Raw genomic sequence first — 55,827 nt, 5'->3', positions numbered from 1 at the left:
GGCGATGCGCTGCGCCCATGCGACGTCCCATGCGGTGTCGACGACCAGCGACGCCGTTCCCGGTGCGACGACCAACCCGGTGTTGGCCTCACCCCAACCGCCGGGGGTGCGCACGAACGCCCAGACCCCGTCACCGACCTGCTGCAATCCACTCATGTCGACCTCCCGGCCCGCCACCCTACCGAGGTGTCCGTTTCGTGCGCCTTCGGCTCGGGGAGCCGACGATCAACCGTCATCCACAGGAGCCGACAGACATGAGACTCAGTACCGTTCTCGCGACCGCCGCTGCCACCACGACCACCGCGATCGTCGGATCGATCGCCTCCCAGGACACGAACTCCCGGTGGTACCGCAAGTTGCGTAAGCCCGGTTTCCAGCCTCCGGTCGCGGCGTTCCCGATCGTCTGGACGGCGCTGTATGCCGATATCGCTGTCACCTCGGCCGTCGCGATCGACGAGTACACCGACGCCGACGACTATGCGGGTCGTCGCAACTACATCGCGGCTCTGGCTACGAATCTCGTTCTCAACGCGTCGTGGTCGTGGGTGTTCTTCAAGTGGCATCGGTTGATGCCTGCCACTGTGGTCGCCGCCCTACTCGCCGCCAGTACCGCGGATCTGACGCGCCGGACGGCCGAGGCGAATCCGGCTGCGGGTGCCGCGCTGGCTCCGTACTCGGCGTGGACGGCGTTCGCCACGCTGCTGACCGGACGGATCACGCAGCTCAACCGCTGATCCGCGTGAGTCAGGACGGTAGATCGCGTTCGTGACATACGCGGCGACGTCGGCGTGGGTCATGTGCCGGGCGGGGGAGAGCAACTGGCTGAAGACCACGCCCACCATGAATTCCACTGCTGTCTCCGGGGTCGGCCCGAGGTGCGCAGCCAGGGGTGGGCCGGTGATGTGCTTCAGTGCCCGCTCGGTGACGATGTCGACCAGTGTGCTGCCCTTTCGGAGCGGATGAGCCACGGTTCGTCGGCGAATCGCAGGCGACCGAGGACAAGTTGTTCGAGAGTGTCGAGCTCGTGGTTCACGATGACGCCCAGCGGATGGCCCTTCGATGCGTACCGGCGATAGATGGTTGGACCGTGGTGGTCGGCTGCACGGGCCCGCGACGATCCCGATTCCCGAGCTCGGATTCGTCCACGACTTCGCGCTGACCGATCGGCACATGGTGTTCGTGCTGGAACCCTGCTGGTTCGGAATCCCGTCCCGGTTGCACGGGGGTTGCGCCCTTCGACGATGCGTTGTCGTACCGACCGGAACTCGGCACCACCATCGTCCTGGTGTCGCGGGACGGTGGTGACCCGGCGACCTTCGAACACGACGCGCTGTTCCACTTTCACGTCACCAACGCCCACGAGGCCGGCGATCGCACCGTCGTCGAACTCGTCGCGCACGATCCGGCCGGCGGCTGGGAAGGGTAGAACGGTCACCTGCGCAACTATCGGGGCGATGCCGGACCGGCCTTCGGCGGCACGCTCACTCGGCTGACCGTCGACCGCAGGGCCCGCCGCATCACCGCCACCGTGCTCGACGATCACGGATGCGAATTCCCTCGACTCGACCCGCGGTTCGCCACCACCGAGCATCGCTACAGCTACACCGCGTCGGCATCGGTCCCGGGAGGGGATCCCGACTCGGTCACCATGATCGATCACCGTACGGGCACGACGAACCGGTACACGGCCGAGGCCGGCACCACCGTCTGTGAACCTCTGTTCGCACCGGCAGCGACGCCGAGGGCGGCGGCTGATCGCTGACGCTCGAACACCAGCCTGCGCGCAGGGGCAGCAGGCTTCTCGTCCTGCGCGCCGACCGACCGGGCGACGGACCGGCCGCGGCGGTGATCCTGCAGCACTACGTGCCGATGACCTCCCACGGCGCGTTTCGGCCCGACAGTGGCGCTACCTCCGACCGGCGGTAGGCCGATGGGCATCTCATTTCTGACGGATCTACCGTTGCGGTTCAACCGGTTCCGGCTGGGACCTGAAGCGCCGACGTGTGGCGTAGATCAGCGCGCCCACTGCGATCACGGCCGTACCGGTGAGCACCGATGAGCCGGGCAGCGTGAACGCCAGGGTCAGGCATCCGGCCAGCCCGAGTGAAGCGATGATGCGCCCGCGTCGCCCGCCCGGAAGCGTCCAGGCGGAGGCGTTGGCGACGGCGTAGTAGACCAGCACCCCGAACGACGAGAATCCGATCGCGGCACGGACATCTGCGGTTGCGGCGACGACCGCGACGATCACTCCGACAGCGAGTTCGGCTCGATGTGGCACCGCGAACCGGGGGTGCACCGCGGTCAGCGCGTGCGGCAGATGCCGGTCCCGTGCCATCGCGAAGGTGGTGCGCGACACTCCCAGCACCAGGGCGAGCAGTGAACCCAGAGCGGCAACGACGGCCCCGGCGCGCACCACCGGCTCCAACCACTCGACCCCGGCCGCGGTCACCACACTCGACAACGGTGCAGTCGCTTCGGCCAGCGTGCGAGGGCCCAGTACCAGCAGCGCGACCGAAGCGACCGCCAGATAGACGAGCAGGGTGACGCCCAGTGCCATCGAGATCGCGCGCGGTATCGTGCGCGCCGGTTCGCGTACCTCCTCGCCGAGGGTGGCGATCCGCGCGTACCCGGCGAAGGCGAAGAACAACACCCCGCCCGCCTGCAGCACCCCGCCCACGGTGATGTCGGTGCCGAACCCGAGTCGGGCCACCTCGGTGGAGCCGGAGGTAGACCCTGCGACAACCACCGCGGCGAGTACGGCCAGCACGATCGCCACGATGATCCGGGTCGCCAGTGCCGACTTCTGGACACCGCGATAGGTCACCGCCGTGAGCAACACGACCGCGGCGACCGCAACCGCGTGCGCCTGCTCGGGCCAAATGTAGAGGCCGACGGTCAACGCCATGGCCGCGCACGAGGCGGTCTTGCCGACCACGAAACACCAGCCTGCCAGATATCCCCAGACCTCGCCGAGCCGTTCGCGTCCGTACACATATGTGCCACCGGAGACCGGGTACCGTGCCGCCAGCCGTCCCGACGAGGACGCATTGCAGTACGCCACGATTGCCGCCACCGCGAGCCCGATCAGCAGGCCCGACCCCGCAGCTCCGGCTGCGGGCGCCAGTGCCACGAAGATCCCCGCCCCGAGCATCGATCCGAGGCCGATCACGACTGCGTCGGCCGCCCCGAGGCGCCGTTGTAACCCCTCGGGCGTGCCCGTCCCTGTCGTCTCCGACATCACGGCTCCTTCGCGCGCATCCAAATTGAATCAAAATGATTTGATGTATCTGGTGCTATCATCGGGTGATGAAGTCGGTGCGTCAACCTGTCCCGGCCTTCGTGCAGTTGGCCGCCCACCCGGTGCGGTGGCAGCTGCTCGCGGCGCTGTCCGGCGGCGACTATCGGGTCCGGGAGATGGTGTCACTGGTCGGGGAGCCGCAGAACCTCGTCTCCTATCACCTCCGCCTGCTCCGCGACGGCGGGCTGGTGCGGGGTTCCCGCAGCAGCTTCGACGGCCGCGACAGCTACTACCACCTCGACCTCGACCGGTGCACCGAGATGCTGGCCGGCGTAGGTGCCGCACTGCATCCGGGGTTGGGGTGCACCCGCCCGCCTGTGACGTTCACATCCGAGACGCCCTCACCGGTGCTGTTCGTGTGCACAGGCAACAGTGCGCGCTCCGCAATCGCGGAAGCTCTGCTCCGGCAGCGCACCGGCGGGACCGTCGACACGACCAGCGCAGGCACCTGCCCGAAACGGAACATGCACCCGAACACGGTGCGGGTGCTGCGAGAAGAATTCGGGATCGACATCGCCGACCGACATCCCCGCCACCTCGACAGCCTCGCCGGCCGCCGGTTCGGCACGGTGATCACCTTGTGCGACAAGGCCCGCGAGGTATGCCCCGAATTCGACGGCGAGACTCGCCGGATCCACTGGAGTATCCCCGACCCGGCGGCGGCCGGCGGTGCCGACGAAGAGACCTATCCGGCCTTCCGTGTCATCGCGGCCGAGATCGACACCCGCATCCGATATCTGTGCGAGACCCATGCCGTCACAACATGACCAGGAGCAACCGATGACCACTACCGACGGATACGTCAGCGTCCGATACCTCGTCGACAACGTGCCCGCGGCCGTCGCCTTCTACACCCGTTATCTCGGCTTCACCGTGCTCACCCACCCCGCGCCCGCTTTCGCCGATGTGATCAGGGGTTCGCTGCGGCTGCTGCTGTCCGGGCCGGCGAGTTCCGGGGCCCGCGCCACCCCCGAGGAGTTCGTCGGTCCGGGCCGTAACCGGATCCACCTCGTCGTCGACGACCTCGACGCCGAGATCGCTCGCCTGCGTGGTGCCGGCATAGAACTCCGAAGCGATGTGGTGACCGGTCCGGGCGGTCGTCAGATCCTGCTCGCCGCCCCCGCCGGCAATCCGATCGAACTGTTCCAGCCGGCGGCCGACAGATGACCGACCCCGAAGCGCCGACCCGCGATGGGTAATGATGGAGGCATGCTGGAAACACCCGTCGTCATCGGTATCGGATCCATCTGCGTGGGGTTCGTCTTCTTCATGCTCGCCGCGACGGGGACGCGATCACGCTGGGACAAGAAGATCACGATCACGCTGTTCGCGCTCGCCATCGTCTTCATGACGATCATCCCGGTGATCGGCGCGGTGGGGTTCGCGGCCTGACCCTCCACGGCCGAAGTACTCGCACACCGCGGATCACCGTGGGAGTATCCACCGCAGGAAACCGAACAGGGAGGTCGCGGTGGGTGGCGTCAGCGGTGAATTGAAAGACGAACTGACGAAGCGTCTTTCGTCGGTACTCGACGGCAGTTGGACGCTGCGGCGCATCGAACGGCTCACCGGTGGTGCGAGCCGCGAGACCTGGGCGATCACCGCGGTGTCGGCCACCGGCGACCCCCGGGAGTTGATCCTGCGCCGCGACCCGCCAGGACGCGAGGACGCACGCAGGATCGCAATGGAAGCGGCGTCCTTCGACGAGGCCGCCCGCATCGGCGTGCCCGTGCCCGACGTGATCGACCGCAGCGGCGACGAACCGCACCCCGGGATCGGCGCCTACCTCGTGATGTCGAAGGTGCCCGGCGAGGCACTGCCGCAGAAGTTGTTGCGCGACGAGAATCTGGCCGAGGTCCGCGCCGCACTGCCCTACGAACTCGGACGCATCCTCGCCCGGATCCACCGCATGGACATCGAGGCCGTACCGAACCTGCCCGAACACGACCCGCTGACCTCCCTGTTCGACGAGTACCTCACCAACGGCAACCCCGTGCCGACGCTCGAGGCCGCGTTCGCGTGGCTCCTCCGCAACCGTCCACCGGCGACCGGGAAAGCGTTCGTGCACGGCGACTTCCGCAACGGGAACCTCCTCGTCGACGCGGAGGGCGTGCGCGGGGTGCTCGATTGGGAACTGGCGCACGTCGGTGACCCGATGGAGGACCTCGGGTGGCTGTGCACCCGGACCTGGCGTTTCGGTTCGCCGCATCCGGTGGGCGGATTCGGTTCCCGCGACGACCTGTTCCGCGGGTACGCCGACGAATCGGGCGAGAGTCCCGACCCCGAGGTCCTCCACTGGTGGGAGGTCTACGGCTCGCTGCGGTGGGCGGGGATCTGCCGGATGCAGGCCGCCGCAGCGGCGACGGGAGGCGACAACACCCTCGAACTGCTCGCCATCGGCCGGCGCGTCGCCGAGTGCGAACACGACCTGCTGGACCTGCTCGACGTCCCTCCCCACGACGAGACGGAGACTCCGCCCGCCACCCCACAGTTCCTGGGAGCACCGCCCGTCGAGGAGCTGCTCGGGGCAGTGCGCGAGTTCGTCCTGGAGGTAGGGGCGGGCGCCGATGCGAAGACCCGCTACCGCAGCCGGGTGGCGGCGCACGTTCTCGGCATCGCCGCACGGGAGGCCCTCTTCGCCCCGGCGGTGCGGGAGACCTATCGGGTGCGGCTCGCCCGGCTCGGCTACCGCTCCGAAGCCGAACTCGCCCTCGGTGTGCGTGCAGGACGAGATCACCTCGACGACCCGCAGGTCGCCGAGGTGATCAGAGGGTTGGCCGCGAACCGGCTGAAGGTCGCGAACCCGAAATATCGCTGACGGATCAGTGCGTGGCGGCGACCTCCGCGCCGATGCCGGTCTCCGCGCGCACCAGCATCTCCGCGAACTTCTCGTCCTCGAGGCGGCCTCGTCCCCGACGCTTCTCGCCGACGATCGATCCGATCACGCACGCGGCAATGCCGAGCGGCATGGTGACGATCACCGGGAGCTGGATGGTCAGGGGAGCGGGGCCGCTGCCCATCCACAGGGCCTCGGTGAACATCAGGCTCACGACCGTCGAGACGAGACCGGTGAGCACACCCCAGACCGCGCCGGTGGCGTTGAAGCGCCGCCAGTTCAGGCTCAGCACGAGAGCGGGCAGATGCGCACTGCCGGCCACCATGAACGCCATACCCATGAAGAAGGTGATGTTGGTGTCGTCGCCGATGAGCATGGCCAGGCCGATGGCGAGGACGCTGAAGGACACGGCCCCGTACCGGGCGATGCGGGCCTGGGCCTGGTCCTCCCGGGCCTGCTCGTCCGCGTCGAGATTCTCGATCGGTTCCTTCCGCGTGACCGCCGGCCACACGTCGCGGGCGAAGGTGCCGGCCGCGGAGATCACGACACCGGCGACCACTGCGACGATGGACGCGAAGGCGACCGCGGCGACGAGTGCGAGCGCGATGGACCCACCGACCGTGCCGGCTCCGCCACCGAGTTCGGTGACGAGGACGGGTGCCGCAAGGTTGCCGCCGGGCCCGACGAGATCGGTGCCGTTCGGTCCGAGCACGGCCGCGGCGCCGAAGCCCATCACGATGACGATCAGATAGAACAGGCTGCACAGCGCGACGGTCCAGCCGAGCGAGCGACGTGCCGTCGTGGCCTCGGGGACGGTGAAGAACCGGATGAGGATGTGCGCCATTCCGGCGGTGCCCAGGGCGAACGCGAGCGCGTAGGAGACGAGGTTGATCGCGCTGGTCTGGCCGAAGATCAGGCCGGGGGACAGGATCGCGTCGCCCGCGACGGCGTTGTCGGTTGCGGCGTCGAGGACCTTCGGGAATGCGAACCCGAACTGCGCCAGGATGCCGAAGCACACGATGATCGCGAGCACCGACAGGATCGTCGACTTGATGACCTGCACCCAGGTGGTGGCGAGCATGCCCCCCACGAAGACGTAGATGCCCATGAGCGATCCGGCGACCACCACCGACAGCCAGAACGGGATGCCCGAGACGGATTCGAGGAGCACACCCGCGGCGACGAGCTGGGCGAGCAGCACGAAGGTGCCGGTGGCGATCGTGCTCAGCGCGACCGCGACCCGCACGTTCCGCGAGTCGGTGCGGAAGGCGAGGACGTCGGCGAGGGTGTACTTGCCGAGATTGCGCATCTTCTCCGCGAGGAGGAACAGCACCGGCAGGAACGAGATGACGGACGTGAACAGGATGACGGTGCCGTCGACGCCCTTGGAGAAGATCAGACCGGTGGTGCCGAGGAAGCTACCGGCGGAGATGAATTCGCCCGCGATGGCGAATCCGTTCTGCCAACTCGAGATCGAGCGACCTGCGGCGAAGAATCCGTCGGCGCTCTTCGCGCGCCGGGATGCAGCGAAGGTCACCCATAGGGTCAGGGAGATGACGGCGCTGCAGATCGCGATGGCGAGATAATCGGCGTCACCGGTCATGATGCGACCTCCTCGGATGCGGGACGGTTCCGTTCGACGGCCACCACGGCGTCGTCGACGGCGGGGCCGATGTAGGTGCGGGAGAGACGGAAGTACGCCCAGACCAGCACCCAGGTTCCGGCGAACTGGGAGAACACCACCCACAGCGACAGCGGGATGCCGAGGACGACGGTGGCGCCGAGTTGGTCGGGGAACCCGATGAAGGCGACGAGGAAGGACGTGAACAGCACGACGGTAATGCCACCGAGCGTGTTGGTCACGCGGGCGCGTCGGCGACGCAACTCGGCGATCTCGGGAAGACGGAGCATCCGCGTCCAGACGAGCTCGTCCTCCGGGGACGAGGTGGGGACGCCGTTCACGGTGTCGGTCATGCCCGCACCGCCGCGCCGCGGGCGCTGTCGAGCGCGAAGAGGTTCTCGTCCCACCCGGCCTCGAGCGGTCCGAAGAAGTGGAAACGCACCTGCTTGACCTTGTAGAGCCAGCGGCCGTCGACCTTGACGACCTCGTCGTTGTAGCGACCGGCCGCGATCGCGGGGGTGCCGTCGGTGACGCACGGCTGCCACAGGAACGAGCGCACGGTGGCGCGGTCACCGTCGAGGTCGATCTCGAGGTTCGTGATGAAGTGCCAGAAGGAGGTCAGGCCGCCGTCGGCGAGTCCCGCGAAGAAGGTGCGCATTTCCTCCTTTCCTTGCGGGTGGGACAGGCCGTCGAACTCGCCGTCATCGGTGAACAGCTCCATGAGCGCGTCCCAGTTGCCGTCGTCGAGGTGGCGGCAGTACTGCGCATCGAGCTTCCGGATCGCCTCGAGGTCTTCGAGGTGGGTGATGCGGTCGAGCAGGGACGGTCCGGGATGGGGGCTGGACACAGCAGATCCTCCGTTGTGCGTTTTATTAACGTCCGTTCATGTGAGCGGGACCATAACAAGCGTGCGCCTGCCCGTCAACGGGAAGGTTCTTGCTGGTCGGCGCGATGTGTGCCTACTGTGCAGGGATGAACAGCCGGTCGAACGGAGCGTCCTCGTCCATTCGGGAACGGATTCTCGAGACCGCGCTCGACGAGTTCTACGAGTGCGGATTCCACGGGGCGACGATGCGCAATATCGCCAACGCCGCAGGTTGCAGCGCTGCCAACGTCTACAACCACTTCGAGAACAAGTCGGAACTGCTCGTGGAAATTCTCCGCCGCGCGAGTGACGAGCAGTTCACGGCGACCCGCAACGCGCTGCGCAAGGTCGGTGACGATCCGGCCGAGCGGTGGCGCGCGGCGGTCGCGGCCCACGCGCTGTACACCGCGCGGAATCCGCGGGCCTGCCTGGTGGCGAATTCGGAACTGCGGTATCTCGGCCCGCTCGACCGCAAGCGCGTGGTGGGCTCACGCGACGCGCAGGAGCAACTCTTCGTCGATATCGCGGAAGACGGTGTGGAGCAGGGACTTTTCACGATCGAACGAGTGCATCAAGGGGTCACCGCGGTGCTGACGATGTGCGCCGGCATCCCCCTCTGGTTCCGGGAGAGCGGACCCCTCTCGGCACAGGAGGTTGCCGACGATTTCGCCGGATACGCGCTCAATCTGGTCGGATATTCGCGCTGAACCGTTGACGGGTCATGGGTGCCGTGCTGTACTGGGTGAACAAGCGTTAATGACCTACTCCGGTCCATCGAAGGAGTGCACCTCCCATGACCCACCGCCCCTCGCAGCCGCGCACCGATTCCCCGCGCTATCTCACCGAGGAACGCCTCGCGATCCGCGACCTCGCCCGCGACTTCGCGATGACGAAGGTGCTGCCCGTCGCCAACGAACTCGACCCGGTCCAGGGCGCCATCCCCGACTCCCTCAAGAAGGAGATGGCCGAGATCGGCTTCTTCGGGATCATGATCCCCGAGGAACACGGCGGTCTCGGGCTCGGCGTCTTCGAGTACTGCCTCGTGGCCGAGGAACTGTCGCGAGCATGGATGAGCGTGTCGGGTCTGCTCGCCCGCGGCAACGGCATGGGTGGTGGATTCACCCCCGAGCAGGAGGCGGCACTGCTGCCCAAGGTCGCGCGCGGTGAGTACCTCGGCGCGTACGCCCTGTCGGAGGCCGAGGCCGGCTCCGACGTCGCGAACATCTCGTGCCGCGCCGTGCGCGACGGCGACGACTGGGTCGTCAACGGCACCAAGATGTGGTGCACCTACGCCGACGAGGCCGACTACCTCGTGCTCTTCGCCCGCACCGACCCGAACAAGGCCCCGGCCAAGCCGCATCGCGGCATCAGCGCCTTCCTCGTCGAGAAGGAACGCGGCGTGTTTCCCGAGGGCATCTCGGGTACCAAGGTCCGCAAGATCGGCTACTTCGGGTGGAGCACCTGGGAACTGTCGTTCGACAACTTCCGCATCCCGGCCGACAAGATGCTCGGCGAGGAGGGCAAGGGCTTCTACCTCGCCGTCTCCGGCCTCGAGGTGGGCCGTGCCCACACCGCCGCCCGCGCCATCGGCCTCGCCCGCGCCGCGCTCGAGGACTCGATCGAGTACGTGCACCCCCGCCGCCAGTTCGGCCGCCCCATCGGCGATTTCCAGCATCTGAGGTTCAAGATCGCGAAGATGGCCGCCGACATCGAGGCCGCACGCCAGCTGATGTACTCGGTCGCCACCGACATCGACACCGGCCGGCGGTGCTCGCTCGAGGCGTCGATGTGCAAGCTCGTCGCCACCGAGATGGCCGAGCAGGTCACCAGCGAGGCCGTGCAGATCCACGGCGGCGCCGGATACACCACCGACTTCCAGGTCGAACGCCATTGGCGCGACGCACGTCTGACGAAGATCTTCGAGGGCACCAGCGAGATCCAGATGCGCATCATCTCCGACGAACTCCTGGGAAGGCCCGAGCAGGCATGAGCGCACACACCGTCACCCGCCCGCTCACCGTCGGGGACCGCACCGCCTCGGAACCCTGCACCGTGGCCGATGTCCTGACCGCCTCCGGTACGGTGGCACCGGCGAACTCACCCGTCCTCGGTGCCCTGGCCGTCGCCTCGCTCGTCCCGTCCGTTCCCGGTGGCGTACCGTCCGGATTCGACTGGAACGCAAACGATCCGGTCTCCGCATCGGACGTCGTATCGGCGGACACCGTGATCACCCGCGTGTCCGGACGGACCGCGCGCCGCTACGTCCGGCTCGTGGACCAGGCCGGCACGGTACGCGAATCCGGCACCGAGACATGGACCTTCGACGACGAACAGCCGACGGTTCCCGAACTGGAATTCTGCACACCCGCCTGGGGCGCACTGCTCGCCGAGAGCCTCTCGGAAGACCGGGACTTTGCTTCCTCGCTGTCCACCTGGGACGGCACCATCGGACTGCGCAGCGGCGAGATCGAACTGCACCTGCGCATCTACAAGGGGCGGATCGTCGACGTCACCCGGCGCACCCCGCACGGCGCGACGTTCACCTTCGTCGCGTCCGACCACGCCTGGACCGATCTCGTCCTGTCCGAGGAGAACGACTTCATGCGCCGCGCCATCCGCGGCGAATTCTCCTCCACCGGAGACGGATACGAATACCTACGCCTGACCAAGCCGCTCAACACGATCATCGGGCACGCCCGTGCCCTCGCCCGAAAGGCCCGCTCATGATCGAGGCCCGCTACCTGGAGATCGGCGGAGCGCTCGGCTTCGTCGAGATCGTCACTCCCGACGCACGATCCGGCAACGTGCTCGACGCGACCGACCTGCCCACCGTCCTGTGTATCCACACTGCGGGCCAGAGCGGCGTGCAGTGGCGCCACGCGGCCCGGGATCTCGCCGACCGCGGCTACCGGGTGGTCGTCCCCGACCTGCCCGGCCACGGACGTTCCGAACCGGCACCCGGCGGCCCCGTCACGAGCCTGATCACCTACGGCGACTGGTTGTGCGAGGTGCTCGACGCGCTCGGGATCGACCGGCCGTTCGTCATGGGCTGCTCGATCGGGGGCAAGCTCACACTCGAACTCGCGACCCGCCCGGACCGTCCGCTGTCCGGGGCCGTGGCGATGGAAGCCGAGCCCGGCCCGGGCCGCGTCAACGTCACCGGTCTGCGCCGCGAACTCGAGGACGTCGCCGGACCGTCGCGCTCCGAGCGCACCTATCTGGGAACTCTTGCATCCGTGGGACGTTCGGTTCCGGAGGTGAAGGCGCACACGATCGCGCTCATGCACAAGCGGGAGGACCCGGAGATCTCGTCGTCCGACCTCATCGGCTGGGGAACCCACGACGTGCGCGACCGCCTCGACCGGGTGACCGCACCGATCCACCTCGTCGCCGGCGTCGACGACCCGTGGATCGACCCCGACGCCGTGGCCCGGGCAGCGGACACCATCAACGACGCACTTCCCGGACGCGCCCGCTTCACGGCACTGGCCGGTATCGGGCACTATCCGATGGAGGAGATCGACGACTTCGCCGCGCTCGCCGACACCTGGATCGGTGAACTGCGCCGGGTCGCTGTTCCCGAGGAGGCAGCGCTGTGACCACCACCCGCACCGACACCCTGCCCGCACTGCTCGACGGGCTCGTCGCCGCGAATCCGGATGCCCCGATCGCCTACGACATCGTCGACGACGTGGCGGTGGCCCGCAGCCGCGGAGAGTTCCGCGACCGGGTCGAGGCCGTGCGCAGCGAACTCGACGGCATCGGCCTGCGCGCCGGCCAGTGCATCGCGGTGATGTTGCCGAACTGGTCCGACGCACTCGTGTGGCAGTTCGCGGCCTCCGCGCTCGGTGCCCACGTCATCGGTGTCAACACCCGCTACAACACCCGTGAGGTCGCGCACATACTCACCGCCGCACGACCTGCCGTCGTGTCCGTGCCGGCCGCCTTCCACGGACTCGACCTGTTCGGTCGGCTCACCGAGGCCGCGGCGTCCGTGCCCGATGTGGCCACCCCGGTGGTTGCGGTGGTGCCCGGACCGGCGAACCCCTCGGCGTCCCCGGCCGACTTCGATCTCGGCGGAGGCGCGTGGACGGCCGGCAGCGGCGACACGCGTGGCGCAAGCGCTCCCGAGACCCCCGACACCGCGACACTCACCCCGGCCGGGATCGACGACGATCCCGAGGATCGGATCGCGGTGGCGTTCACGACATCCGGTTCCACGGGCGTGCCCAAGCTGGCCGCACATCGCGGCAACGCGGTCGTCCGTCACGGACGCGCCGACGCCGCGATCATGAAGGTCGCCGAGGGCGACGTGGCGCTGTGCGTGCTCCCGGTCTCGGGGGTCTTCGGTTTCAGTACCGCGATGGCGGCGCTCGCCGGTGGGGGAGCGCTGCTCATGGAGACGGTCTTCGATCCGGATGCGGTCCTGCGCCGGATGCGGGAGGTCGGGGTCACACACGCGGTGGGCGCCGACGACCTGTTCGGCCGTCTCTACGACGCCTGGCACGACGGCGAACGCGTCGATCTGTCGTCATTGCGCTGGGTCGGCATCGCCGACTTCCTCGGCCGCTCCCACGAGATCGCCCGATGGCTGCGCGACGAATTCGGCACCCACACCTCCGGTGTGTTCGGTTCGTCCGAGGTCTTCGCCCTCGCGATGCTGTGGAACGCCGACGATCCGGAATCGGTGCGTTGGAACGGTGGCGGACGCGCGGTCGACACGGCGATCGAACTGCGGGTCGCCGATCCCTACGACGATCGGGTCCTCCCGGCCGGCGAACAGGGCGAACTGCAGTTCCGCGGCCCGAACGTCGTCGACGCCTATCTCGGCAACCCCGACGCCGCCGCGCGCGCGTTCACGGCCGACGGTTGGTTCCGCAGCGGCGACCTCGCCGTCGACCTCGGCGACGGGGGTTTCCGTTACGTCTGCCGGATGGGCGACGTCCTGCGCCTGCGCGGCTTCCTCGTCGCCCCCGCCGAGATCGAGACGCGTCTGGCGGAGCATCCCGGCGTGGCCACGGCCAAGGTCGTCGGCATCACCGGCGACGGCGGCTACACGGAGGCGATCGGTTTCGTCGTCCCCACCGACGACGCACCCGCGGACACGACGTCGGTGACCCTTCGGGCCTGGTGCCGCGAGACCCTCGCCGCCTTCAAGGTGCCCACGGCGATCCATGTCATCGAACGGATGCCCACCACGGTCGGGGGCAACGGCTCGAAGATCCGCGCCGTGGAACTGCGCGAGTGGGCCCGCGAGTGGGCCGGTAGCGAACGCGACTTCCGAGCCGGATAGCGTCCTGCGTCGTCACGATCCGCACGCGGTCGCGTCGCTCAGTTGCGGCCCATCGGTGCGGTCGTGGCGACGCGGCCCCTGGTGAGAATCGACAGCGACGCGGCGACCGCGCACAGGGACGCTCCGGCCCACCACGCGTAGGTGTAGGTGCCGAGGTTGTCGCGGATGACCCCGGCTCCGAAAGCGGCCGCCGCGGCACCGATCTGGTGGGAGGCGAACACCCAGCCGAACACGATGGTTCCGCGGTCGCCGAAGATCCGGCGGCACAGCATCGCAGTCGGCGGCACGGTGGCGACCCAGTCCAGGCCGTAGACCACGACGAACAGGATCATGCTGGGGTGCACGGACTCCTGCAGCAACCAGGGCAGCAGGAGCAGACCCACGCCGCGGAAGGTGTAGTAGAAGGCCAGCAGCTTGCGGGGGTCGAACTTGTCGGTCAGCCATCCGGAGGCGATGGTGCCGACGATGTCGAAGATCCCCACGGCGGCCATGAGGCTCGCCGCGGTGGTCGTGGGCATGCCGTGGTCGTGGGCCGACGGGATGAAGTGGATGCCGACGAGTCCGTTGGTGGTGGCTCCGCAGATGGCGAAGGCGATCGCGAGGGCCCAGAACGCCCGGTGACGCACCGCGAAGACCAGCCCTTCGAGAGCGCGGCCGACGGCACCACCGGTCGCCCGTGCCGGCGCGATGTAGGTCTCGGGGTCGGCCCCGTAGGGCAGGACGCCGCGCTCGTCGGGATGATCGCGGATCACCGCCCACACCAGCGGGACGACGACGAGCGCCGCCGCGGCGATCACGAGGGAGGCCTGCCGCCACCCGACGTTCTCCGCGAGCGCGGCCACGGGAGGGAGGATCACCAGCTGGCCGGTCGCGGAACCGGCCGTGAGGATGCCCATCACCAGGCCGCGCCGCTCGACGAACCACCGGTCGGCGATGGTCGCCGCCAGGACCAGGGCCATCGACCCCGTGCCGGTACCGATGAGCAGTCCCCAGAACACGAGCAACTGCCACGAGGCGGTCATGGCGACGCTGCCACCGGCGCCGAGGGCCACCAGGAACAGCGCCGACGAGATCACCCGGCGCATGCCGAACCGGTCCATCAGGGCGGCGGCGAACGGTGCGACGAGTCCGAACAGGACGAGGTTGATGCTGACCGCGAGCGACATGACGCTCGTCGACCAGCCGAACTCGTCGTGCAGCGGCACCATGAGCGCGCCGGGTGCCGCCCGGAAGCCGGCGGCGCCGAACAACGCGAGGAAGGCCACCGCGGCGACCCACCATGCCGGGTGGATGCGGGCCGGTCGGTGGTCACTGCGCTGGGCCGGGCGCACACTCATCACGAATTCACTTTCTTCGAGAAAGCAACAGGATGAGCAGACGATACCCAGCAGTGCGTCGCGGGAGGCGAGCGGTCAGCCGTCCTGGCTCCCCGGCGTCCGGTAACTCGCGTCGCGGCGCGCGGCCTCGTCGACCTGTTCGGGGGTGAGCAGGGCGATCGGCGTGGAGCGCGCGGCGCCGGAGGCGATGGTGCGGAGTTCGAGTGTCGCGGCCGCGATCTCGTCGGGCACCTCGCCGAGCACGTACAGATCGTGACCACCGAGCGCGAAGTGCACCGAATCGACCGTCCCGCCCACACTTTCGACCATCCGGACGATGGCGTCGCGCCGGGACGTACCGCCGTCCGTGAGCAACCCGCGTGCGCCGTCCGCGGTGTAGTTCACCTGCCAGAGATATCGCGGCATGATCGTCTCCTTTCGAGGATCCCGACCTCCATGGTCGGTCCTCCCCTCGTCACCCGGGACGGTTTCGCCGGGAATCGCGGCCTAGTCTCGATATCGAGATCCATCCACCGCATCGAAAGGGAGTGCCGTGCCGAAACGACCCGTGCCCGGGGCCGTCGCAGAATTCCTCACCCAGCCCAACTACGCCACGATCAGCTCTCTGCGCCCGGACGGTCATCCGGTGTCCGTTCCGACCTGGTACGTCTACGAGGACGGCCGCATCCTCGTCAACATGGACTCCACCCGTAAGCGCCTCGACTACCTGCGGAACGATCCGCGGGTGAGCCTGTCGGCGATGGATCCGCAGGACTGGATCACGCACGTGAGCCTCCAGGGGCGGGTCGTCGAATTCACCGACGATCCGTCCCTGGAGGACATCGACCGGATCGCTCGCCACTACACGGGCAAGCCGTACCACGCGCGCGACGGCAAGCGCGTCAACGCGTGGATCGAGATCGACCGCTGGCACGCGTGGGGTCGCCTGCGCAACGCCTGAGATCGATCGGGGAAAAGGCCGGTGGTCAGATGACGCCGGCCTTCTTCGCCGTACTGCGTGCCTGGAACGCCAGGATGATGAGCAGCACGCCGAACAGGATCGCGTAGATGCCGAGCAGGACGATCAGGCTCAGGATGCCCTCGCCGGGGAAGATCAGCAGCACGATGCCGAACAGGACGGCGACGACGCCGGCGAGCACCGACCACACCCATCCGGACTCGGGGACCTTCCGGAAACGGATGCCGCCGACGATGCCGGTGATGCCGAACAGGATGGCGTAGAACGCGATCACGTACAGCAGTGCGAGTGCGGTGATGCCGGGCCAGAACAGTGCGACGAGGCCGGCGAGGACGGAGACGACGCCCATGGCGAGCCACCAGCCCCAGCCCTCGGGCTTGTCACGGACCGACTGGACGACCAGTACGATGCCGTCGATGATCGCGTAGGCCGCGAAGACGACCACCAGCGCCCACACGGTGATGCCGGGCCAGACGAGTGCGACGACACCGAAGAGGACCGCGAGGATGCCGCGCAGCAGCACCACCCACCAGATCTGCTTCAGTAATGATCGGAACGGATCGTTGGAAGAAACCGAGCTCGTGGACATGACGGCTCCTGGCGTGTGATGTGATCTTGTAGCCCAGAGGATAAGCGCGGTCGTGCTGTTTCGCGTGCCGAATCGAAGCCGAGGTTACGCTCGGAAACGTGGCCGGGGCGAGGATCGGGATATCGGGATGGCGCTATCCGGGCTGGCGCGGAGACTTCTATCCGGAAGGACTCGTCCAACGCCGGGAACTCGAATACGCCGCCCAGCGGTTCGGATCGATCGAGATCAACGGCTCGTTCTATTCGCTGCAGCGCCCGAGCAGCTATCTCGCGTGGCGGGACGCCGCACCCGACGACTTCGTCTACGCCGTCAAGGGCGGGCGGTTCGTCACCCACATGAAACGGCTCGCGGGGGTCGACGACGCCCTCGCCAACTTTTTCGCCTCCGGTGTGCTCGCGCTCGGCCCGAAACTCGGTCCGGTGCTGTGGCAGCTCCCGCCGACCCTCGGTTTCGAGGAGGACAGGTTCGCGGACTTCTTCACCCGGTTGCCCCGCACGACGATGGCCGCCGGCGAACTCGCCCGCCGGCACACCGACAAACTCGCCGACGATCGGGTGTGGGTGGAGGTGGACGCCGAGCGTCCGCTGCGGCACGCCGTCGAGGTGCGGCATCCCGACCTCGCGAGCCCGCAGGCCGTGGAGTTGCTGCGCGCGCACGACATCGGGCTCGTCGTCGCCGACACGGCCGGAAAGTTCCCGTTCCTCACCGACGTCACGAGCGATTTCGTCTACGTGCGGATGCACGGCGACAAGGAGCTGTATGCGAGCGGGTACACCCCCGACGTTCTCGACGTGTGGGCCGAGCGGATCCGCGGATGGCTGGGCGACGGCCGGGACGTCTACGTGTACTTCGACAACGACATGAAAGGCTGTGCACCGCACGACGCGCTCGCGTTGCAGGAACGCCTGTGACCGGGCGTCCGGAGGAAGGACAGGAGATCGCTGTGTGGCCCGACCACTGGCCGAGAACGACGCGGGAGATCGCGACGGCCACCGCCGATGCGCTCGCCGCTGCCCGCAGCGAGTCGGCCGAGCCCTTCGACGAGGCGGTCGCGGTACTGGTCGACCTGCCCTACGAGCAGGTCACGGCCGTGCACGCGGGCATGGTCCGGGAGTTGCTCGAGGAACTGCATCCCGACGGTCTCGCCGGTGAGGACGTGCAGGCCGTGCTCGAACGCTCCGTCCGTTCCGGACTGCGATGGCTGCCATCGCTCGAACCCGAAGCCGTTGTTGCTGTGCTCACGGGTGCGCTCGGAGTGTCCGATTCCGACGCCGAACGCCCGAAGATCCGTCCCGAGCAGTATCTGGCCGCGGGCCTGCTCGTCGTCGCCGATCTCGTCGCTGCGCGCCGCGTGGCTCCCGAGGCGTATCTGCGCCGCGCCGTGAGCGAGATCGAACGGGCCGAGACGCAGGAGATGCCCTGACCTGTTCGGGGGATCAGGCCGGATAGTGGTTCTCGACGTTGCGGACGACCTTGCGCAACAGGTCGGACAGGACCTGAACCTCGTCGTCGTCGAGTCCGTCGAGCATCTGCCGCTCGCGTGCCAGGCGTCGCGGGAACTCCTTCTCGACGAGTGCGCGCCCGTCGTCGGTGAGGGTGAGGAGGACGACGCGGCCGTCGCGTTCGAGTCGTGTGCGTTCGACGAGACCGAGTTTGGCGAGTCGCTCGGTGTGCTTCGTCGTCGACGCACCGGAGATCCCCGTGATCGAGGTGACCTCGCTGGCGCGTAACGGGTGGTCGCTGCGGGCGAGCGCGCTGAGTACCTCGAACTCGCTGCGGCTGATGCCGCTCGGTTCGAGTTCCCGATCGAAGTAGGTGAGCGCGAGCGACCCGATGCGGGTGATGCGACCGATCACGTCGATGGGGCGCAGGTCGAGGCCGGGGTAGTGGGCGGTCCATCCGAGACGTACGCGATCGACGTAATCGGGCTGGGGCGTCTCGGAGGGCATGTGGCAAGTCTAACGGCAGCGGACGAACAATTTCATAGATATTTTACTAGTGAAACAATAGGGTGGACGGATGCTGGACCGCCGACTCGACGACCGCCCTCAGCTCCGTCACACCCGGAGAGCGCTCGCACATTCGCTGTCGGCGAGCGCGTGGAAGGACGCCCTCGAAGTGCGGCGCGGCGATCCGACCGTGGCCGTGGCGCTGCGCGTGGGGTTCGCGACGATGCTCGCCCTCGTCGGCGGCGGTCTGCTCGGTTACGGACAAGTCGCCGGCTTCGCCGCCCTCGGCGCACTCACCAGTGCCTTCCTGCGATACGAACCGTATCCGCGTCTCGCCGTGCGCCTTCCGTGGGTCGGCCTCGGCATCGTCGGTTACACCGCATTCGGGGCTGCGCTCGGCGCGATGGGCGCCCCGCTGTGGGTGCAGATCGTTGCGCTCTCGCTGGGCTCGGCCGTCGCGTACTGGGTGTTCACGGCCTTCTCGCTCATGGGCCCCGGCCCGGTGATCCTCATCTTCGCGGCCGCCGGCGCCGCCGGTTTCTCCGACGGATGGGGCGATGCGGGGCTGGTCACCGCCGCGGCGACCATCGGTGCTCTGCTCGGATATGTCATCGCGATGCTCCCCGCGCTCTCCCATCCCCACACGCCCGCTCGTCTGGCGGTCGCACGCGCCCTCGCGGCGGTCTCCGCCGTCGAGATCCGCGGTGCGGACGCCGTTCCCGCTGCGCGACAGAGCATCCGGAAGGCGCGCGAGACCGTCGCACTGAACGCCTCGCGACGTCCGGACGCCCATGTCCACGAACTGGCCGCACTGCTCGACGCGGCCGAGACGGTTCTCGACAGCGGGTCGCACGACACCTCCCGCGCACGTTGCGACGATTTCTCCCGATTCGAGAAGGAACTTCGGAAAGCGCGGCGCGACATCGAGATTCCGCGTGTCGATGCCGAGGGGCGGCCGGTGCTGCCCACGCCGCCCGGCTTCGTCCGCGAAGGATGCGGTCGTCTGCTCGACCGTCTCGTGCTGATCGGAGCGGCCCGGATCTTCGTGGCGTCGTTGCTCGCCGCGTCGTTCGCCGCACCGATCGGGCTCGACCATCCGTTGTGGGCTGCGATGGGTGCCATGGCGGCGTTGCAAGGATTGAACTACCGCAACACTGTTCAGCGCGGTATCCAGCGTCTGATCGGAAATGTCGGCGGCGCCATGATCGCTGCCGTGCTGCTCGCGCTCGACCTGGACTACTGGCCGGTGGTCGCGGCCGCCGTGCTGTTCCAGACGCTCACCGAACTCACGGTGACCCGGAACTACGGGCTCGCCTCGGTCGGGGTGACGACGATGGCGTTGCTGCTCACCGGTCTCGGGCAGCACGCGGGTCCGGGCCTCGCCGTCAACCGGGTCGCCGACACCGTCATCGGCGTGGTCGTGGGCGTGATCGTCGCTGCGGTGACCATCCGACGCGACGACCGGCACCATCTCGTCGCGTGACGAGGCGGCACCGGTCGTCGGTGGCGTTCATGGCCTGCCGCGGGGGAGGCAGCCGGGTGATGCTCAGGAGTGAGCGGCTTCGAACCGCTCGAGGATGTGACGCGGGATCCGGCCGCGCGAGCTGACGTCGTAACCCTTGTTACGGGCCCAGTGCCGGATCGCGGCCAGTTGCTCCGGCGACCGGGTGGGCGGAATCGCCTTGTGAGTCCCCGCCGTCCGTGTGCGGGCCTTCGTTGCCGTCTGCTTCGGCGTGATGGTGCGGGTGCTCGAAGCGGGCTTCTCAGGTGCCTTCTCGTGCAACCACGGGCGGAGTACCGCCAGGAACTTGTCTGCGTTCGCCGGCCGCAGGTCGATTTCGTACTCGTCGTCGTCGACCGTGATGCGGAACGACTGCGCCAGGCCGTCCATGATCGGTTGGCCGTCGATATCGTCGAAATATTGGACGCGCACTTTCTGTGCCACGTTTATCTCCTTGTCCCCGAACTGTGCGCTGTCGACGCTAGTTCTTACTCGGGGGTAGGTTCAAGTCGCGAATGTACGATCCCACCCGCTCGACGAAATGATCGAAGACCTCTGCCGGACGGGTGCCCGCCACGATATCCGCGTTCGGCGTCCTCTGCCACATACCGGACAGATCGGCGACCGTCGTGCCCCGGGTGAGCCGTCCGTCGAGCTCGACGTCGACCGTCGCGGGCCGGGAGGTGTAGGGAACCGTGCCCAGCGCGACCGCCGCGGCGAACGGGTCGTGCACGTGCGCGAGGAAGCCCAGGCCCTGGTCACGGTGGAATTCCATGTAGAACCGCAGTGCATCGGAGATGTGGCGGACGAGAGGGACATCGGCCGTCGACCGCGTACCGCGCGGAGCGTCCGGGGACAGCTCCCCGGATCGGGGCACACCGACGACGTCCCCGATCCGCGCGACATGCTCGGGATGCATCTCGATCGACTCCGTGACGTCGAGCGGGCACACGATCGGTCGCCGGTCCGGAGGGACGATCGAGAACGCGTCGAACACGACCTTGGCGGCCTCCGGATCCACCGCGACGTTCCATTCCGAGGTCGGCGTCGTATTACCGGGATGGTGGAAACACCCACCCATGATCACGAGGCGACGCAACCGCGACGGCAGTTCCGGGTCGATGCGCAGGGCGAGGGCGAGGTTGGTGAGCGGGCCGGTGACGAGCCCGGTGAGCTCTCCCGGATGCTCGCGGGTGAGATCGACCCACGCCTGCGCGGCCGATCGCGGCGACCGCGACTGCGACGCAGCGGGGAGTTCCGCATACCCGATCCCCTGTGGACCGTGCGTGTCCTCGGTGGTCATCAGTGGCGCGACCAGCGGAACCTGCGATCCGGCAGCCACTTCGATATCGGACCGACCGCACACCTCGAGCCACGACAGCGTGTTGGCGGTGACCTGGTCCACCGGCACGTTCCCCGCCGTGCACAGGGCGGCGACGATCTCGGCTTCCGGGCTTGCGACGAGATAGAGCAGGGCGAGAGCGTCGTCGATGCCGGTGTCGACGTCGACGATCAGGCGGGTACGGGCAGCCGGAACATCGGGTTCGTGTACATGCACGATCCCATCTTCGGGTATCCCGATGAGCGCACCGCGGCCGGTGCTGGGAGAATTCCCGAATGCACGAGCGCAAGAACCGCGGTTTTTTCACCGAGGACGACGGTGTCTACCTGCCCACGAAGTATGCGACCAGCCCGTGGTCGGACACGATGCTCAACGGGCCGTGTGTGAGCGGTCTGGTGGCGCGTGAGCTCGAGATCCACCATGCCGTCGAGGGTTTCGTCCCGTCCCGGTTCCCCCTCGATCTCTTCAGGCCGGTCCGCAACGAGCCGATCACCTTCACCACCACCCGGGTGCGCGACGGCAACCGCATCCGCGTCGCCGACGCGAACCTGATGCAGGGTGGAGAGGTGTCGGCGCGCGCAACGCTCACCTTCCTCCGCAAGTCGGCGCCGCCGCCCGGGTCGGTGTGGTTGCGCGGCGAGTCCCCGACGCCTCCTCCCGGTTCCCCGGAGACGCAGCCCGGGCCGCTCGAGTACTCGTCGTGGTACGGCAGCGACGGCCCGGGATGGACGCGGGTGCGGTCGGAACACCAGAACTCCGATCGCAAGCGCCTGTGGTCGCGGCAGCTGCCGATCATCGTCGGCGAGGAGCTGTCGCCGTTCGTCAACACCGCGACCGTCGGTGAGGGCACGTCGTTCGTGACCAACTGGTCGGACAAAGGTGTCGGCTACATCAATTCCGATGTCACCCTGGCACTGTCCCGTCTGCCGGAAGGACCGGAGGTCGGTATCGAGGCCGACAACCACATCAGCAGCGAGGGCATCGCGGTCGGCACGGCGGTGCTGTTCGACCGTCTCGGCGCGTTCGGCACCGGTGTGGTCACCGCGCTCGCGAATGCGCAGCGGCAGGTCGATTTCGGCTGACCCGAACAGGAGTGATGTCATGCGTGTTCGGCGGATCGTCGACCTGACCCACATCGTCTCCCCGGCCATCCAGGTCTATCCCGGGGATCCGGCACCGACGTTCACACCGCACGCCACCGTCGAGACCGACGGATTCGACCTGATGCGCATCGACATGGGATCGCAGACCGGCACCCACGTCGACGCGCCGCGACACGTGCGCAGCGGCGGCGCCGCGATCGACGCGGTACCGCCGGAGAACTTCGTGGGACGCGGAGTGGTGCTCGACGTGCGCGCCCGCGTCGGCGCCGGTGCGCTCGTCACCGCCGACATGTGGGGTGGGCCTGCGATCGGCTCCGGCGACATCGCGCTGGTCCTCACCGGCTGGTCGCGGTATTTCGGCACCGACCGCTATTTCGAGCATCCGGCCCTGAGCGTCGACGCGTGCCGGTGGTTGCTCGACCGCGGCGTCCGCACGGTCGGAATCGACGCGCCGAGCGTGGATCCCACGGGCGACGAGACGCTCGCAGCGCACCACGTGCTCGCCGACGCGGGGGCGATCATCTGCGAGAACCTGCGCAATCTCGACGCGATCGACTTCGCGGATCCGCTCGTGTCCTTGCTGCCGATCCCGTTCGCGGGCGTCGACGGGGCCCCGGTGAGGGCGGTCGCGATGCAGATCGAGAAGTGACCGTCCCGCACCCGGGAGGTCGAGAACCGTCCGCAGAGAACCGGCCCGGCTATCGGCCGAGTGCCGTCGTGAGCGAGGACAAGTGGTCGCGGGTGACGGCGGCGGCGGTCACCCCGTCACGGTCCGCGATGGCGTCGTAGATGCGTCGGTGGGTATCGTGGTCGGCGTCGTCCCCGTGGGTGCCGCGCGTGCGGAGCATTTCGATCATGGCGTGACGGTTACGGGGTGTGAAGCCGTCGAACAGGTCGAGAAGGATCGGGTTGTGTGCGGCGACCACGATGGTGCGGTGGAAGACGATGTCGGTGTCGACGTGTTCCTCGATGGCCGTGCGATGGGTTTCGCGTTCCCGCAGTGACTTCTTCAATGCCCGCAGTTCGGCGGGGGGGCGGCGCGCGGCGGCAAGGGCCGAGGCCTCGACCTCGACGGCGATGCGGGCCTCGATCACGGCGAGGATGTCGGCGCGCGCGACCGTGCGCGTCCAGTCCTCGGGTGCGTCGAGAGCGGTGACGAACACGCCGGCGCCCTGCCGGGTGGTCAGGATGCCGCGTCCGGCGAGCTGACGGATCGCTTCGCGGACGGTGGAGCGGCCGACGCCGAGCTGCGGAGCCAGCGTCGTCTCGCCGGGCAGCTTGGCGCCGAGCGGCCATTCTCCGGATCGGATGCGTTCGAGGAGCAGTTCGGCGGCCTGGTCGGCGAGAGGCTCGCGGCGGACGACGGTCATGGTTCCATCATCGCAGAGTCGCCTACTTCTCTACTTGTCCGAGGAGTTATGTTAGCCTTCGGGACATGCGCTCCTTCGCGTTCCTTCTCCTTCGCCGCCACGGCGGGGCCTAGCCGGACCGGCTCCCCGTCGTGGAGTCGAACACGCGCCGGTCCCTCGTAACGACGATCGACGAAGGACTTCTCCTATGAGCACCAGCACGTTCCCGCGAATCTTCACTCCTGCCGGTCCGGTTCCTGCCGACGCCCCCGTCTGGAACAGGCAGCGGCACTCCGCCATGCCCTCACATCGCTACCGCGATGTGTACTCTCGCGTGGAGGTTCCACTGGCGCAACGGAACTGGCCCACACAACGTCTGACCGCGGCCCCACTGTGGGTGCCGGTGGACCTGTGTGACGGTAACCAGGCACTGGCCGAACCGATGGATCCCGGCCGCAAACGCCGCTTCTTCGAGCTGATGGTCGCGATGGGATACAAGGAGATCGAGGTCGGTTATCCGTCCGCCTCGCAGACCGACTTCGACTTCGTGCGTCTGATCGTCGAGACCGACATCGCGCCGCCGGACGTCACCATCGTGGTGTTCACCCCGGCACGTCGCGACCTCATCGAGCGGACTGTGGAATCCGTCCGGGGTGTCCGCAACGAGGTCGTCGTCCACATGTACACCGCGACCGCTCCCAGCTGGCGCGAGGTCGTCCTCGACCGCGACCGTACCGCGCTGACGGAACTGATCGTCGCCGGTGGCCGCGACGTCCTGGAACTGGCCGGCGACCTGCCGAACGTGCGGTTCGAGTTCTCACCCGAGGTCTTCAACCTCACCGAACCCGACTACGCGCTCGAGGTGTGCGACGCGATCACCGAGTTGTGGGACGCGACCCCCGAACGGCCGGTGATCGTGAATCTTCCGGCCACCGTCGAGATCGCGACCCCGAACGTCTATGCCGATCAGATCGAGTACATGCACACCAACCTCGCGCGACGCGACGCGGTGATCCTGTCCGTGCACCCGCACAACGATCGCGGCACAGGTATCGCGTGCGCCGAACTCGCCGTCCTCGCCGGGGCGCAGCGGGTCGAAGGGTGCGTGTTCGGCAACGGGGAACGCACCGGCAACGTCGACATTGCGACACTCGCACTGAACCTCCACGCACAGGGCATCGATCCGATGATCGATTTCTCCGACATCGACGAGATCCGCCACACCGTCGAATACTGCAATCGCATCGAGATCTACCCGAGGCACCCGTATGTCGGCGACCTGGTGCACACCGCCTTCAGCGGCACTCATCAGGACGCGATCAGGAAAGGGTTCGCCGAGCACCGGGCACGCGCCGTCGCCGAGGGCCGTCCCGAGTCCGAGATCGATTGGCGAGTACCATATCTGCCGATCGATCCCGCCGACATAGGACGTACCTACGACGCGGTGATCCGTGTCAATTCGCAATCCGGTAAGGGCGGGGTCGCCTACCTGCTCGAGAGCGAATACGGCATCGAACTTCCGCGTCGGCTCCAAATCGACTTCACTCGCCACGTGCAAGACCACACCGACACCAGCGGCGGGGAGGGCACTGCGACCGAACTGTGGGAGATCTTCGACACCGCATATCTCGCACGGCCGGACGTCCCGGGTGCACCGGTGCTGCGCGCCTTCGACGTGACCGACGCGGGCACCACGATCATGCTGGGTGTCGGCGGCACCGAACACCGCAGTGTCCACGAGGGCGTGGGTCCCGTCGAAGCATCGACCGACGCTCTCGCCCGTCTCGGCATCGATATCGAGGTGCTCGGCCTCCATCAGAGCAGCGTCGGCACCGACGCACTCACCCTGATCGAATTCCGCAGCGGCGACGACACACGGTGGGCAGCGGGGCGTCACCGCTCCGTGCTCACCGCGAGCCTGCACGCGGTCGTCCGTGCTGCCGCCTGCATCCCGAGGCCACTCAGGACAGCTGGGTCACCACGATCCGTGTGACGCCGTAGAAGGCGGTCCCCGCCGTGACGATCGCGAACAGCGCGATCCATACGGCCGCCGGAACGCGGGTCAGTCCGCGCAACTGGTCGGCGTCCGAACCCCGGCCACGACCGCGCGAATGGGTGCGGGCGAGTTCGAGGACCGGGCGGGTCGCGCCGAGGAGCAAGACCCATGTGATCAGGTACGCCGCGGTGTACCGGACGATCGGGTCCCCGAGATAGGCGGCCGCACCGACGAGCGCACCCGCGATCACCACCGAGACGAATCCGTACAGATTGCGGATCAGCAGCAACAGGACGGCGAGCGCGGCGAGGATCGACCACAGCACCGCGGCGGGCCGATCCAGGGTCAGCAGCGTCGCCGCCGCGAATCCCAGCACGGCCGGACCGGTGTACCCGGCGAAGGTGGTCGCGACCATGCCGGGGCCTCGCGGGTTGCCGGACGACACCATCACCCCCGAGGTGTCGCTGTGCAGACGGATGCCCGACAGCTTTCGGCCCACGAGCGCCGCGACCAGCGCGTGCGACCCCTCGTGCGCCTGCGTGACGACATGGCGGGGCTTCAGCCACAGCGGCCGAACGGTGACGAGCACGAGTGCGACGATCGCCGTTCCGACGACGACCACCGTCGGAGCGGGCTGGTCGACGGTCGACACGGCCTGCCAGGCGGAGGACACGACCTCCGTGAACGAGGTGGACACAGATCACCTTCCTCCGGGCCGGGCGCCGAGACTTCCGGCCCGGCGATAGCCTGATGAGCATGCCCGACCGTCGTACCCTCGAGATCCGCGCGGGTATCAAGGACTCCTGGGCCGTCGGGCTGGGACTGATACCGCTGGGGCTCGCGTTCGGTGTGGTTCTCACCCAGGGCGGGTTCGAATGGTGGTGGGCGCCGATCTTCTCCACCGTCATCTACGCGGGGTCGATGGAGTTCCTCGCGATCGGTCTGATCGCGGCGGTCACGCCGCTCGCCTCGGTCGCCGCGGCGACGCTGCTGGTGAACTTCCGGCACGTCTTCTACGGCCTGTCGTTCCCGCTGCACCGCATCCGCAGCCGGCTCGGGCGTCTCTACGGCGTCTATGCGCTCACCGACGAGTCGTACGCGATCGTCGCCCCCAAGGCACGTGAGCCGCTCTCGGGTACCCGCATCCTCACGGTCCAGGTGCTCTGCCAGCTGATGTGGGTCGTGTCGGGCACGATCGGCGCGTTGATCGGGGCAGTGCTCCCCGACGGGCTCGCCGGACTCGAGTTTGCCCTCACGGCACTGTTCGCGGTGCTTGCGATCGATGCCTTCCGCGCCAACCGCGACGTGCCGGCGCCGGTGCTCGCGCTGGTCTGCGGTCTCGTCGCATTGCTGGTCGCGAAAAGCCAGATGCTCGTCGTCGGGCTCGGGTTGTTCGTGGTGTGCCTGTTCGTGCGTTTCGTCTACCGGAACAAGGTGGCCCGTGCCTGAGTCGGTGCCCAGCGCCGGATATGTCCTCGGCGCTCTGGCGGTGATGTTCGTCGTGACGGTCGCGTTGCGCGCGGCGCCGTTCCTCGCGTTGTCGGCGCTGAAGAACTCCGCCTTCGTCGATTTCCTGGGCCGTACGATGCCCGCGGGCGTCATGGTGATCCTGGTGATGTACACACTGCGTGACGTGGGGGAGTCGACCTGGCTACCCGCGACCGTCGGTCTCGCGGGCACGATCGCGGTGCATCTGTGGCGACGCAACGCCGCGCTGAGCACCGTTGTCGGGACGGGTCTCTATCTCGTCGCGTCGGCGTTCTGGACCTGAGCCGGCGCGGCGACGGTCTCCTCGCGCTCGACGGCGTTCTCGGCACCGGGGCGACGATGGCGCGCGGCGACCATCGCGGCGACGAAGACTGCGATCGCGGCCAGGCACTGCGAGGTCCCGAGGACTTCGAGGAGCAACTGCTCGACCCAGCCGCCGGAGGACGCCTCACGCAGCAGGTGGTTGGGTCCGATGAGGAAGACCACGGTGGCGGGCCCCAGCACGGGCCACCAGCGGCGGTAGGCCGGCGCGACGAGCAGCGGCACGAGGAACAGCGCGTACACCCAGTGGTGGGTGACGGCGATCGGAGCGGCGAGCAGCGACGCCAGGCCCACCAGGGCCACCGCGACCACGGGCTCGTCGGCACGCAGGAAGCGGTAGGCGGCCCACGCGGTACCGGCCACGACGACCAGGGCACCGGCCAGCCACAGCGCCTTGGCGGTGCCGTCGGAGAAGTCGAAACGGGCGATGAGACCGGTGAGCGCCTGGTTGCGGAAGAACGACGGGTCGCCGGCGCGGTCGGTCGCGAAGAACTCCGTGGTCCAGAAGTAGACGGTCGAATCGGGGCGCAGCCAGTAGCCGAACGCGACGGTCGCGGCAAAGGCGCTCAGCGCGCGGAATGCCGACGGCCAGTCGCGGCGCAGCAGGAAGATCAGGCCGAAGGCGGCCGGGGTCACCTTGATGGCGGCGGCCAGCGCGATGCCGACACCGCGGAAGCGCTTCGGGATCACACCGAGCAGGTCGGCGACCACCAGTGCCATGAGCACGATGTTGATCTGGCCGAACGTGAAGTTGGAGCGGAACGGCTCGAGCCACAGTACCGGTCCGAGCGACGCGGCTGCGATCAGGCTCGGCTGCGACATGTCGAGTCGCTGGTAGACGACCTCGAGCACCCACCACACGAGAGCGATGAGTCCGATCGTCCACAACACCTGCAGGGCGGTGCTGCCCACCAACGCCATCGGGGCGAAGAGGAACGCCGCGAAGGGTGGGTAGATGAACCGGAAACCGGAATGGCTGAAGAACCCCTCGGTGTACAGCGGGGTGTGGTGCAGGAAGGCCCAGCCGGCATCGCGGAAGACGTCGAGATCCATGAGGTACTCGTTCAGCGCGTCGCGCAGGTATCCCGCGACTGCCAGCGCCGAGACCGTCAGACCGATGGCGATCAACAAGGATCGAACAGGTCGGGTACGGACTTCGGTCAACAGCACGGGCGGTACCTCCCGGTAGGAAACAGGTGCGTCGCCACGTTACACAATCGTTGTCTTCGGGATCAGGCGCCGAGAATATCGCCTCCCCAACCGTTTTGGTCGGGAAATCCGTTTCGCGAACTTGGGGAGTGAGACGGATCACGTTGCGGAAAGATCTCGACCGGCCGGACGTGAGGGGAGTATTCGTCTTTCTAGCTCCACAGCTAGAAAGACGAATACTCCGGTAGCGGAGTCAGGCGACGCCGCTGATCTCGTTCGGGGTGTGCGGCAGTTCGGCAGAGCGGATCTCACCCGAGGTCACGTCCACCGCGTACAGGGAATCGGTGGCGGGATCGGTGACGAACGCCGTATCGCCCCGCACCTCGAGTGCGGGCCGAGGTGCCTGCCACTCGTCGGGCTCGGTCCACGGCTCGAGCACCTCGATCCGCCGGACGATCTCGCCGGAGTCGGGATCGATCACGTGGAGGTTGCCGTCGGTGCCGAGAACGAGTGCTTCCCCTGCCGGTCCGCGACCGAGGGAGCGGAAGGTGTAACTCGTACCGAGGTCGACGAGACGCACCGACGCCGTGCGGGTGTCCACGAGCGCGACGCGCTCGGGACGCTCGAGCTCGGCGTCGGGATCGGTCTTGTAGTCGCCGAGGACGACGGGCGAGTCCTCGCTGCCGGCCTGGTTCCCGATCCGGCCGTAGGGGTCGGGCACCGGCGCCTTCGTGAACGTTCCGTCGCGGAAGATCACCATGCCGTCCTCACATCCGAAGGCGACGACCCCGTCGGCCGCGACCGTCTCACCGTGCACACCCGGGCACTGTTCGGTGCGCGTGATCTCGGTGCCGTTCTCGTCGAGCAGCGCCACACCGGTCCGATCCTCGGAATCGCCGAGGGTGACGAGCATGCCGCCGTCGGGCATCGGGACGGCCACGCCGTGGTGGGCCTCGGGGAGCGCGCGACTGTCGAGATCCGGCAGGTCGGTCGCCGAGGCGAGATCGGCGGGGGCGAACACGTCGATGCGTCCGGTGCCGTCGTCGAACAGGGCGGTGACCCCGGCGTGCGGCACGACGTGTCCGGGCTTCTCGGCGGCGAACGTCAGGTCGGTGAGCGTGGGTGCGCCGGTGTAGTGGTGACCGTGGTCGCCGTGGGCTTCCGTCCAGCTGCCGGTGTCGAGCACGCGGAATCCGCCTTCGGTGGAGATCAGCACGTGGCGTCCGTCGCCGGCAGGGGAGAGGCGGTTGAAACCGTCGAGTGCGAAGTCGTCGACGACGGTGAGTTCTTCTTCCTCGACGACGAGGACGCCGCCGTCGTAGGTCAGGGCGAGGCGCGGCTGCGCCGTCGCCACTTCGGAAGCGGCGGCGGAGGTCGTCGTCTCGGGGGGGTCGGCCGCAGTGGTGTCGGCCTCGGTCGTACCGCCGCAGGCGGCGGCGAAGGTCGCAGCGACGACGGTGAGGGCGGCGCCGCCGTAGCGGGAGAGCGTTGTCATGGGGAAAGAAATAGCCACTATCGAAAATGAATGTCAAAGTCTGAAATGCGCATGCGTGCATGTCGCTCCGGGCGGCCGAGGTTGCAGTTGTTGTCGAGAAATCGCCGAATGTCGACAACAACTGCGGTTTCGAGCTCGGACATACGCGAATACGGCCGTCTACGACACGCACTAGATGAGCTCAGAATCCGATGAGTTCGCCGTTAGCATCGACAGATGGATCCTGTCCGCAACCCGTACGCCCCGGGCGCGGGACAGCGCCCGCCCGAGCTCGCCGGCCGCGAGAAGCAACTCACCGCGTTCGAGGTGGTCCTCGAACGGATCGCCCGGGAACGACCCGAACGCAGCGTCGTCCTCACCGGCCTCCGCGGTGTCGGCAAGACCGTCCTTCTCAACCATCTGCGCTCCGCCGCCATCGCGAAGAGCTGGGGCACCGGCAAGATCGAGGCCCGTCCCGATCAAGGACTGCGACGCCCCCTGTCGTCGGCGCTGCACATGGCGGTCCGCGAGATCGCCGCCGCGCATCCGGACCCGGAATCGGTGGAGTACTTCCTCGGGGTGCTCAAGTCGTTCGCGCTGCGGGCTACCGCCGACAAGGGCATGCGCGAACGCTGGCAACCCGGCATCGATGCTCCGGCCGTGAAAGGGCGGGCCGACTCGGGCGACATCGAGATCGACCTCGTCGAACTGCTTGTCGACGCAGCAGGACTCGCACGCGACGTGGGCGTGGGCATCGCGTTGTTCATCGACGAGATGCAGGACCTCGGCTCCGACGACGTCTCAGCGATCTGCGGGGCCTGCCACGAGCTGAGCCAGGACGCCGCGCCGCTCATCGTCGTCGGGGCCGGTCTGCCGCACCTGCCCGCGGTGCTGTCGGCGTCGAAGTCCTACTCCGAGCGGCTGTTCACCTACCACCGCATCGACCGGCTCGACCGTGCGGCAGCGGATCTCGCGCTCATCGCGCCTGCGGCACGAGAGGACGTCGAGTTCACGCAGGACGCCCTCGACCTGCTGTACGAAACCGCCGACGGCTACCCGTATTTCGTGCAGGCCTATGGTAAGACGACCTGGGACGTCGCAGCGGATTCGCCGATCACCGCCGACGACGTGCGGGTCGCGGCACCGACTGCGGAAGAGGAACTCGCCGTCGGCTTCTTCGGCTCCCGCTACGAACGGGCGACCCCCGCCGAACGCGAATACATGCGGGCCATGGCGGATCTGGCGGGCGACGACGGGCCTGTCGCGACCTCGAAGATCGCCGTCGAACTCGGACGGAAGCCTGCCTCCCTGTCACCTGCGCGCGACGGATTGATCAAGAAGGGCCTGATCTATTCCGCCGAGCGCGGGTTCATCGGGTTCACCGTTCCGCACTTCGGGCGGTACCTGCGCGCCCAGAACGACTGACCCGGCCGGGGTGATCGAAAGTTCAGTCGACCCACTCGACGGTCTCGTCGAGCGACGCGCGATTCGTGCGACACGCATTGGCCGGGTGCGCCTCGTCGGCGTAACCGAACGAGATGGCGCAGACGATGTCGCGGTCGTCGCCGATGTTCAGTTCGCGTCGCAGCGCGGTAGCCGTCATCGCGACGGCGGCCTGCGGGACGGCGGCGATGCCGAGCGACTCGGCGGCGAGCAGCAGGGTCGAGACGTAGCCACCGCAGTCGACGGCGCCGTACACGCCGAGGGCCTTGTCGGAGGTGATGATCGCGACGTGCGGTGCGCCGAAGAAGCGGTAGTTCTCGAGCATCTGCTCGGTGCGGCGCTGGTAGTCGTCGCGGGCGATGCCCAGCGCGTTGTACAGGGCGTAGCCGGCGCCGCGGCGACGCTCGGCATAGGCGCCGCGGTATTCGGCGGGTCCCGGGATGTCGGGATCCATGTTCCCCGAGGTGGCCTGCGCGTAGACGGCGTCGCGCAGGCGGTTGGTGGCGTCGCCGCTGACGATGTGCACTTGCCAGGGTTGGGAGTTGCACCAGGACGCGGTGCGCTGACCCATCTGCAGCATGCGTTCGATGTCCTCGCGCGGGACCTGTTTCGTCAGGAAGGCGCGGCAGCTGAAACGGGTGTCGAGCAGGGACGACAGCGTGTCGGCGGCAGAAGTCATGTCACCACGATGGCACATCACTTCACCGAGCGTTCGTTCAGCCGGTCGGGAGCACACGACAGGCGACTATTCGGCTTTCTACGATCCGTCCGAGAAAGCGGTAGAGAAGGTCAGACGATGTCCCTCTCGTCGCCGGGTGTGACCCGGCGCAGCCCCCGATAGGCATCGGTGGGGGTGCTCTTCCCGGTCACCACGGCCGCGACCTCGGCGGCGATCGGCATCTCCACCCCGTACTCGCGGGCGAGTTCCATGACCGTAGGCGCGGTCTTCACCCCTTCGGCGACCTGCCCCAGCGCCTCGACGGCCTCGTCGATGCTGAGCCCGCGCGCCAGCGCCTCACCGACCCGGCGGTTCCGCGACGACGGACTCGTGCACGTCGCGATGAGATCACCCATCCCCGTGAGGCCCGCGAACGTGCGCGGATCCGCACCCATGGCCTCACCGAGACGCGTCATCTCCGCCAGCCCACGGGCGAGGACCATCGCGCGGGTGTTGTCGCCGACGCTGAGCCCTTCGGCCATGCCGGCCGCGATCGCCACGATGTTCTTGAGGATCCCGCCCAGTTCGCAGCCGAGCACGTCGGTATTGCGATAGACGCGGAACAACGACGTGGCGAACAGCGGTTGCAGCGCCGCACTCACCGCTTCGTCCTGCATCGCGACCACCGACGCGGCGGCCATGCCGTCGGCGATCTCCCCGGCGATGTTCGGACCCGCGAGCAGCCCGACGGGGTGCCCCGGAAGGCATTCGGCGATCACCTCGGTGGGCCGCAGGCGGGTGCCCGGCTCGAGGCCCTTCACGAGCGAGACGACCGGAACCCACGCGCGGATCTCGTCGACGACCTGCTCGAGTGTCTTGCGCACTGCATGCGACGGCACACCGATCACCAGGACGTCGGCTTCGCGGGCGGCCTCTTCGAGATCGGAGGTCGCGCGCAGGCCCTGCGGCAGTGGCCGTTCGCCGAGATATCGACGGTTGCGGTGCTCGGTGTCGATCTCACGCGCGATGTCGTCGTTGCGGGCCCACAACGTCGTCGGGGTGTTGCGTGCGGCCAACGACGCGATCGTGGTTCCCCACGATCCCGATCCGAGAACGACGACGCGAACCGCACGAGCCATCGGTGACCTTTCGTCCGTACGGGCAGGTATCGACAGAGTGTCAGTTTTCCGGTCCCGGCGGGGCCGGTTTGTGGTCCCGGGATCCTCGCGGGGCGGATGTGCTGTGGAGGCGCACGACGACAGGATCGAGGCGGCGCATCGTGGCACGATCGGACCCGTGCCCGGTAAACCCGTCACCGATCAGCGTCTGCGCGACCTCGCGTTGCTGCGCCGCGTCCGCGACCGCATCGACCGCGAGTACGCCCAGCCCCTCGACGTCGAGGCCCTCGCCCGCGGCGTGAACATGTCGGCCGGCCATCTCAGCCGCCAGTTCAGGCTCGCGTACGGCGAGTCGCCCTATTCGTATCTCATGACCCGGCGTATCGAGCGGGCCATGACGTTGCTGCGACGCGGCGACCTCACCGTCACCGAGGTGTGCTTCGAGGTGGGCTGTTCGTCGCTCGGCACCTTCAGTACCCGGTTCACGGAACTCGTCGGCGTGCCCCCGAGCGTGTACCGCAAGCAGGCGGGCGAGGAGACGAACGGCATCCCGTCGTGCGTGGCGAAGAATGTCACCAGACCGATCAGGAATCGAGAAGCGCGGACGGGTCCGCCGGTCATACCGTGATCGGCATGGACATCACCATTCACCAGACATTCCTTCCGCACACCGATCCCGAGGCGTCCCTCGCGTTCTACCGCGACACCCTCGGCTTCGAGGTCCTCAACGACGTCGGTTACGCCGGGAAACGCTGGATCCCCCTCGGCCGCAGCGACACTCCCGGCACGTCCCTGGTGCTGTACCCGCCGGACGCCGACCCCGGCATCACGGAGGAGGAGAACGCCACCATCGCCGAGATGATGGCCAAGGGCACCTTCGCATCGATCATCCTCGCGACGAAGGATCTCGACGGGACGTTCGAGCAGCTGCAGGCCGGCGACACCGAGATCGTTCAGGAACCCACCGACCAGCCGTACGGCGTCCGCGACTGCGCTCTCCGCGACCCCGCGGGAAACATGGTCCGCATCCAGCAATTGCGCTGACCGATCCCACGATCGGCCTTACTCTCCGATCGTCGCACCCGTTCCGCCCCGCATCCGTACGACCACTGGAGTCTTCGAACATGACCTCGACGAAGGACACACCGGCACATGCAGCGCACGTCGCCGACACCCACGATGCGATCCGGGTTCACGGAGCGCGCGTGAACAATCTCCGCGACATCAGCGTGGAGATCCCCAAGCGGCGATTGACGGTGTTCACCGGTGTCTCCGGCTCGGGCAAGAGTTCGCTGGTGTTCAGCACGATCGCCGCCGAGTCGCAGCGCCTGATCAACGAGACGTACAGCGCGTTCGTGCAGGGATTCATGCCGACCCTGGCCCGCCCGGACGTCGACGTGCTCGACGGCATCACCGCGGCGATCATCGTCGGCCAGGAACGGATGGGATCGAATCCGCGCTCGACGGTGGGCACCGCCACCGATGCCAACGCGATGCTTCGCATCCTGTTCAGCCGGGTTGCGGAGCCGCACATCGGTCCGCCCAACGCCTACTCGTTCAACGTGCCGTCGGTGCGGGCCAGTGGTGCGGTGACGGTGGAGAGGGGCGCGGGGAAGACCCAGGCCGAGAAGGTGACCTTCAACCGGCTCGGCGGCATGTGCCCGCGATGCGAGGGCAAGGGCAACATCTCCGATTTCGACCTGACCGTGCTCTACGACGACAGTCTCTCCCTCAACGAGGGCGCCCTGAAGATCCCCGGCTACAGCATGGACGGCTGGTACGGCCGGATCTACCGCGGCTGCGGCTTCTTCGATCCCGACAAGCCGATCGCGAAGTTCACCAAGCGGCAACTCCACGACCTGCTCTACAAGGAACCCACCAAGATCAAGGTGGAGGGCGTCAACGTCACCTTCGAGGGCCTGATCCCGAAGATCCAGAAGTCGTTCCTGTCCAAGGATCTCGACGCGATGCAACCGCACATCCGTGCGTTCGTCGAGAAGGCCGTCGTCTTCTCCACATGCCCGGACTGTGAAGGGACGCGTCTCGCCCCCGAGGCGCGGTCGTCGAAGATCGACGGCAGGAGCATCGCGGATGTGTGCGCGATGCAGATCAGCGATCTCGCCGAATGGGTGCGCGGACTGGATCTTCCGCAGGTTGCCCCGCTGCTGAAGAACCTTTGTCATCTGCTCGACTCCTTCGCGGACATCGGGCTGGGATATCTGTCGCTGGATCGTCCCACCGGCACCCTGTCCGGCGGAGAATCGCAGCGCATCAAGATGATCCGCCATCTCGGATCGTCGCTGACCGATATCACCTACGTCTTCGACGAACCGACGATCGGCATGCACCCGCACGACATCGCGCGGATGAACAACCTGCTGCTGCAACTGCGCGACAAGGGCAACACCGTGCTCGTCGTCGAACACAAACCCGAGGCCATCTCGATCGCCGACCACATCGTCGATCTCGGCCCGCGCGCCGGCACCGAGGGCGGACAGGTGGTCTTCGAGGGCACCGTCGACGAACTGCGGCGTGCCGACACCCTCACCGGTCGTCACCTCGACGACCGGGCGTCGCTGAAACCGACGGTGCGCACCCCGAGCGGAGCCCTGAAGGTCCGCGGCGCAGACACGCACAACCTGCAGAACGTCGACGTCGATATCCCGCTCGGCGTGCTCGTCGTGGTGACCGGCGTGGCCGGATCGGGCAAGAGTTCGCTGATCCACGGTTCGGTGGCCGACGGCGACGGCGTGGTCACGATCGACCAGAGCCCCATCAAGGGCTCGCGTCGCAGCAACCCCGCGACCTACACGGGTCTTCTCGAACCGATCCGCAAGGCGTTCGCGAAGGCCAACGGTGTCAAGCCGGCCCTGTTCAGTTCCAACTCCGAGGGCGCCTGCCCGACCTGCAACGGCGCCGGTGTCGTCTACACCGACCTCGGGGTGATGGCCACCGTCGAATCGGTTTGCGAGGACTGCGAGGGCAAGCGCTTCCAGACCGCCGTGCTCGACTACACCCTGGCGGGGAAGAACATCGCCGAGGTGCTCGCCATGTCCGTCGCGCAGGCCCAGGAGTACTTCGCCGACGGCGAGGCACGCACCCCGGCGGCGTCGAAGATCCTGCAGCGACTGTCCGACGTCGGCCTCGGCTATCTGCGGCTCGGCCAGCCCCTGACCACCCTGTCGGGCGGTGAGCGGCAGCGGCTCAAGCTCGCCACCGCGATGGCAGAGAAGGGGGAGACCTACATCCTCGACGAACCCACCACGGGCCTGCACCTCGCCGACGTCGAACAGCTGCTCGGTCTGCTCGACCGGCTCGTCGAGTCCGGCAAGTCGGTGATCGTCATCGAACACCACCAGGCCGTGATGGCCCACGCCAACTGGATCATCGACCTCGGTCCCGGCGCCGGCCACGACGGTGGACGCATCGTCTTCGAGGGCACCCCCAGCGAACTCGTGGAGGAGCGGTCGACGCTCACCGGCGAGCATCTCGCCGAGTACGTCGGGGTCGGGGTCAGCGGCTGAAGTCCGGACGCTCCATCAGCCACGACACGGCCACACCCGCGACGAGCCCCCAGAACGCCGCGCCGATGTTCCAGACGGTGATGTTCGAGGCGGTGACCACGAACGCGACGAGCGCACCCATGGTGTGCTTGCTCGCGAACCCGGCCACGAAGGCGCCCTGCAACGCTTTGAGCATCGCCAGGCCGCCGAGAGTCGCGACGAACGAGGCGGGCGCGGCGATCATCCACCGGACGAACAGCGGCGCGAACAGTCCGAAGACGATCGCCAGCGTCCCGCATGTGATCGCCGCGGTGTACTGACGGGACCGTTCGCCCGACGACACGAGCAGCGCGTTGGTCGGTCCGGTCAGACAGGTCGACACGGCGCCGACGCACGCGGCAAGGAAGGACCACAGTCCGCACGCGATCGCCGAGACGTTGACGGGCGGATTGTGCCCGGCCGAGCGCAGCACCGCGATGCCTTGCCCGTTCTGCACGACCAGCACGGTGATCGCGAGCGGCACGACGAGTTCGAGGATCGCCGACCACGTGAACTGCGGGGCGGTGAACACCGGTGCGGCGAAGACCGCGCTGTCGGTCCCGGACGGTGAGAACCGGCCCGACAGCGCGACCGCGCCCACCCCGGCGAGCAGGGCTCCGAGGATGGGAGGCATCCACTTACCGAGGACCGCAACGGAACTGAGCAGGAGGAAGACGATCACCATCGGTGCGGCGATGGCGACGTCGGAACCGAGCGCCGAAACCAGATCGATGCCGAACTTCAGGAACACCCCCGCGACCATCGCCATGACGATGGGCATCGGCAACGCTTCCATCACTCGGCGCACCAGTCCCGAGGCCCCCAGTACCGTCACGAGGGCCGCTGTCACGAAGAATGCGCCGACCACCTCCGCCCAGCTCAGGTGGGTGAGCGACCCGCCGACCAGCACGGTGCCGGGGATGGTCCAGAAGAACCCGAGCGGTTGCCGGTAGGCGACGCTCATCACGATGGTGAGCAGCCCGTTGAGGGCGAACACCCCGAAGATCCACGACGCCAACTGCGGTGCGCTCAGCCCGCCCGCGGCGCCGGCGGCGAGGATCACGGCGACCGGTCCGGTGCACGAGAAGACGAGCCCGATCAAGCCGTTCGCGGCGTATCGTGGGCCGAGATCCCGGAGTATCCCGCGCGGTCCGACGACGGGACGCACGGGGCGTTCGAACAGATCGGTCTCGGCGGTGGGGCGATCGTCCACGGCGGTCAATGATCAACCTCGATCCTGTTGTCGGAACTTCGCGGCGAGCTCGCTGCGCGAGCGGATGCCGAACTTCGAGTACACGCGGGTCAGGTGGTACTGCACGGTCTTGACGGACAGGAACAGCTCACCGGCGACTTCCTTGTTGGTGCGGCCCGACGCGACGAGTGTGGCCACGGCGCGTTCCTGCGGAGTGAGGGTCGTGAAATCCGAACGCGGGGTCTCGGTCTCGCCGTCGCCGGTACGAAGACCACCGGCCTTGAGTTCCCGGTCGCAACGTTCCACGTACGAGACGGCGCCGAGCGACGCGTACAGCTCACGGGCGGTGCGGATCACCGCGTCGGCGTCGCGGCGACGCCCCGCGCGGCGCATCGTCTGGCCGTACGCGAAGTTGATGCGTGCACGGTCGTAGGGCAGTGGCAGCGTGTCGATCTCGTCGAGTGCGTGTTCGAAAGCGTCGCGGGCGGCGTCGATGTCGCCGCGGGCTCCGAGGATGCGACCGCGCACGTAACCGAGGCGGGCCTTGGCGGAGCGGTGACCGCGTTCGGCGGCGAGTTCCTCGTGCGGCCGCAGGAATTCGTCCGCTTCGTCGACGCGTCCGGTGATCACGAGGGCGTTGCCGTAGAGATCCGGCCACGGCCAGTGGCCGGGTTCGTCGACGGCGCCCCGCTCGCGCATGGTGACGATCGGTTCCAGATAGCGCAACACGCTCGTGTAGTCGGAGACGACCTCGGCGCACTGCGCCAGGCACAGGCAGGCCGGTACGAGCATGAGCGGGTAGTCGTTGTTCCCGGCGCGGGCACGGTGGGCGTGTTCCCGTGCCGCGGTCCAGTTCCCGCGCAGCGCCTGGACCTGGGCGCCGGTCCAGTGGACGAGCGGTCGGAGCAGATCGAGTTGTGTCGCGTCGAGCTGCGCCGCCGCGCGATCGACGGTGCGCAGCGCGTCGGACCACGCACCGAGCGCGAATTGTGTTCGCGCGAGCCAGGCCTGCGCCCACAGCGAGATGCGCAGCGCCCCGCCGCGGAAGATGGTCGGTTCGGCCGCCTCGAGTTCGGTCCGGGCGAGATCGGGCCGGTCGAGCACCAATGCGAGCCACCCCTCGGCCATGCGGATGCGCTGGCTCTGCGCTCCGAGCCGGATGACATCGGACAGAGCCGAATACGACTCGACGGCCTCATCGACGCGACCGGTCATCGCCAGCCCGAGTCCGCGGATGGCCCGGGACTCGACGACGGGTGGAGCCGTCTCGGGGAGGGTGTCCGCGGCACGATCGGCCCACAGGACAAGAGCGTCGCCGCGCAGCCGTGCCAACGAATGCAACACCATGCGTTGCGAAATCGTCGCGGCGAGTTCGGGTTCGGATTCCGGATCGTCGAGCATCGACCACGCTTCGGTGAGAAGGTGGTGCGCTTCCGCGGCCCGCCCCCGCTGGATCGCGAGATAGCCGAGCACGGCGTTGCGCATCGGTCCGCTCGGCACGCTCTCGATCTCGGGGACGAACGTCTGGGCCTGGGGTAGGTCCGCCGCACCGGTCAGTGCGTCGACACCGCGGATCATCCTGCGGGTCCGTAGTTCTCGGTCGAGAGTGATACGGCTCGCGGGGATGAGCGCTTCGGCCGCTTGGGACCAGGCGCCGTCGGCGGCGCATCGCCGGGCGTAAGCGTCGAGGTCGGCGGCGAGTTCCTCGTTTCCGGTCGGTGTCGCGGACACCAGGTGGAACAACCGGGCGCCCTCGTCGTCGACGAGCGAAGCGGCCCGCGCGTGCAGGCTGTGCCAGCGGGCCGGGCCGATCTCGTCGGCCACGGCGGCGCGGGTCATGGGATCGGGGAACGACAACGACACCACGCCCCGCTGTTCACGCATCGTGAGCAGACCGAGCCGGTGGGCCTCGTCGAGCGGCCCGGTCGTGTCGCCGACCTCGGCGAGTTCGGCGACGAGCGCGAGGGATTCGGTGGCTCCCCGTGTCGCGGCGGTGTCCAGGACGGCGACCGATTCGACGAGCGCGCGCGTGTCCGGTGAACACCGGGCAAGGATGCGACCCACTTTCCCCGCGTGTTGTCTCGGTGCTGGGAAACGCGCCTGCCAGCGGTGCCATTCGTCGCGAGGGATCTCGTCGAGAAGCTGCAGGATCGAGCGGGTGTTCCCGAGCGTGTGTTCCTGCAGGCGACGCGCCGTCCACGCGGACAGGTCGACGCCGATGCGATGCAGTGCGAGTTGCGCGACATCCGGGGGCGCCAGCGCGCCGACGTGGAGGGTGTCCACGCGGTGGCTGTTCGAGAGGAGGTCGGCGGTCGCCGGGGCGACATCGTCGGGAAGCACGTCGGGCACGATCCAGATCATGAGAAGGGGACGTCCGTGCGCTCGCCTCAGCGACGACGACAGCGACTGCAACGACTCGGCATCCGCGTAGTGCGCGTCGTCGACGACGATCACCGTCGCGTCGTCGATCCGGTCGAGGAGCGTGCGTGCCGCCTCCACCGGGTCGCCCGCCGTGACGGTGTCACCGAGCAGCTGTTCGAGCACGGACCACGGATGGCCGGCTTCCCAGCGGGCCCCGGTCGCGTCGTGTACGGCGAGATCGTCGTGGCGAGCGACGAAATACGAAACGAGGGAGGATTTCCCGACGCCGGACGCCCCCTCGACGAGGACCAGCGAGGGGACACCCGCGCGGGCTTCGTCGAGGAGGCGTTCGAGTTGCAACAACTCGGAGTTCCGGCCGATCAGCACAACGTTGTCCGTCACACATCCACGGTAGTCGGCACGGGGCGATCGGAACTGCGGACCGGCGAGACGGACTGGACCGGGCGGGGCACGAACCACGTGACCAGACCACCGGCGAGCGCGATACCCGCGAAGATGTAGAAGTTCACGTTGTTCGCGAAGCCCGCGCCGATGAGCAGACCTCCGATGACCGGGCCGACGATGCCGCCCAGGCGGCCGAAGCCGGCGCACCACGCCACGCCCGCAGCGCGGGCGGGGGTGTCGTAGTAGTTGGACACGAACCCGTAGATGAGCACCTGGGTGCCGATCGTGCCCGTACCGGCGATCGCGACGGCGGTGAGCAGCACCGGCAGCGGGAAACCGAGCGTGAGCAGCACGAGGGCCACGGCCGCGAGGAAGAAGGTGGTGACGATGACGGACTGCGGTCCGCGGCCGTCGGCGACCTTCGAGGCGAGCAGGCCGCCGAGGATGGCGCCGCCGTTGAGGACGAGGAGGAAGGCGAGCGAGCCGTTGGCGTTGTAACCGGCGTCGGCCATGATCTTCGGCAGCCAGGTGTTGAGGCCGTAGGTGAGCAGCAGACCGGCGAAGCTCATCATGCCGAGCAGTCCCGTACCGAGGGCGTACTTGCGGGTCGCGAGTGCCGCGAAACCGATCTTCTCGGTGGAAGCGACAGGTGCTGCGGACGGCAGTGGGAAACCGAACTTCTCGCACACACGCTGCGCCTCGTCGGAGCGTCCCCGCGACTGCAGCCAGGCGGGCGACTCGGGAAGCTTCATCAGTGCCAGCGGGAGCAGGATGAGCAGCGGCAACGCGCCGATGAGGAACAGTCCGCGCCAGCCGATCGCGTCGCGCAGCAGGATCGCGAGCAGCGAGGCCATCACACCGCCGGCGGGGACACCGCTGTAGACGATGGCGTTGAACAGGTTGCGCTTGCCGGGCGGAGCGAACTCGGCGACCACGGCTCCGGCGGTGGCGACGAGACCGCCGACGCCGATGCCGGTGAAGAAGCGGAGCGCGCCGAACATCGTGATGCTCGTGGAGAAGGCCGCCGCACCCATGCCGACGGAGAACCAGACGATGTTGATCAACATCATCTTCCGGCGGCCGACGCGGTCACCGAACGCACCGGTCAGCAGCGCGCCGACCATGACGCCGATGAGCGCGTAGGAGCCGAGGGCACCACCCTGCTGGGCGGAGATCTCCCCGAGCTGGGTCGGATCGGCCATCAGGGTCGGAAGGACGGTGCCGTACACGACGAGGTCGTAGCCGTCGAAGATGATCGCGAGGGTGGCGAGCGCGACGATCCAGATGACGCTGCGCCGATGTTGTGGACTGGCCCAGGTCTGCGTGGCGTGGGGCATGCGTTGCTCCGGTCTGTGGGTGGAGTCACAAGAGGATTCGGGGAGAAAAGTGGCCTCACCGGGGGGACTGGCGCCTCCGGTGAGGCCGAGCGAGGGGCGGTCAGCCCAGATCGCCGCCGGCGACGGGAAGAACCGTGCCGGTGATGTAGGAGGCCTCCTCGGAGGCCAGGAAACAGATCGCGGCGGCCTGCTCGTCGAGCGTGCCGTACCGCTTGAGCAGGGAGGAATCGACGGTCTGGTCCACGATCTGCTGGTACCAGGCCTTCTCCTGCTCGGACTGCGGCGACGGACCGCGCGCGATCCGCCGCTCGGGAGCGACGGTGCCGCCCGGGGCGGTCGCCACCACGCGGACCCCGTAGGGGGCGAGTTCGAGGGCGAGCGACGCGGTGATCGCGTTGACCCCACCCTTCGCCGCCGAATACGGCACGCGGTTGACGCCGCGGGTCGCGACCGACGAGACGTTCACGATCGTGCCGGCGCGTCGCTCGATCAGATGGGGAGCGGCGGCGCGACACGTCCACAGAGTGGGGAACAGCGACCGCCGGATCTCCTTCTCGATCTCCTCCGGCGCATAGTGCTCGTACGGCTTGGCCCAGATCGTGCCGCCGACGACGTTGATCAGCACGTCGATGCGGCCGGTGGTGCGGACGGCGTGGGAGATCGCCTCCTCCGCGCCCTCGAAGGTCTCGAGATCCGCCGTCACCGAATGCGCCTTGCCGCCCGCCTCGCGCAGCTGCTCGGCCACCTCGTGGACGAGATCCGCGCGGTCGACGAGCACGACCTCACCGCCCTCGGCGGCGATGCGGGTCGCCACCGTGAGACCGATGCCCTGCGCGGCGCCGGTGATCGTCAGGCACCGTCCGTCGAACCGGCCCGGGAAGATCTTCGTTGCGATCATGAGGAGACACCTGCTGGGGCACCGCTGGCGATGGCGCGACGCATCGTCTCCTTGGCGTGCTGCGAGTGGACGACGATCAGGTCGCGCGCGGCGGCCTTGTCGCCCTTCTCGAACGCCTCGACGAGCTGCAGGTGCTCGTCGACGATGTGCTCCTCGATCCACTGCGCGTCGCGCAGGACCTGCTTCATCAACCGGGTGACCTCGAGCTTGTTGTAGGCCTCGAGCAGCACCGGGTTGGTGCAACAGCGGAAGAGGAACTCGTGGAAGGCCGCATTGGTGTCGGTGAACGCCGCGGCGTCGGTGAAGTGGTCGCCTTCGACCGACGCGCCGGACGCCTCGGCGAGGATGCGGAACTCGACGAGCTGCTCCGGCGTGAGCCGGCCGATCGTGAGTTCGACGACCCCGAGTTCGAGGGCCATGCGGGCGTCGAACTGCTCGTCCGATTCGGCGACGGGCGGATGCTCCTCGCCGATCTCGTAATTGCCGGGCTCGGGGTTCTCGAGCACCACCGGACGACCGGTCTCGGCGGCAGCCTTCTCCGCCGCGGCCTTCTCGGCGTCGGTGGCAGCGGGTGCGGTTGCCCCACCCGGGGTGGCCGAGGTGTTGAACTTCTCGAAGTAGAAGTTCGTCGGCTCGATACCGTTCTCGGACAGGTGGTTACGCACCGCCTCCACCATGGGCGGCGGACCGCACAGGTAGATGTCCACATCACCGTCGTTGAGGTGCGACGGCTCGAACAGACCCGTCACGTATCCCTTGTTCGGGGCGGACGACGCTTCGTCGGCGACGCAGTAGTCGAACGTGAAGTTCGGCAGCCGCTTCGTGTACTCCTCGAGCGCGTCGAGTTCGACGAGATCGTGATCGAAGGTGACACCGTAGATCAGGTGCACCGGCTGGTCCGAGCCGTCGGCCTCGATCTTCGACAGGATCGACAGCAGCGGCGCCAGGCCGGTACCGCCGGCGAGCAGCAGCGACGGACGCTTGCGCTCGCGCAGGAAGAAGCTGCCGAATGGGCCGGTGAACTCCAGGGTATCGCCGACCTGCGCGCGGTCGCGCAGGTACTCGGACATCAGACCGTCCTCGGTGATCTTCACGAGGAACGCGAGCGAATTCTCGTGCGGGCCGGTGCTGAACGAGTACGAGCGGGTCGCCGGCTTACCGGTGCCGTCGTCGCTGCCGGGCACGCCGATGTTGACGTACTGACCGGGAAGGAACACCAGATCGTCACGGTTGTCGATCTCGACGGTGAACCCGACGACGCTCTCGGAGTAACGGCGCAGATCCGTGATGGTCGCGCTGTACGAGGCGGCCGCGGTCTTCGCGACATCGGAGGTGCTCGCGATCTGCACCACCAGATCGGATTCCGGCATCATCTGGCACGGCAGGCAGTAACCCTGCTCGGCCTCTTCGTCGGTGAGGGCGTCCTCGATGTAGTCGCCGCCGTCGTAGCTGCCCGATTCGCAGAAGGCCTTGCAGGTTCCGCACGCGCCGTCGCGGCAGTCGAGCGGAATGTTGATGCGTGCCTTGTACGAGGCGTCGGCGACGGTCTCGTTCGGGTTGACCTTGATGAAGCGGGTGACCCCGTCCTCGAAGCTCAATGCCACCTGGTAAGCCATGGCACGTGCCTCCTTTCGTGATCGGGGTGGAACTAGACGACGTAGACGTCGACGATGTGGTGGATGTAGTCGTTCTTCAGGACGATCTTCTTCTTCTTGATCACCGGCTGTGCGCCCGAGACATCGAGGGTGAGGAAGGTGGTCCCGAAGTAGGTGTCGGTGGTGTTGTAGCGGAAGTACAACGAGAACCAGTTGTGCCGCAGGTCGATTTCGGTGCCGCGACGCTCGAGGATCTCGACGTTGGTGATGTTGTGTCCCGTGCGGGGTTCGGGCAGCGAGGTCGCCGACGAACGGTCGGTGCGGATGCGGAACACCCGGTCCTCGAGGCCGCCGCGATTCGGGTAGTAGATCAGCGAGATCTCGGTCTGCGGGTTCTCGGTGAGAGCACCGTCGTCGTCCCAGGCCGGCATCCAGTACTCGGCATCGGGGTGGTAGCACTCGAGCCACTGCTCGAACTCGCGGTCGTCGAGCAGTCGGGCCTCACGGTAGAGGAACTGTTCGATGTCGGTCTGCGTGAATTCGTGTACGGCAGTCATGATTCCGGTTCCTCTCAGAGCGCGGACGGGTCGGCGGCGGAACTCTCGGCGGCGATGGCCTCGCGCATCGCTTCGAGCCAGTAGCCGTGCTGGATCGGGTACAGGCCTTCGTCCTCGGTCTTCACACCGCTCGACAGCACCTTCGTCATGCCGAGATCCTGAGCGACCTCGTCGGGTCCGTTGAGGATGTGGGTTGCACCGCGGCTCATGTCGTTCCAGGGCGCAGCCGATGCGAGGTAGGTCTTCTGGCAGGAGCGGAACTCCTCGAGATCATCCGGGGTGGCCATGCCGGTCGCGTTGAAGAAGTCCTCGTACTGACGGATCCGGTTGGCGCGGGACTCGGCGCTCTCACCCTTCGGTGCGATGCAGTAGATCGTCACCTCGGTCTTGTCCACGGAGATCGGGCGGAAGTGCCGAATCTGCGAGGAGAACTGGTCCATGATGTACACGTTCGGGTACAGGCACAGGTTGCGCGACGCGCCGACCATGAACTCGGCCTTCTTCTCGCCGAACTCCTTCGCGAGTTCGTCCTTGCGCGGGTACAGCGGACGGTCCTCGGGGTTGCCCCACCACATCCACAGCAACAGGTGGCCGTGGTCGAACGAGTAGTAGCCGCCGCCCTGCTTGCCCCAGGTGCCGGCGTCCATCGCCTTGGTCTCGTTGCTGGACTCACCGGCAGTGCGGCGCGCGGTGGTCGCGGCATAGTTCCAGTGGGTGGCCGAGACGTGGTAACCGTCGGCGCCGTTCTCGGCCTGCAGCTTCCAGTTGCCGTCGTAGGTATAGGTGGACGAACCGCGCAGCACCTCGAGGCCCTCGGGGGACTGGTCGACGAGCATGTCGATCATCTTCGTGGTGTCACCGAGGTGGTCCTCGAGCGACTTGACGTCGGGATTCAGGCTGCCGAACAGGAAACCGCGGTAGCTCTCGAAACGAGCGACCTTCCGCAGGTCGTGGCTGCCGTCGGTGTTGAACTGCTCGGGATAGCCGGCGTCGCGGGGATCCTTGACCTTCAGCAGCTTTCCGTTGTTGCGGAACGTCCAGCCGTGGAAGGGGCACGTGAAGGTGGTGCGGTTGTCGGTCTTGCGACGGCACAGCATCGCACCGCGGTGGCTGCACGCGTTGATCAGGCAGTGCAGCTCGCCTTCCTTGTCGCGGCTGATGACGACGGGCTGGCGGCCGATATACGTGGTGAAGTAATCACCGACGTTCGGGACCTGGCTCTCGTGGGCGAGGTACACCCAGTTGCCCTCGAAGATGTGCTTCATCTCGAGTTCGAAGATCTCCTCGTCGGTGAAGACGTCACGGCGGATCTGGTACCGCCCGGTGCTCGGGTCTTCGACGAGTGCGCCGTCGAGGCGAGTGCGCACGTGCTCCACGATGTCGGTCATGGGATCCTCCAGGTATCGGCTTCGTTCCCGGGACGGACAGGGCGTGTCCGACGCGGCCGAGCCTGTACTGAAGATTCGTGGTGACCGGGGTCTTTCTCCGGTCCGGCTCGACGCGATGTGTCCGGCGATATCTCCACGATGACAGCCTGTGGCTACGGTCACACCAGGCAAATACCTAGGGATACCTAGGACCCCTGGGTGGGGGGTCGGAAGGCCCTCGAGCGACCGGAGGCGGAAAGACCCCTCGACACGGCCGTACCGCTCGTGCGCATCGCGGTGCCGGAGCAGCGCGTGCGTACGAGCGGTACGGGGATGAGGGTATTCAGCCGGCCGGGGTGAACCGTTCGCGCCGGATGCGTCGCGGCGACATGCGGCGACGCTTGAACGCCTTCACCGATGCCTCGACGAACGCGTCCGATCCGCAGATGTAACCGGTGAACTCCTTCGCGGACGCGACGTCCTCGAGGAAAGCGTCGGTGACGTATCCGTCGCGGTCTCCGCCGCTCTCCCTGCTCACACAGGTGATGTAGCGGAAGCCGGGATGGCGGGTCTCCAGTTCGCGGAGGAAGTCGACGTCGTACAGGTCCGCGCAGGTACGGACCCCGTGGTAGAGCAGGATCTGCCGGTCGGGGACGAGGGAGAGCGCCTGCCGGACGATGGCCTCGAGCGGGGCGAGGCCCGTCCCACCGCCGAGCAGGACGATCGGGCCGGTGCCCTCCAGGTCGAAGGTGAAGTCGCCGTACGGGCCGGTGACGGTCACGCGTTCACCCACGTCGATGCGCTCGAAGACCCATTCGCTCGCGACTCCACCGGGTTGCCGGCGGATGTGCAGTTCGAGCTCTTTGGCCTCGGAGGGCGGATTCGCGAGTGAGTACTGCCGTCGGATCTCGGTCCCGGGAACTGTCACCTCCACGTACTGCCCGGCCGAGAACTCGAGCGGTTCGTCGGCGGTGAGCAACACCTTGCGTGTGTCGGCGGCGATGTCGCGTACCTCGGCGACGGTGACGACGACGTCGCGCAGCACGTGCGTGCCGGCGGGTTCCTCCGTTGCGGAGGTCTCGAAGGCGACGTCGCCGCGCGGGGTGGCCTGGCACGCGAGGACGAATCCGGCCGCGAGTTCGTCGGCGGTGAGCGTCTCCTCCGGCGAGTTCCGATGATCGAGTTCGCCGTCGAGGACCTTGATCTTGCAGGTGCCGCAGGTTCCCTGGTTGCAGGAGTTGGGCATCCAGTTGCCGTTGCGCAGGAACGCTTCCAGCACCGTCCGACCAGGTTCGCAGGGAACGACGCCGGTGCCCGCGGTGAGTGTGTACGGCATGGTCAGATCTCCCACCGGGCGTGCAGGGTCTTCGGGCCGCGGAAGCCCCAACCCCAGAATTCGACGTCCTCGGAAGTGTCCCGCTCGAGATTGGGGATGGTCTCGAGCAGTTCTTCGAGACCGATGCGGCTCACGTTGTTCGCGAAGTAGATTCCCGCGCAGGCATGCTTGCCGGCACCGAAGGCGAGGTGGGGGAGCGGCGGGCGGGTCAGGTCGTAGCGGCTGGGGGCGTCGAACACGTCGATGTCGTGGTTCGCCGACCCGTAGGACAGCATGACCACCGACCCTTCGCTGATCTCGATTCCTGATACGACGGTGTCGCGCTTGGCGATACGTGCGGTGCCGGACCAGATCGGGGCGGTCCAGCGCATCCCTTCGGCGATCGCGCGGGGGATGAGTCCCGGTTCGTCCACCACGGCTTCGAACTGTTCGGGGCGGGGGAACAGGCCTGCCAGGGTGGAACTCATGGCGTGTCCCGGTTCCTGCATGGCGCCGAGGAGGAAGACGTACAGCGTCGGGTAGATGTACTCGCGGTCCCGCGTCTGCCCTTCGGGCATCCCGTCGTGCAGCCAGTGCGAGATGGCGCTGTCGTCGGGATGCTCGATCCAGTGGTCGATCAGCGGGTCGACGACGGAACGGATCTCCTCCTTGGCGCGGTCGCCCTCGTCGAAACGTTCCTGGTTCAGAAAGTTTCCGTCCTCGTCCATCGCTGCGTTGGTGAACGAATCCGACAGTTTGTGGAACCATTCGCGCAGTTTGTCCGAACTGACGTCCTTCAGTCCAAGGAGATCACCGAGCGACCGCACACTCACCGGCTCGCAGAACTGGGCGACGAGATCGGCCCTGCCGTCGGACTCGAACGCCTCGACGTAGCGTCGTGCGATCGGGCGGACGAGATCCTCGATCCAGCGGTCCACCTCGGCGGGCTGGAGGGCGGGTTCGACCATCGACCGCAGGTCGCGGTGGATGTCGCCGTTGACGCCGATGATCGCGGGATGACCGAAGGTGCGGCCACCGGCGGGGGGGATGATGCCGTCGAAGTCGTCGCCGGCCGCGACCGCACGGCACGCTTCGGTCGTGGACGCTACGTAGGCGCCGAGGACGGGCACGAAGGCGACCGGAGCTTCGGCACGCAAGCGCTCGTAGACCGGGTACGGATTGCGCTCGAGTTCTTCCATGGTGATCTCGTCGAGCCACGAAAGGGTGCTGGTCATCGGTGTACCTCCGGGTCGGGAGCCGTCCGGCGACGGCCGGGCCGTTGTTGACGTGGCCAGGACCATACGAGTCGGCCGACGGGCCGGTCGATGCACATTGCGCGGTCCCTGGACGAATCACGCGACTATGTGATCCAGGTCTCGGAAGCGGTTAGTCTCGAAGGCGTGAGTGTGCCCGAGATCGAGGACTGGGACGACGCCTCGCGCGTCGTGGCGGACGTGTACTTCCCGCACCGATTGACGGACCTCGGAAAGGTGGATCGTCCTGAGCTCGAATTGGTCTCGGCCGATCTCGGAGGTGTCACGATCGGTCGGATGGGCTGGGGAGCGGACGTCGCGATCGAATGCGAGTATCCGGGCGCCTACGAGGTGAACATACCGCTGAGCGGGCGGCTCGAATCGCGGGGGCGCTCGGGCACCGTCGTCTCCGAACCCGGCTCGGCGACAGTCTTCCGCGCGGACACCCCGTCGCTCATCACACGGTGGGACGCCGAATGTTCGGTCCTCGGAATCAAGTTCGATCGAGAACATCTCGAACGCGAAGCGGACCGCATTCTCGGTGGTCCGTTGCGGTCGCGCCTCGAACTTCCCGACCGCCTCGATCTGCGGGGGTCGGCGCAGGAATGGCACCGTCTCGTGGCAGCGCTGAGCGAGCAGCTCGCCGGGCCGACCCGGGTGCTCACGAATCCTCTCGTGTCGGCCCAGCTCGGCGGTGCGGTCACCACGGCCTTCGTCCTGGCGGTCGCGCCGGCCGACGAAATGTCACCGGCACCCCGCCCGGGCATGGTCCGGCGGGTGTTGAATGCTCTGCAGGAGGATCCGGGTCGTATCTGGACGGCAGCCGACATGGCGGAGATCGCCGGAACCAGTGTGCGCAGGTTGCAGGAGGCGTTCTCCGAGTACGTGGGCAGCAGTCCGTCCGCGTGTCTGCGCGACATCCGGCTCGATCGCGCCCACGCGGATCTTACTGCCGGGGGAATCACCGTGGCAGATGTGGCTTTCCGGTGGGGTTTCGGCCATCCGGGGCGTTTCGCCGCCGCCTTCAGGAAGCGGTACGGCGTCACCCCTACGGAAGTCCTGCGGGGCTGAACGCATGCGGATTCGGACGCACGTATGCGGGTGACGACCTCGTGGTCGTCACCCGCTCGTGCGTCCTCCCGGACGGCTCAGCCGAACCAGAGGATGGGTGTGGGCCGATCGAACGAAAGCTCAGGGTAGTCGTCGTCCGCGACCGGCGTCCGCAGCCGCCGCTCGACGTAGTCCAGACCGTTGCTGCGCATGTATTCGATGCAGGACACCGTGTACCCGACGGAATCCGTGCGCGTACTGACGATGGGGCGGAACAGATTCGGGAAGCCGTGCACCGTCAGGGCATCGCGTTCGAGCGCGGCGCCGTCTCGGCCCTGCAGTGTGAGGCCGCCGTGCCCGTCTACGACGAACTTCGCTCGGCCGACGACGGTGCCGCCGATGAGGATCTCCCACCGATGGTCGATGTCGTCGTAGCGGACGGCGCTCGCGGTGCCGATCTCGTGGCCCGCCAGCCGTAGTTCGTCGCGCAACCGGGCCGAGACCCGATGGGAGGCGAAGGAGCGTCCGAGGACTACCGCGTCGAATTCCGGTGCAGGGGGATGGGACACGGAGGTCGAAGCGGTCGTGGTCATCTCGGACGCTCCTTCGCGGTGGGTGGAGGTTGGGGGCCGCGCGCGGACGGGCAGGAGAACGGAGATCATCCGCCCGCGCGCGGGAGTCGGTTACTTGTAGAACGCGCTGACGTCGGAGTTGCCGATCAGGTCGGGCACGGTCCAGCCGTCGAGGTCGTACTCACTCATGAACTGCTCCGCGAAGCCCTTCATGGAGGCGACGTCACCGCGGCTCTCGGCGGCGAACAGCAGCTCGGCCTTGACGTTCTCGTGGTTGCCGGCATAGTTCCGTTCGTACAGTTCGTGGCGGCCACCGAACTCGGAGCCGATCGAATCCCACAGTGCCTTCATGACCTTCACGCGGTCGACCGCCTGGATGCCGTCGGAGCCGCGGACATACTTGTCGAGGTAAGGACGCACGTCCGGGTTCTTGAAGTCGGCGGCGGACGAGGGCAGGTAGATCAGGCCCGAGGCGACGTCCTGCTCGATGATCTCCTTGATGCGCGGGTAGCCCTGCATCGCGAACATGCGGTAGGTGAGGCCGTATTCGAGCTTGGGGATTACAGTGCCGTCGATCCACGGCTCCGGGTTGTTCACCATGGAGTCGGTGAGCGACCAGAACAGGTTGCGCCAGCCGATGACCTCACCGACACGGGTCTGCACGCCGCGGAATCCGCCGGCGCCGGTGGCGTCGAGAGCCTTCATGAGGAGACCGGCGATGAAGTCGAGCTTGACCGCGAGTCGCGTGCAGCCCTGCAGCGTGAAGCGCTGGAGGAAGCCGGAGCCGCCGAGGAAGTTGTTGATCTTCTCGACGTCCCCGTACATGAAGACGTTCTCCCAGGGCACGAGCACCTTGTCGAAGATGAAGATCGCGTCGTTCTCGTCCATCCGCGAGGAGATCGGGTAGTCGAACGGGGAGCCGACGATGTTCGCGTTCTGAGAGTAGGAGGCGCGCGAGATGAGCTTGATGCCGGGTGCGTCCATCGGCACCGTGCAGATCAGCGCGAATTCCTTCTTCTTGATCGGCAGACCGTAGTGAGCGATGAAGTTGTAGTTCGTGATGGCCGAGCCGGTCGCGACGACCTTGGCGCCGGAGACGATGAGGCCGGCGTCGGTCTCCTTCTCGACCTTCATGAACACGTCGCCGACCTGGTCCGGCGGTAGCTGACGGTCGACCGGCGGATTGATGATCGCGTGGTTCCAGTACAGGACCTTCTCCTGCGACTCGCGGTACCAGCGCTTCGCGTTGTCCTGGAAGGGCGAGTAGAACTCGTCGTTCGCGCCGAGCGTGCCGAGGAAGGACGCCTTGTAGTCGGGGCTGCGGCCCATCCAGCCGTAGGTCAGCCGTGCCCAGGTGGCGATGGCGTCGCGGTCGGCCCGCAGGTCGTCGGCGGACTTCGGGGTGCGGAAGAACGGCATGGTCACGCCGCCGTTGCCGGTGTCGGTGGGGGCGGTGAGGGTGTTGACGTGCTCACCGGTGTGGAGGGCGTCGTAGAGGCGCGCCGTCATCCGGATCGAGTTGCGGAAGGCCGGATGGTTGGTGAAATCCTTGACTCGCTCACCGTGCAGGTAGATCTCGCGACCGTCGTCGATGGAGGCGATGTACTCGTCGCCGGTCATGGGGCGGGAGGCGAAGTTCTTCTGCTGGTTGGCCGGGGAGTCCGCGGCGACGTTCACCTTGGAACGATCGAGGGTCTCCGAGGGCCGGGGTTCGGTGGTGGTCATGAAATTTCTCCTTGTCCGGGGGAGTGGAAGATGTTCAGGCGTGGGCTGCGGCGAGGTGGAACGGCACGAAGCGGGTCTGCGAGTCGAACCATCCGCTGTGCGGATCGTCGAGCGAGCCGTTCCACGCGGTGGACGTGCTCGGGGCGCCGAGATCATGGAAAGTGCTGCGGTAGAACAGGAGCGGGTCGACCGTCTCGTCGAAGGTGGCGTCGACGATCTCGCCGATGTAGATGATGTGGTCGCCGCCGTCGTATTCGCGCCAGGGCGTGCACGACAGTGTCGCGGCGGTGCCGGCGAGGATCGGGGCGGTGGGGCCCTGCTCCCAGACCGGCTCCGGCGACTGGGGGCGTCCTGCGAAGTGCAGTGCAGTGTCGAGCTGGTTTGCGGCGAGGATGTTGACCGCGAACGGCGCGTCGGACAGGAACCGGCAGGCCTTGGAGGTGCGGGTCAGGGTGACCTGGCACAGGCGGGGCTCGAGCGAGACGGCGGGGAAGGCGGTGACGGTCGCGCCGTGGGGCTCTCCGTCGCTGTTCGCGCAGGTGATGACGGTGACGCCGCTGGCGAACTGTCCGAAGATATTGCGGAGTGTGCGCTGATCCATGTCTGCGTCCTCCTGTCCGGTGCGGGTTGTGGTGGACTTCGATTCGATGTGACACAGACCATATGGACGTCGTGGAACTTGTGCGATCCAGTGAGCGCGGTCACTATCCACCTAGCGCGGTGAGTGGGCCGAAGGGCCCTGTTTGCCTGGGGCCGTGTTCCGCATCACACTGGATCGCACGCGCTCGAACCACACGGATGCGCAGGTCGGAGCGCCGACGACGAGCTGGAAACGAAGGTGAGGGGCCGATGGCAATGGAGCCGACTCCGGGGCTGGTCGATTGGGAAGAGGTGGAAGAGGCTGTCTCGAATGCCTATTTCGAGCACGAACTGACGCCGCTCGACGACGTCGCGCCCTCGCTCCGGCTCCGCACACTGCCGCTCGGGCCGATCCGTCTCACGCGCCTCGGCTGGGGAGCGGCGGTGTCGATCCGCAGCGAACATCCCGGGGCGTACGCGGTGAACATTCCGATCGCCGGTCGGATCGCCGCCGGCAACGGGTTGGTGTCGGAGGTCGGGCACGCCGCCGTCTTCCGTCCCGACACCGCAGCTCCGGAACAGAAGTGGACGAACGACTGCGAGATCGTCGGGATCAAGCTCGAACGCGACTATCTACAGCGCGAGATGTCGCGCATCCTCGCCCGTCCCGACCTGCAGCTCCCGAATCGGGTGGATCTGACGACGCAGGCGGGCCAGAGCTGGATGACGCTGTTGCGCTCGGTCGTGGAACAGCTCAAAACGGACGAATCGCTCTGGCGGAATCCGCTTGTCTCGGAGCAGTTGTCGGGTGCTCTGACGACCTCGTTCATCCTCGCGGTCATGCCGGAGGACGCGGATCCGACCGGCGGGGCGCGCCCGCGCATCATCAAGCGTGTCCTCGACCGGTTGCACGAGGATCCCGCCTCGGCGTGGACCACCGCCGAGATGGCCGAGGTGGCCGGGGTCAGTGTGCGGCGCCTGCAGGAGGGGTTCCGCGAATATCTCGGGGTGTGCCCGCGCGACTATCTGCTCGACCTGCGCCTCGAGCGCATCCACGAGGAACTCGCGGTGGGCGATGCGGCGGAACTGTCGGTCACCGATGTGGCTCTGAAGTGGGGTATCACCCATACCGGCCGGTTCGCGGCGGCCTACAAGCGTAAGTACGGGGTGGCACCGTCGGTCACGCTGCGTGGGTGATCGAGGGCCGTCAGTTGTGGTGGTAGCCGAGCTCGCTGCTGAGCCTTTCGGCGCAGTTCACGACCCTTTTCGTAGCGAGATCGCGGAACGAGTCGAGGGTGTGCCGACCGGTCGACGTCGAGCACGCGAGCACTCCCACGGCATAGCCGGAGGGGTCGAAGACGGGAGCGGCGATCGTGATGAGCCCTTCCTCGAGTTCGGCGGAGGTGATCGCGTAGCCGCGGTTGCGCACGTGGGCCAGTTCGGCACGCAGGTCGTCGGGGTTGTCGATCGTCGCGCTCGTGAATCGTACGAACTCGGTTTCCTCGAGCACGCGATCGACGATTTCGCGTGGTGACCAGGCCAGCAGCGCCCGACCCATCGACGTCGCGTAGGCGGGGACGCGGGTGCCGACGGAGACGTTGATGCTCATGATCCGGCGGACCGGGACGCGTGCGGCGTAGACGACCTCGGCGCCGTCGAGTACGCCGAGGGATGCGGATTCGTTGGCGTGCTCGGCGATCTCGACGAGTTTCGGCAATGCCGAGTCCACGAGAGTGTGGGATTCGGTGTAGTGCCGGCCGATACTGAGCACGCGTGGAGTGAGCGACCATCTCGTGCCGTGTGAGGTGACGTAGCCGAGTTTCTGCAGGGTCAGCAGGATCCGGCGGACCGCGGGTCGCGACAGGCCGGTCTTGGCGGCCAGCTCGGCCAGGCTGGGGTTCGGGTCCTTGTCGTCGAAGGCGTGCAATACCGCGAAACCACGTTCGATGCTCTGGATGAAGTCTCGATCGTTGCTAGGGCCATTACCTAGGTCGATGCTCGGCATCCTGCCTCCTACCTGCGTACTTGTTGATACTGCCCGATCCGGTGTTGACAAGCTGTGTGACACCACGCACAGTATGTGATGTACGCACTGCGATACACAAGTACGCACAGCGTACTGACCGGTGATCACCGCAGCCCCTGTGTCGCACCGGCCCCACACTTCCGATAGTTCAGTCCCCACGAGGAGAGCCATGACCACCATGGAGAACCCCACCGCCCACGGGTCCGGCAACGCTGCGACCGACAAGTTCAAGTCCGAGCGGGTCACGTCCGACACCTCGGTCGAGCGTGCGTCGGCGATCTACCAGGACGTGATCGGGGCTTTCGCCGACATCATCCAGAAGCACCAGGTGACCTACGACGAGTACCGGGTGCTCAAGCAGTGGC

56 protein-coding genes and 1 pseudogene (2 of these 57 only partly in view) are annotated in these 55,827 nt (G+C 67.5%); 27 read left to right on the top strand and 30 right to left on the bottom strand.

Annotated elements, in window-relative coordinates; translation table 11 throughout:
- Positions 1-156: the 5' end (the start) of an MBL fold metallo-hydrolase gene (locus IM25_RS05170; RefSeq protein ID WP_065996474.1), read on the bottom strand. 843 nt of this gene lie to the left of the window's left edge; the window shows 156 of its 999 coding nt (coding positions 1-156); the start codon lies at positions 154-156; its stop codon lies beyond the left edge, outside the window.
- A 98-nt stretch (positions 157-254) separates the two neighbouring features.
- On the opposite strand from IM25_RS05170, the gene IM25_RS05165 reads away from it, so the two are divergent.
- Together IM25_RS05165 and IM25_RS26670 are read left to right on the top strand one after the other, a co-directional pair.
- Complete coding sequence (locus IM25_RS05165) at positions 255-734, top strand: TspO/MBR family protein (protein ID WP_033097491.1); 480 nt, start codon at positions 255-257, stop codon at positions 732-734.
- 512 nt (positions 735-1,246) lie between these two features.
- Positions 1,247-1,762 (top strand): annotated as a pseudogene (locus IM25_RS26670) (carotenoid oxygenase family protein).
- Between the two features lie 192 nt (positions 1,763-1,954).
- Here the strand turns inward: IM25_RS26670 and IM25_RS05150 are convergent.
- Complete coding sequence (locus tag IM25_RS05150) at positions 1,955-3,238, bottom strand: APC family permease (RefSeq protein WP_065995825.1); 1,284 nt, start codon at positions 3,236-3,238, stop codon at positions 1,955-1,957.
- 68 nt (positions 3,239-3,306) lie between these two features.
- Between IM25_RS05150 and IM25_RS05145 the strand changes: the two genes are divergently transcribed.
- The 4 genes from IM25_RS05145 (at position 3,307) to IM25_RS05130 (ending at position 6,116) form a co-directional block, all read left to right on the top strand.
- Positions 3,307-4,065 carry an arsenate reductase/protein-tyrosine-phosphatase family protein gene (locus IM25_RS05145; protein WP_065995824.1) on the top strand — a complete coding sequence of 253 codons (759 nt, stop codon included), beginning with the start codon at positions 3,307-3,309 and terminating at the stop codon, positions 4,063-4,065.
- 13 nt (positions 4,066-4,078) lie between these two features.
- The gene (locus tag IM25_RS05140; RefSeq protein WP_065995823.1) at positions 4,079-4,465 is read left to right on the top strand and encodes a VOC family protein; all 387 of its coding nucleotides are present in this window, start codon (positions 4,079-4,081) and stop codon (positions 4,463-4,465) included.
- Positions 4,466-4,507: 42 nt separating this feature from the next.
- The gene (locus tag IM25_RS05135) at positions 4,508-4,690 is read left to right on the top strand and encodes a hypothetical protein (protein WP_006553115.1); all 183 of its coding nucleotides are present in this window, start codon (positions 4,508-4,510) and stop codon (positions 4,688-4,690) included.
- A gap of 79 nt (positions 4,691-4,769) precedes the next feature.
- Positions 4,770-6,116 (top strand): phosphotransferase family protein, encoded by a 1,347-nt coding sequence (locus IM25_RS05130; RefSeq protein WP_065995822.1) that lies wholly within the window; start codon positions 4,770-4,772, stop codon positions 6,114-6,116.
- A gap of 4 nt (positions 6,117-6,120) precedes the next feature.
- Here IM25_RS05130 and IM25_RS05125 read toward each other — a convergent pair whose 3' ends face one another.
- Genes IM25_RS05125 through IM25_RS05115 form a run of 3 tightly spaced genes read right to left on the bottom strand, consistent with a single transcriptional unit; the run spans position 6,121 to position 8,602 of the window.
- The gene (locus tag IM25_RS05125; RefSeq protein ID WP_033097488.1) at positions 6,121-7,737 is read right to left on the bottom strand and encodes a solute symporter family protein; all 1,617 of its coding nucleotides are present in this window, start codon (positions 7,735-7,737) and stop codon (positions 6,121-6,123) included.
- On the bottom strand, positions 7,734-8,108 hold the full coding sequence (locus IM25_RS05120; protein WP_006553118.1) for a DUF485 domain-containing protein: 375 nt from the start codon (positions 8,106-8,108) through the stop codon (positions 7,734-7,736). The genes IM25_RS05125 and IM25_RS05120 overlap by 4 nt, the downstream gene beginning before the upstream one ends.
- Entirely contained in the window at positions 8,105-8,602 is a 498-nt protein-coding gene (locus IM25_RS05115; RefSeq protein ID WP_006553119.1) for a nuclear transport factor 2 family protein, read from the bottom strand. Before IM25_RS05115 ends, IM25_RS05120 begins: the two co-directional genes overlap by 4 nt.
- 125 nt (positions 8,603-8,727) lie before the next feature.
- On the opposite strand from IM25_RS05115, the gene IM25_RS05110 reads away from it, so the two are divergent.
- From IM25_RS05110 to IM25_RS05090, 5 genes are all read left to right on the top strand, one after another.
- The gene (locus tag IM25_RS05110) at positions 8,728-9,327 is read left to right on the top strand and encodes a TetR family transcriptional regulator (RefSeq protein WP_033097487.1); all 600 of its coding nucleotides are present in this window, start codon (positions 8,728-8,730) and stop codon (positions 9,325-9,327) included.
- Between the two features lie 86 nt (positions 9,328-9,413).
- Positions 9,414-10,610, top strand: coding sequence for an acyl-CoA dehydrogenase family protein (locus IM25_RS05105; RefSeq protein WP_065995821.1), 1,197 nt, complete (start codon positions 9,414-9,416; stop codon positions 10,608-10,610).
- Positions 10,607-11,347 (top strand): hypothetical protein, encoded by a 741-nt coding sequence (locus tag IM25_RS05100; RefSeq protein ID WP_033097486.1) that lies wholly within the window; start codon positions 10,607-10,609, stop codon positions 11,345-11,347. Before IM25_RS05105 ends, IM25_RS05100 begins: the two co-directional genes overlap by 4 nt.
- The gene (locus tag IM25_RS05095; RefSeq protein ID WP_033097485.1) at positions 11,344-12,219 is read left to right on the top strand and encodes an alpha/beta fold hydrolase; all 876 of its coding nucleotides are present in this window, start codon (positions 11,344-11,346) and stop codon (positions 12,217-12,219) included. Before IM25_RS05100 ends, IM25_RS05095 begins: the two co-directional genes overlap by 4 nt.
- Positions 12,216-13,913, top strand: coding sequence for an AMP-binding protein (locus IM25_RS05090; RefSeq protein ID WP_065995820.1), 1,698 nt, complete (start codon positions 12,216-12,218; stop codon positions 13,911-13,913). The genes IM25_RS05095 and IM25_RS05090 overlap by 4 nt, the downstream gene beginning before the upstream one ends.
- Before the next feature lie 38 nt (positions 13,914-13,951).
- Here the strand turns inward: IM25_RS05090 and IM25_RS05085 are convergent, their stop codons facing one another.
- Positions 13,952-15,250: an MFS transporter gene (locus IM25_RS05085; protein WP_019288841.1), complete on the bottom strand. Its 1,299-nt coding sequence runs from the start codon at positions 15,248-15,250 to the stop codon at positions 13,952-13,954.
- 75 nt (positions 15,251-15,325) lie between these two features.
- Entirely contained in the window at positions 15,326-15,655 is a 330-nt protein-coding gene (locus IM25_RS05080) for a GYD domain-containing protein (protein ID WP_006553126.1), read from the bottom strand.
- Positions 15,656-15,782: 127 nt separating this feature from the next.
- On the opposite strand from IM25_RS05080, the gene IM25_RS05075 reads away from it, so the two are divergent.
- Entirely contained in the window at positions 15,783-16,190 is a 408-nt protein-coding gene (locus IM25_RS05075) for a TIGR03618 family F420-dependent PPOX class oxidoreductase (RefSeq protein ID WP_006553127.1), read from the top strand.
- A gap of 25 nt (positions 16,191-16,215) precedes the next feature.
- On the opposite strand, the gene IM25_RS05070 is transcribed toward IM25_RS05075, so the two are convergent.
- Entirely contained in the window at positions 16,216-16,797 is a 582-nt protein-coding gene (locus IM25_RS05070) for an HdeD family acid-resistance protein (RefSeq protein WP_033097483.1), read from the bottom strand.
- A gap of 98 nt (positions 16,798-16,895) precedes the next feature.
- Between IM25_RS05070 and IM25_RS05065 the strand changes: the two genes are divergently transcribed.
- On the top strand, positions 16,896-17,708 hold the full coding sequence (locus tag IM25_RS05065) for a DUF72 domain-containing protein (RefSeq protein WP_024102382.1): 813 nt from the start codon (positions 16,896-16,898) through the stop codon (positions 17,706-17,708).
- Positions 17,705-18,220, top strand: coding sequence for a hypothetical protein (locus tag IM25_RS05060; RefSeq protein WP_084294962.1), 516 nt, complete (start codon positions 17,705-17,707; stop codon positions 18,218-18,220). The genes IM25_RS05065 and IM25_RS05060 overlap by 4 nt, the downstream gene beginning before the upstream one ends.
- Positions 18,221-18,233: 13 nt before the next feature.
- Here IM25_RS05060 and IM25_RS05055 read toward each other — a convergent pair whose 3' ends face one another.
- Positions 18,234-18,746, bottom strand: a complete 513-nt coding sequence (locus tag IM25_RS05055) for a MarR family winged helix-turn-helix transcriptional regulator (RefSeq protein WP_006553131.1) — start codon at positions 18,744-18,746, stop codon at positions 18,234-18,236.
- A gap of 70 nt (positions 18,747-18,816) precedes the next feature.
- Here IM25_RS05055 and IM25_RS05050 point away from each other — a divergent pair, with 70 nt between their 5' ends.
- Positions 18,817-20,229, top strand: a complete 1,413-nt coding sequence (locus IM25_RS05050; protein ID WP_033097482.1) for an FUSC family protein — start codon at positions 18,817-18,819, stop codon at positions 20,227-20,229.
- Positions 20,230-20,292: 63 nt separating this feature from the next.
- Here IM25_RS05050 and IM25_RS05045 read toward each other — a convergent pair whose 3' ends face one another.
- Positions 20,293-20,691, bottom strand: coding sequence for a histone-like nucleoid-structuring protein Lsr2 (locus IM25_RS05045; protein WP_006553133.1), 399 nt, complete (start codon positions 20,689-20,691; stop codon positions 20,293-20,295).
- A gap of 37 nt (positions 20,692-20,728) precedes the next feature.
- Positions 20,729-21,805 carry a nucleoside hydrolase gene (locus IM25_RS05040; protein ID WP_065995819.1) on the bottom strand — a complete coding sequence of 359 codons (1,077 nt, stop codon included), beginning with the start codon at positions 21,803-21,805 and terminating at the stop codon, positions 20,729-20,731.
- Positions 21,806-21,864: 59 nt separating this feature from the next.
- Between IM25_RS05040 and IM25_RS05035 the strand changes: the two genes are divergently transcribed.
- Together IM25_RS05035 and IM25_RS05030 are read left to right on the top strand one after the other, a co-directional pair.
- Entirely contained in the window at positions 21,865-22,671 is an 807-nt protein-coding gene (locus IM25_RS05035; protein ID WP_065995818.1) for an acyl-CoA thioesterase domain-containing protein, read from the top strand.
- Between the two features lie 19 nt (positions 22,672-22,690).
- The gene (locus tag IM25_RS05030) at positions 22,691-23,341 is read left to right on the top strand and encodes a cyclase family protein (RefSeq protein ID WP_006553136.1); all 651 of its coding nucleotides are present in this window, start codon (positions 22,691-22,693) and stop codon (positions 23,339-23,341) included.
- Between the two features lie 49 nt (positions 23,342-23,390).
- Here IM25_RS05030 and IM25_RS05025 read toward each other — a convergent pair whose 3' ends face one another.
- Complete coding sequence (locus IM25_RS05025; protein WP_065995817.1) at positions 23,391-24,062, bottom strand: FadR/GntR family transcriptional regulator; 672 nt, start codon at positions 24,060-24,062, stop codon at positions 23,391-23,393.
- 187 nt (positions 24,063-24,249) lie between these two features.
- On the opposite strand from IM25_RS05025, the gene IM25_RS05020 reads away from it, so the two are divergent.
- Positions 24,250-26,034, top strand: coding sequence for a 2-isopropylmalate synthase (locus tag IM25_RS05020; protein ID WP_065995816.1), 1,785 nt, complete (start codon positions 24,250-24,252; stop codon positions 26,032-26,034).
- On the opposite strand, the gene IM25_RS05015 is transcribed toward IM25_RS05020, so the two are convergent.
- Positions 26,003-26,734 carry a M50 family metallopeptidase gene (locus tag IM25_RS05015; protein ID WP_065995815.1) on the bottom strand — a complete coding sequence of 244 codons (732 nt, stop codon included), beginning with the start codon at positions 26,732-26,734 and terminating at the stop codon, positions 26,003-26,005. The genes IM25_RS05020 and IM25_RS05015 overlap by 32 nt on opposite strands.
- A gap of 53 nt (positions 26,735-26,787) precedes the next feature.
- Here IM25_RS05015 and IM25_RS05010 point away from each other — a divergent pair, with 53 nt between their 5' ends.
- Positions 26,788-27,486 (top strand): AzlC family ABC transporter permease, encoded by a 699-nt coding sequence (locus IM25_RS05010; protein ID WP_006553140.1) that lies wholly within the window; start codon positions 26,788-26,790, stop codon positions 27,484-27,486.
- Positions 27,479-27,808, top strand: a complete 330-nt coding sequence (locus IM25_RS05005) for a branched-chain amino acid transporter permease (protein WP_006553141.1) — start codon at positions 27,479-27,481, stop codon at positions 27,806-27,808. The genes IM25_RS05010 and IM25_RS05005 overlap by 8 nt, the downstream gene beginning before the upstream one ends.
- Here the strand turns inward: IM25_RS05005 and IM25_RS05000 are convergent.
- Both IM25_RS05000 and aztD read right to left on the bottom strand, forming a co-directional pair.
- On the bottom strand, positions 27,778-29,016 hold the full coding sequence (locus IM25_RS05000) for a glycosyltransferase 87 family protein (RefSeq protein WP_006553142.1): 1,239 nt from the start codon (positions 29,014-29,016) through the stop codon (positions 27,778-27,780). The genes IM25_RS05005 and IM25_RS05000 overlap by 31 nt on opposite strands.
- A 232-nt stretch (positions 29,017-29,248) precedes the next feature.
- Complete coding sequence (gene aztD / locus IM25_RS04995) at positions 29,249-30,490, bottom strand: zinc metallochaperone AztD (RefSeq protein WP_065995814.1); 1,242 nt, start codon at positions 30,488-30,490, stop codon at positions 29,249-29,251.
- Positions 30,491-30,706: 216 nt separating this feature from the next.
- On the opposite strand from aztD, the gene IM25_RS04990 reads away from it, so the two are divergent.
- Entirely contained in the window at positions 30,707-31,894 is a 1,188-nt protein-coding gene (locus IM25_RS04990) for an ATP-binding protein (RefSeq protein WP_006553144.1), read from the top strand.
- Between the two features lie 22 nt (positions 31,895-31,916).
- Here the strand turns inward: IM25_RS04990 and IM25_RS04985 are convergent, their stop codons facing one another.
- Both IM25_RS04985 and IM25_RS04980 read right to left on the bottom strand, forming a co-directional pair.
- Positions 31,917-32,591 (bottom strand): nitroreductase, encoded by a 675-nt coding sequence (locus IM25_RS04985; RefSeq protein ID WP_033097479.1) that lies wholly within the window; start codon positions 32,589-32,591, stop codon positions 31,917-31,919.
- Positions 32,592-32,701: 110 nt separating this feature from the next.
- Complete coding sequence (locus IM25_RS04980) at positions 32,702-33,709, bottom strand: NAD(P)H-dependent glycerol-3-phosphate dehydrogenase (protein WP_006553146.1); 1,008 nt, start codon at positions 33,707-33,709, stop codon at positions 32,702-32,704.
- Between the two features lie 157 nt (positions 33,710-33,866).
- On the opposite strand from IM25_RS04980, the gene IM25_RS04975 reads away from it, so the two are divergent.
- From IM25_RS04975 to IM25_RS04965, 3 genes are all read left to right on the top strand, one after another.
- Complete coding sequence (locus tag IM25_RS04975) at positions 33,867-34,316, top strand: helix-turn-helix transcriptional regulator (protein ID WP_033097561.1); 450 nt, start codon at positions 33,867-33,869, stop codon at positions 34,314-34,316.
- A gap of 5 nt (positions 34,317-34,321) precedes the next feature.
- Entirely contained in the window at positions 34,322-34,732 is a 411-nt protein-coding gene (locus tag IM25_RS04970) for a VOC family protein (RefSeq protein WP_065996473.1), read from the top strand.
- A gap of 80 nt (positions 34,733-34,812) precedes the next feature.
- Positions 34,813-37,212 (top strand): ATP-binding cassette domain-containing protein, encoded by a 2,400-nt coding sequence (locus IM25_RS04965; RefSeq protein ID WP_033097478.1) that lies wholly within the window; start codon positions 34,813-34,815, stop codon positions 37,210-37,212.
- Here IM25_RS04965 and IM25_RS04960 read toward each other — a convergent pair.
- The 9 genes from IM25_RS04960 to IM25_RS04920 all read right to left on the bottom strand — a co-directional run bounded on the left by IM25_RS04960 (position 37,202) and on the right by IM25_RS04920 (position 49,492).
- Positions 37,202-38,443: a benzoate/H(+) symporter BenE family transporter gene (locus IM25_RS04960; RefSeq protein WP_033097477.1), complete on the bottom strand. Its 1,242-nt coding sequence runs from the start codon at positions 38,441-38,443 to the stop codon at positions 37,202-37,204. The genes IM25_RS04965 and IM25_RS04960 overlap by 11 nt on opposite strands.
- Before the next feature lie 12 nt (positions 38,444-38,455).
- Entirely contained in the window at positions 38,456-41,185 is a 2,730-nt protein-coding gene (locus IM25_RS04955) for a helix-turn-helix transcriptional regulator (RefSeq protein WP_065995813.1), read from the bottom strand.
- Positions 41,182-42,525 (bottom strand): MFS transporter, encoded by a 1,344-nt coding sequence (locus tag IM25_RS04950; protein WP_019288830.1) that lies wholly within the window; start codon positions 42,523-42,525, stop codon positions 41,182-41,184. Before IM25_RS04950 ends, IM25_RS04955 begins: the two co-directional genes overlap by 4 nt.
- A 100-nt stretch (positions 42,526-42,625) precedes the next feature.
- Positions 42,626-43,423, bottom strand: coding sequence for a 1,6-dihydroxycyclohexa-2,4-diene-1-carboxylate dehydrogenase (locus tag IM25_RS04945; protein WP_033097475.1), 798 nt, complete (start codon positions 43,421-43,423; stop codon positions 42,626-42,628).
- Positions 43,420-45,039, bottom strand: a complete 1,620-nt coding sequence (gene benC / locus IM25_RS04940) for a benzoate 1,2-dioxygenase electron transfer component BenC (protein WP_019288829.1) — start codon at positions 45,037-45,039, stop codon at positions 43,420-43,422. Before benC ends, IM25_RS04945 begins: the two co-directional genes overlap by 4 nt.
- 32 nt (positions 45,040-45,071) lie before the next feature.
- Positions 45,072-45,575 (bottom strand): benzoate 1,2-dioxygenase small subunit, encoded by a 504-nt coding sequence (gene benB / locus IM25_RS04935; protein ID WP_006553155.1) that lies wholly within the window; start codon positions 45,573-45,575, stop codon positions 45,072-45,074.
- 14 nt (positions 45,576-45,589) lie between these two features.
- Complete coding sequence (gene benA, locus IM25_RS04930) at positions 45,590-46,963, bottom strand: benzoate 1,2-dioxygenase large subunit (RefSeq protein WP_006553156.1); 1,374 nt, start codon at positions 46,961-46,963, stop codon at positions 45,590-45,592.
- 322 nt (positions 46,964-47,285) lie between these two features.
- A complete protein-coding gene (locus IM25_RS04925; protein WP_198162535.1) occupies positions 47,286-48,278 on the bottom strand; it encodes a 2Fe-2S iron-sulfur cluster-binding protein in 993 nt (330 codons plus the stop codon).
- Positions 48,279-48,280: 2 nt separating this feature from the next.
- Positions 48,281-49,492, bottom strand: coding sequence for a cytochrome P450 (locus IM25_RS04920; protein WP_065995812.1), 1,212 nt, complete (start codon positions 49,490-49,492; stop codon positions 48,281-48,283).
- 165 nt (positions 49,493-49,657) lie between these two features.
- Between IM25_RS04920 and IM25_RS04915 the strand changes: the two genes are divergently transcribed.
- Positions 49,658-50,581: an AraC family transcriptional regulator gene (locus IM25_RS04915; protein WP_157126925.1), complete on the top strand. Its 924-nt coding sequence runs from the start codon at positions 49,658-49,660 to the stop codon at positions 50,579-50,581.
- Between the two features lie 77 nt (positions 50,582-50,658).
- On the opposite strand, the gene IM25_RS04910 is transcribed toward IM25_RS04915, so the two are convergent.
- The 3 genes from IM25_RS04910 to IM25_RS04900 form a co-directional block, all read right to left on the bottom strand.
- Positions 50,659-51,153: a hypothetical protein gene (locus IM25_RS04910; protein WP_065996472.1), complete on the bottom strand. Its 495-nt coding sequence runs from the start codon at positions 51,151-51,153 to the stop codon at positions 50,659-50,661.
- 90 nt (positions 51,154-51,243) lie between these two features.
- Entirely contained in the window at positions 51,244-52,857 is a 1,614-nt protein-coding gene (locus IM25_RS04905; RefSeq protein WP_006553161.1) for a 4-hydroxyphenylacetate 3-hydroxylase family protein, read from the bottom strand.
- 34 nt (positions 52,858-52,891) lie between these two features.
- Positions 52,892-53,458, bottom strand: a complete 567-nt coding sequence (locus tag IM25_RS04900; protein WP_065995811.1) for a flavin reductase family protein — start codon at positions 53,456-53,458, stop codon at positions 52,892-52,894.
- Between the two features lie 254 nt (positions 53,459-53,712).
- Here IM25_RS04900 and IM25_RS04895 point away from each other — a divergent pair, with 254 nt between their 5' ends.
- The gene (locus IM25_RS04895) at positions 53,713-54,633 is read left to right on the top strand and encodes an AraC family transcriptional regulator (RefSeq protein ID WP_033097472.1); all 921 of its coding nucleotides are present in this window, start codon (positions 53,713-53,715) and stop codon (positions 54,631-54,633) included.
- A gap of 10 nt (positions 54,634-54,643) precedes the next feature.
- On the opposite strand, the gene IM25_RS04890 is transcribed toward IM25_RS04895, so the two are convergent.
- On the bottom strand, positions 54,644-55,441 hold the full coding sequence (locus tag IM25_RS04890; protein ID WP_033097471.1) for an IclR family transcriptional regulator domain-containing protein: 798 nt from the start codon (positions 55,439-55,441) through the stop codon (positions 54,644-54,646).
- A 190-nt stretch (positions 55,442-55,631) separates the two neighbouring features.
- Here IM25_RS04890 and catA point away from each other — a divergent pair, with 190 nt between their 5' ends.
- A protein-coding gene (gene catA / locus IM25_RS04885; protein WP_006553165.1) for a catechol 1,2-dioxygenase crosses the window boundary here: on the top strand, positions 55,632-55,827 show its 5' end (the start). Its footprint extends 656 nt past the window's final position; only the first 196 of its 852 coding nucleotides appear in the window; the start codon lies at positions 55,632-55,634; its stop codon lies beyond the right edge, outside the window.

The organism is Rhodococcus sp. p52 (genome assembly GCF_000763325.2).
GTDB lineage: Bacteria > Actinomycetota > Actinomycetes > Mycobacteriales > Mycobacteriaceae > Rhodococcus > Rhodococcus pyridinivorans.
This window is presented reverse-complemented; position numbering and strand designations above follow the sequence as displayed.

What these genes read in the sequence shown, in the direction of transcription:
- IM25_RS05080 (WP_006553126.1), bottom strand. Translation starts at nt 15,655, where the DNA reads ATGCCGCGATATCTCTGGCAGGTGAACTACACCGCGGACGGCGCACGC.
- aztD (WP_065995814.1), bottom strand. Translation starts at nt 30,490, where the DNA reads ATGACAACGCTCTCCCGCTACGGCGGCGCCGCCCTCACCGTCGTCGCT.
- IM25_RS04920 (WP_065995812.1), bottom strand. Translation starts at nt 49,492, where the DNA reads ATGACCAGCACCCTTTCGTGGCTCGACGAGATCACCATGGAAGAACTC.
- IM25_RS05110 (WP_033097487.1), top strand. Translation starts at nt 8,728, where the DNA reads ATGAACAGCCGGTCGAACGGAGCGTCCTCGTCCATTCGGGAACGGATT.
- IM25_RS05100 (WP_033097486.1), top strand. Translation starts at nt 10,607, where the DNA reads ATGAGCGCACACACCGTCACCCGCCCGCTCACCGTCGGGGACCGCACC.
- IM25_RS05120 (WP_006553118.1), bottom strand. Translation starts at nt 8,108, where the DNA reads ATGACCGACACCGTGAACGGCGTCCCCACCTCGTCCCCGGAGGACGAG.
- IM25_RS04965 (WP_033097478.1), top strand. Translation starts at nt 34,813, where the DNA reads ATGACCTCGACGAAGGACACACCGGCACATGCAGCGCACGTCGCCGAC.
- IM25_RS04910 (WP_065996472.1), bottom strand. Translation starts at nt 51,153, where the DNA reads ATGACCACGACCGCTTCGACCTCCGTGTCCCATCCCCCTGCACCGGAA.
- IM25_RS04990 (WP_006553144.1), top strand. Translation starts at nt 30,707, where the DNA reads ATGGATCCTGTCCGCAACCCGTACGCCCCGGGCGCGGGACAGCGCCCG.
- IM25_RS05145 (WP_065995824.1), top strand. Translation starts at nt 3,307, where the DNA reads ATGAAGTCGGTGCGTCAACCTGTCCCGGCCTTCGTGCAGTTGGCCGCC.
- IM25_RS04950 (WP_019288830.1), bottom strand. Translation starts at nt 42,525, where the DNA reads ATGCCCCACGCCACGCAGACCTGGGCCAGTCCACAACATCGGCGCAGC.
- IM25_RS05050 (WP_033097482.1), top strand. Translation starts at nt 18,817, where the DNA reads ATGCTGGACCGCCGACTCGACGACCGCCCTCAGCTCCGTCACACCCGG.
- benC (WP_019288829.1), bottom strand. Translation starts at nt 45,039, where the DNA reads ATGGCTTACCAGGTGGCATTGAGCTTCGAGGACGGGGTCACCCGCTTC.
- IM25_RS04900 (WP_065995811.1), bottom strand. Translation starts at nt 53,458, where the DNA reads ATGGATCAGCGCACACTCCGCAATATCTTCGGACAGTTCGCCAGCGGC.
- IM25_RS05125 (WP_033097488.1), bottom strand. Translation starts at nt 7,737, where the DNA reads ATGACCGGTGACGCCGATTATCTCGCCATCGCGATCTGCAGCGCCGTC.
- IM25_RS04895 (WP_033097472.1), top strand. Translation starts at nt 53,713, where the DNA reads ATGGAGCCGACTCCGGGGCTGGTCGATTGGGAAGAGGTGGAAGAGGCT.
- IM25_RS04925 (WP_198162535.1), bottom strand. Translation starts at nt 48,278, where the DNA reads ATGCCGTACACACTCACCGCGGGCACCGGCGTCGTTCCCTGCGAACCT.
- IM25_RS05150 (WP_065995825.1), bottom strand. Translation starts at nt 3,238, where the DNA reads ATGTCGGAGACGACAGGGACGGGCACGCCCGAGGGGTTACAACGGCGC.
- IM25_RS05055 (WP_006553131.1), bottom strand. Translation starts at nt 18,746, where the DNA reads ATGCCCTCCGAGACGCCCCAGCCCGATTACGTCGATCGCGTACGTCTC.
- IM25_RS05095 (WP_033097485.1), top strand. Translation starts at nt 11,344, where the DNA reads ATGATCGAGGCCCGCTACCTGGAGATCGGCGGAGCGCTCGGCTTCGTC.
- IM25_RS04890 (WP_033097471.1), bottom strand. Translation starts at nt 55,441, where the DNA reads ATGCCGAGCATCGACCTAGGTAATGGCCCTAGCAACGATCGAGACTTC.
- IM25_RS05035 (WP_065995818.1), top strand. Translation starts at nt 21,865, where the DNA reads ATGCACGAGCGCAAGAACCGCGGTTTTTTCACCGAGGACGACGGTGTC.
- IM25_RS05020 (WP_065995816.1), top strand. Translation starts at nt 24,250, where the DNA reads ATGAGCACCAGCACGTTCCCGCGAATCTTCACTCCTGCCGGTCCGGTT.
- IM25_RS05105 (WP_065995821.1), top strand. Translation starts at nt 9,414, where the DNA reads ATGACCCACCGCCCCTCGCAGCCGCGCACCGATTCCCCGCGCTATCTC.
- IM25_RS04905 (WP_006553161.1), bottom strand. Translation starts at nt 52,857, where the DNA reads ATGACCACCACCGAACCCCGGCCCTCGGAGACCCTCGATCGTTCCAAG.
- IM25_RS05030 (WP_006553136.1), top strand. Translation starts at nt 22,691, where the DNA reads ATGCGTGTTCGGCGGATCGTCGACCTGACCCACATCGTCTCCCCGGCC.
- IM25_RS04945 (WP_033097475.1), bottom strand. Translation starts at nt 43,423, where the DNA reads ATGATCGCAACGAAGATCTTCCCGGGCCGGTTCGACGGACGGTGCCTG.
- IM25_RS05010 (WP_006553140.1), top strand. Translation starts at nt 26,788, where the DNA reads ATGAGCATGCCCGACCGTCGTACCCTCGAGATCCGCGCGGGTATCAAG.
- IM25_RS05070 (WP_033097483.1), bottom strand. Translation starts at nt 16,797, where the DNA reads ATGTCCACGAGCTCGGTTTCTTCCAACGATCCGTTCCGATCATTACTG.
- IM25_RS05025 (WP_065995817.1), bottom strand. Translation starts at nt 24,062, where the DNA reads ATGACCGTCGTCCGCCGCGAGCCTCTCGCCGACCAGGCCGCCGAACTG.
- IM25_RS05135 (WP_006553115.1), top strand. Translation starts at nt 4,508, where the DNA reads ATGCTGGAAACACCCGTCGTCATCGGTATCGGATCCATCTGCGTGGGG.
- IM25_RS05165 (WP_033097491.1), top strand. Translation starts at nt 255, where the DNA reads ATGAGACTCAGTACCGTTCTCGCGACCGCCGCTGCCACCACGACCACC.
- IM25_RS05085 (WP_019288841.1), bottom strand. Translation starts at nt 15,250, where the DNA reads ATGAGTGTGCGCCCGGCCCAGCGCAGTGACCACCGACCGGCCCGCATC.
- IM25_RS05140 (WP_065995823.1), top strand. Translation starts at nt 4,079, where the DNA reads ATGACCACTACCGACGGATACGTCAGCGTCCGATACCTCGTCGACAAC.
- IM25_RS04970 (WP_065996473.1), top strand. Translation starts at nt 34,322, where the DNA reads ATGGACATCACCATTCACCAGACATTCCTTCCGCACACCGATCCCGAG.
- IM25_RS04985 (WP_033097479.1), bottom strand. Translation starts at nt 32,591, where the DNA reads ATGACTTCTGCCGCCGACACGCTGTCGTCCCTGCTCGACACCCGTTTC.
- benB (WP_006553155.1), bottom strand. Translation starts at nt 45,575, where the DNA reads ATGACTGCCGTACACGAATTCACGCAGACCGACATCGAACAGTTCCTC.
- IM25_RS04980 (WP_006553146.1), bottom strand. Translation starts at nt 33,709, where the DNA reads ATGGCTCGTGCGGTTCGCGTCGTCGTTCTCGGATCGGGATCGTGGGGA.
- benA (WP_006553156.1), bottom strand. Translation starts at nt 46,963, where the DNA reads ATGACCGACATCGTGGAGCACGTGCGCACTCGCCTCGACGGCGCACTC.